A 57,379-nucleotide genomic window follows, 5' to 3' on the forward strand; every position below is an offset into this window, starting at 1 on the left:
AGACGAAGCTGCGGGAATCCGGCGCCCAGTTCGGGTCGAGCGTGTTGCCGAACGGGTTGTTCGACGCGTTGGTGGCGCTCAGCGACTGTCCGGCGATGATCCCACCCGTACCCGAGGTGAACACGACCCGGGTCTGCTGCGTTGCCGGCTCGTAGAGCTTGATCTGGTCGCGGGCGTCGTCCCAGACGAGCACCTGGTCGCCGGCCGGAGCGAACGTCGGCTCGAAGCCGGTAGCCGCAGTCGGCGCGAACTGGGTCGGCGGCGTCGCGCCGGTCGCCGGGCTCGTGAACAGCTTGATCTCGAACGTGCGCTGGTCCGTGGCCCGGTACACCAGGTTGTTCCCATCCGGCGTCCACGTCGGATGCGCTGCGTTCTGGATCGGGTGGGCGTCGGAGGTGATCTGGCGATACCGCTGCTCGATCGGCACGCTCGAATCCAACAGGTAGGTCCAGATCTGCGTGTTGAACGGGCCGATGCAGACGAACGCAACCCGACGGCCGTCGGGCGACACCGCTGGATCGCTCAGTTGCTGGACGTTGCCGCTGCAGATGTTCGGCGCGAAGAACTCGGTTTCCTGGCCGTTCGGGAAGACCACGCCGATGCGCTGCGCCAGACTGCCCAGCGGATCGAACGGGTTGGACGCGATCTTGGTGAATGCGATCGGCCCGATCGGTCCCGGGTACGCCGCTTGAATGACCGGGCCACTGGTCGTGGCGACGCCGCCGACGATCGTCGACAGCGCGAGGACGAGCGCCGACGCGAACCGCCCAGCGCGAGGTGATGTCGAGTGTCGTGAACGAGAGATCGAGCGCACGCCGGGGACGGTACGAAACCCTCGACAACAGCTCGACAACAGCGCCTGCTGACGATGATCAGGACTCGGTGTCGAAGTGCTCGATCAGCTCCTCGGTGGCGTGCCACCACCAGCCGGCGCGTCGATGGAGCATCGCCTGATCGAACTCCGCTGTCGGGGAAAGGGAGAATCGAGCGACGGCCTCGTCGAACTCACCTCGCTCACGCAGTACCTGTGCGACGCGTTGCACCGATCGCCGAACGGACTGACATCGCCAGACATCACCGTCGGCGTCTCGACACGCCTCTAGCGCCGCGTCGACCACGGTGGCCGGATCGGCGTCGCCCAACAGTTCCCTCGACACTCGGTACTCGGCCTCGACGTCGTCACCCGTGCGTACCCAGATCGCCCGCAGCCCGTCTGCCGGGCAGGTGTCGCCGGGTCGTGTCCAGACCACTCCGGGTTGGTCGACCAGTTCGTAGCCGTCGACGAAGGGTTGCGACTCCAACCAACCCCGATACGCACACGACCATCCGGAGTGAGACTCGACGACGTCGGGGACGGCCACCGCGGTGAGGTAGCGGTCGAGGAGCTCAGGTCGCTGGTCACGGAGTGTCGCCAGCACGGGATCACCGAGCCAACCGAGATCCACCATGATCGAGTGCTTCGCGTACGAGACCTTGCCGAGATCGGGATTCGCCGTGATGACGTGACCGAGACCGCCGAGCTCCCGCTGCCGGACGCGTTCGGCGACGTCGTCGATCTCGGCCGCCCAGCCGATCTCGTAGGGAAGCGCCCTCGCTCGATCGGTACGAGCGGTGACGGCCACCGCCGCCACAGCGATCACGACGACGGACGACGCGACGAGAAGGCTCACGCGACGGATCCCCACGCTCAGGGACGCCGGCCAAACAGCACCAAGGACGCCGACGAGGTCGACGAGTTCCACGATCAACCACACGAGCAGGACCGGAACTGCAAGGCCGAGCACTCGCCCTGGCTCCAGCCTCGATGGTCCGGTGACGAGAAATTGCGCGACCGGCAGCGCGATGAGGCCGGCAAACACGAAGGCGCGGTTCACCTCGTCCGGTGCGATCGGGCCGCCGATCGCTGCACGCGCACCGATGGCCACGGCGACCGCAAGTCCGAGCGGCAGTATTCCTGGCTGGAGTACGACCGCGTCGATCGATCCGGCGAGACGACCCGAGGCGTCGAGCCACAGCACCACAGCAATGAGGCAGCAAGCCCCGAGTGCGCCGACCACGTCGACCGCTCGGCGCACGAACGGGTCACGCACGAACCGACGGACGATGAGCGCGACGAACGGCACGATGACGGCCAACCCGATCAGCGCAGCCGACACGAGTTCGATCGGCCCGCTCTCGCGCCCCTGCACGATCGCGGTGTTCGGCAGCCATGCACCGAAGTACCAGCGACGCACCAGATGTACGACCACGGCGACGGACAGCGGAACGACCGCAAGTCGAGCAGCGACACGCCAGCGAGCGCCGTCGACGGCGAACACCGCGGTTGTGGACACGGCAGTTGCGGCCACCGCAACGATCGCAGGTACCGAGAATGCTGCGAATTCGACACGAGCGATCACGAGGCAAGAGAGCCCGGTCGTCGCAAGTCGTCGTCCCGACGCTGACTCGACTCCCGCCAGAATTCCCGCGACCACGGCGCCCAGCGACACCAGGATCAGCGGATTCTCCATTCCTGAACCCAACCAGCCGGTGGTCGTCCACATCGACGACATGGACACGCCGATCACCCCGATGATCGCGAGCGCGATCACCTCCGATCGCGGAGATCGATCCAGGCCCCACGTCCGGTGAAGATGTCGACGGAATCCGAACGTGAGCACGCCGCCCGCTATGGCGAGCGACACACCCAGGATGACCATCGACACCACGACGGCGTCGCCTCGTTCGACGAGTTGCACCAGCGAGGCGACGACGAAATGCAGCGGGCTCGAGAAACCCTCGACCCGATCCCCGCCGGGAGACACACCGATCGTGCCGAACTCGACGAAGTTGCGTGCGTGGCTGAGCGTGATCACGCCATCATCGCGAGCGATCCACCACCGCTCGTTCGTCGACGCGAGACGGACCAGGAAGGGCAGCGACCAGATGAGACTTCCCGCAGCGACGATCGCAGCAGATGTCACCCCACCGAACTGTGCGGGCGCCCGCGACCTTTCGGTCTGTTCGCTCATGCCGCGACGAAACTCAGAGCACGTCGAAGGTGAGCCCGGCGTGGCACCGCAGCGCCTCGAGGTACTGCTCACCGAGGGCGGTCGCCGGGGTCCAGAAGCCGCCAGGCACGTCGTCGTCGCTGCGTTCGAGCAACGTCGTCGCTGCCTCGCCCAGAATCTTGCTCGTCGAGCCGTAGCCCGGATCCTGATCGCCTGTCACTTTGACGGCCAACTCGTCGCCGGAGCCGGTCACCCCGTGGAACCGCAGGTCGTAGAAGCCCTCGCGTTGCACCTGCTCGCTCGGCCCTTCGCCCGGTTCGGGCAGCACCTTGCCGAGGAGCGATCGCACCGGGCGAAGCGATGCCGCCCCCATCGCTCCCCCGAGCGCCCCAGCCAGACCGAACGCCTTCATCCGGCCGCCGATGCCGTCACCGGTCAGCATCGACTCGCCATACGTGAAGCCGTCACCCCACGGGTGTCCGAGCAACGCATGCGATCGGAACACGACCCGCGTATTGGTCGCCGCCATGACGAACGGCGCTTGCCATTCGCCGAGGCCCCTGTCGAACGTCGGCAGCGTGACGTTGGGCTGCTTGACACCCTGACGATCGCCGTCCGGCGCGAGCGCATACGGGTTGACGAGCACGCTGCGAAGCTCCTTGTCCGCCGACACCTCGTCCATCAGGTTCATCATCGACGCAATCGTCCCGCCGCTGGCGCCGCCCTTGGCCGCCTTCACTCCCATCCGAATCGACGCGCAGGGCTGTCCGAATCGCTCCATCGCCTCGCGTTGTAGGAACCAGACGCCCATGTCGGACGGCACCGAATCGAAACCGCAGGCCGGTACGAGGCGCGCGCCCGTCTCGGCCGCACGAGCCTGATGGCGATCGATCATCTTCTGCATCCACTGCGGCTCACCCGTGAGGTCGACGTAGTCGGCCCCCGACTCGACGACCGCGGCGACGAGCTTGGAGCCGTACAGCGCGTACGGACCGACGGTCGAGATCACGAGCTTCGTCGAGCCGACCATGGCAGCCAGCGCGTCGGCGTCCGCGGCATCAGCGACGATCCGGGGGACGTCGGCGCCGGTGTCGCTGGCCACCTGCTCGAGCTTGTCGGCGTTTCGCCCCGCGATCGCCCAACGCAGTGCGTCATCGGTGCCGTGCCGCTCGACGAGATACCGGCACAGGATCTGACCGACGAAGCTCGTGGCGCCGAACACGACGACGTCGTGGCGCGCTCGCCCCCGCTCGCCGGCGCTCACAAGTACTGCCCCGTCGCGACTCGCTCGATCGCCTTGCCGCCAGCGAGGTCGTCGGCCTTCGATTCCGACACCAGCGTGCGGATGAACACGATGCGTTCGCCCTTCTTCCCCGAGATCTTCGCCCAGTCGTCGGGATTCGTCGTGTTCGGGAGATCCTCGTGTTCCTTGTACTCCTGCTTGATGGAATCGAGCAGGTCTTGGGTGATCACACCGCGCGGGCCGCCGCCGATCACGCGCTTGATGGCGAGTTTCTTCGCGCGACGCACGATGTTCTCGATCATCGCGCCGGACGCGAAGTCCTTGTAGTAGAGGATCTCTTTGTCCCCGTTCTGGTACGTGACCTCGAGGAAGCGGTTGGCCTCGTCGTCGCGGTACATCTCCGTGACGGTTTCGTCGATCATCTGGGCGATGTCGTACCCGTCGCCGATCGGGATCTCGTCGGTGAGATAGTTCGCGAAGATCGACGTCGCTGCCGCTGCGTTCGGACGCTCGATCTTGATCTTGACGTCGAGTCGCCCGGGCCGGAGGATGGCGGGGTCGATCAGGTCTTCACGGTTCGTCGCACCGATCACGATGACGTTGGTCAGCCCTTCGACGCCGTCGATCTCGGCGAGCAACTGCGGCACGATCGTCGACTCCATGTCGGAGCTGATCCCCGAACCGCGTGTGCGGAACATCGAGTCCATCTCGTCGAAGAAGACGATGACCGGCCAACCTTCGTCACTTTTCTCTCGCGCCCGCTGGAACACGAGCCGGATCTGGCGCTCGGTCTCGCCGACGTACTTGTTGAGCAGCTCGGGACCTTTGATGTTGATGAAGTAGCTGCGGCCTTTGCCTTCGCCGACCTTCTCTGCGACCTTGTTCGCCAGGCTGTTGGCGACCGCTTTCGCGATCAGTGTCTTGCCGCAACCAGGCGGCCCGTACAGCAAGATCCCCTTCGGCGCCGGCAGGCGATGCTCGGCGAACAGATCCTGATGCAGGAACGGGAGTTCGACCGCGTCGGCGATCTGCTCGATCTGGGAGTCGAGACCACCGATGTCGGTGTAGCTGATGTCGGGAACCTCCTCGAGCAGCAGGTCTTCGACTTCAGGGCGAGCCAGCTTCTCGAGCAACAGATTGGAACGCGGGTCGAGTCGCAGGTGGTCGCCCGCCCGAATGATGGTGCCGCGGATCGCGTCGGCGAGCTCGCAGACCCGCTCCTCGTCGGCGCGGCCAACGACCAACGCTCGCACGCCGTCGTCCATGATCTGGCGAACGGTGACGACTTCTCCACCGATGTCGGGGGTCCGTGCCATGACCACGTTCATGCTCTCGTTGAGGACGACTTCCGCGCCGCGGTCGAGCAGCTCGTGGTCGATGTCGGGATGCAGCGTGACGCGCATCTTGCGCCCGCTGGTCAAGACGTCGACCGTGCCGTCGTCGTCTTTGCCGACCACGACGCCGTAGGCAGATGGAGGCTGCGAGAGCTTGTCGACCTCGTCGCGCAGCGTGGCGATGTGCTCGCGGGCTTCGCGCAAGGTGTAGGAGAGCTTCTCGTTCTGGGCGACGGCCTGCGAGAGCTGTCCTTTCGTCTCGAGCAACCGTTCTTCGAGCGAACGGAGTCGCTTGGGAGCATCAGCGAGCCGCGACCGCAAGTGTGCGATCTCCTCGCTCAACTCGCGGGCTTGCCTCGCCTCATCCGGGTCCATCGGGTGGTCTTCGCCTCCATCGGTCGCCATTCGTCAACGGTACACCGATGACTCATGAACATGTTTGCACGTGCTTCCCCGTGTAAACTCTTCTGGTAGCAACACGACGCACCCATCTACCGGGGCGTTCGATACCATCCGCACGACATCTGCGACAAGGAGCACCAACGACATGAAGGTCTGGATCGACCAGGATCTGTGCACAGGCGACGGCCTCTGTGAAGAAATCGCCCCCGACGTCTTCACCCTGCTCGACGACGGCCTCGCGTACGTCGTCGAGGGTGACAAGATCTTCGCCGAGGCGAAAGGAAACCCGCAAGGGGCCGAAGGTCTCGCCGAGTTCCCCGACAGCCAACTCGACGCCGTCGTCGAGTCGGCCGAGGAGTGCCCGGGCGAGTGCATCTACATCGAACCCTGATCGAGCGTCACCGAGCTTGATCGAGCAGAAGTGCTCGACTCGGTTCCTCGAATCGACATCTGAACTCAGACGGCCCCGGCGATTCGCCGGGGCCGTCGCCGTTGTCGGGTCGACACCTTCGTGGGCCGCCTCGTCGGGCGCGAAATGACTAACGTCGGCAGAGATGACCACCGTGCCCGCGAAGCGCCGACGCAACGCCCGTGGTGAAGGAGACCGGCTGCGCATCGACCTCCTCGATGCCGCAGTGGACCTGATGGCCGAACACGGCACGATCGAGGGGATCACGCTGCGGGCGGTCGCTCGTCGAGCCGGAGTCTCGGCGACGGCGGTCTACCGCCATTTCGACGACCACACCGGTTTGCTCCGTGAAGCGGTGGAGCACTGCTGGCGCAACTTCAACGAGATGCTCGAAGACGCCCAGCGCGCCGGCATCGATGCGTTCGACGCCTTCGAGCGATCGGGTCGGGGGTACGTTCGCTTCGCCATGGAGCATCAGGGTCAGTACCGCGTGATGTTCTCCAACCGCATCGCGCTCCAGGCCGATGACGACTCGATCGCTGCGAGTACGTTCCAGATCCTCGTCGACCAGACCACCGAGATGCTCCGAGCACTCGGCGACGACCGCGACCCGATCTTCGTGGCGACCCAGGTGCACACGTGGATCCACGGCATCGTCGACCTCATGGGGCGAACGCCCGACATCCCGTGGCCTGCGATCGACGATCAACTCACCGGGTTGCAGCGAACGCTGGGGCTCGTGCGTCCCGGGACGGTCGACCGACTCAGCGGTTCTTGCCGAGAAACCGAGCCACCGTGAGAAATCCGGTGTGTGCGACCATGCGATGGTCGGGCCGCACCGCCTGACCGTCGATGTGCCAACCGCGATGGAGCACCTCGACCGTGCGGCCGTCGATCCACTTGCCTTTGAGCGCCTCACGAGTCTGCGCCGCCTGGGTGATCGACGGCGTGTAGGCCACGAGGATTCCCCCCGCCCGGAGCACGAACTCGGCGTGGGGGACGACCTGCCACGGCTCGGGAAGGTCGAGGACCACGCGGTCGAACGGACCGAGGGTCGCATCGATTCCCTCGTAGCTGTCGGCGATGTGCACGTCGTACCGACTCATCGCGTCCTCGCCGAGGAAGCCTCGGACGTTGGCGCGAGCGCGGTTGGCGAAGTCTTCCCGGATCTCGTAGCCGGTGATCACCGCGCCGTACCGCAGCATCGTCATCGACAGCGCGCCGGATCCGATCCCACTCTCGAACACGCGGTCGCCGGGTCCGATGTCGGCGAACATGCAGATCGGCGCGAGATCTTTCGGATAGATCACCTGTGCCCCGCGTGGCATTTCGACGACGAAGTCCTCCAGCGTCGGCCGCAACACGATGTACTCACCGTTCTTGGTCGAACGCACCACGCAACCTTCGGGTTGACCGATGATGTCGCTGTGGCGCACGAACCCGGCGTGACTGTGGAACTCTCCGTCGTCGGTGAGATCGACGAGGTAGCGACGCTTCTTCGCGTCGAGGAGCACCGCCTTGTCGTCGCTGCGGAAAGGGTTGCTCATCGTCGTCCTCGTCTTCCCAGTACCAGTTCGACCGGTACCGGCTCGTGTGCGCTGGCTGTGTCGACCAATCGGCAGAACGCGCACAGTTCCGTCGTGGTGGGTGATCCGCATTGCTCGCAGTCGTGCACATCACCCGAAGCTGCAGCGGACTGCGACGCCAGCAACGGCGCCATCTTGTCGATGAAGTTCAGGTAGAACGCCGACTTCGAACTCGGCGACGCCTGTTCGATCGCGTTCAGCGTGTTCTTGTGGTGCAAGTGCCGGTTTCCGCTCGACATGGGGCATTCTTCGACCAGGTAGTCGATACCTCGCAGCAGACACCATGCGGCGGTCTCGCGCTCGGTGAGACGCACCAGCGGCTTGGCCTTCTTGGGAAAGCCGTTCGCCGCCGGGAGCACCGGGAGTTGTCGGGCGAGGTACTCGATGTCCCAGCGCAACACGTTGCCGAGCAGCACCGCGGCCTCGTCATCCAGGTTGTGGCCGGTCACCACGACGTCGTAGCCGCCCTCACGCGCCGCTCGGTCGAACAGGTGACGCTTCGACAGCCCGCACGCGGAACAGGGTTTGCGCTTCGCCGCTCTCGCTGCCGTCGGGACGTCGTAGCCGTAGTCGTCGCGGAGGTCGACGGTCACGAGATGGAGTGATCGAGACGCAGCGAATCGCTCGACGTACGCTCGGCTCTCGTCGGAGTAGTCCCCGATCCCGAGCCCGACGTAGAAGCCGTCGGCCTGGTAGCCGGCCTCGACCAGGAGATCCCAGATCGCCAGCGAGTCCTTGCCGCCACTGACTGCGACCAGGAGTCGGTCGCTGCGATCGAACATGTCGTAGTCGTCGATCGCCTTGTCGACCTGACGTCGGCACAGCTGGAGGAAGTGGTCGGCACAGAAGTTCGCGTTGTGGCGCGGTAGATCGATCACTGCGGGCGCCTTGCAGGCGCGGCACTTCGATCCGCTCGTCGCCATGAGGAGGTCAGTCAATCAAACCGAGACACGATGCCCGACATCGGTGCTGGCCGCCAGCCGACTCACCCACCCGAGATCACGGGTCGGATCTCGATCACGTCGTCGTCGGCCAGACGGGCGTCACCGGGCAGCAGGGTGCCGTTGCAGATGACGAGATGCGCTTCGCGTACCAGTTCGAGGTCGTCGAGCAGGCGATTGACCGTGCGGCCGCCCGCCAGTTCGATCTCGCGAGCCGGTTGACGGAGCCGGACCAACATGAGCAGTCGACACCGGACCTATCGAACGCGGATGCCTTTGCCGGGACGCGCCTTCGCAACGTCGGCAACGGCACGGTCGACGAGCGCCTGCTTGGTGATGCCCTGGCGCTTTCGGTCCTTCTTCGACATCGGTGCCGCGTTGATGACGTTGACGAAGCTGTTGGTACCGACCCGCATCGTGCCCAGCGATTCGGGGTTCTTCCCGACCGCCTTCTTGATGATCCCTTTGCCGAACACCCACACGGCAACGACCTTCCAGAACGTGCTCTGGCCCAGCACTCCACCCCAGATGGCCTTGCGCCGGATGATGACGGCGGGACGAAGTGCGTAGGGAAGAAGTGCCATGTGCTGGTTCTGGTGGGGAGGTATCGGGTCGGGTCCGCGGGCTCAGACGCGTCGGATCTCGATGACGGCGCTCTTCTTCTTGCCCGAACGCTTGCCGAGGATGAACATGATGATCATCAGGAACGTCGCAGCGCCGCCGGCGACTGCGGCGATCGACATCTTCTTGTCGTCGACCTTGCCCTGCACGTCGCCCTGGAACGCCTGCAACTTGTTGCGCAGGTCGTCAGGGGTGATCTTGGCCGGGGTCTCCGGTGCTGCGTTCTTCTTGGCCATCGTGGTCTCCGTGATCTCGCTCGCGGCTCGGCTTACTTCGGTTCGTTGTTCAGAGTGGACTTCTTGATGCGCAGGACGGTGAACGCAAGCAACACCAGGGTGATCACCAAGACGATCAGGTAGGCGAGCCACGACAGCGACCCGGTGGCCGAGCGATCCCATTCGGTCTGGACGGCTCGTAGCGCTCCGAGCAGGAGGAGCATCAGTCCGAGCCCCAGCGCGAACGCGGCGGCGGTTCCGAACGCCAACCAACGACCCGCTCCCTTCAGTGGATCGAGGGTTTCCTGTTTGGCGTAGGTCTTGACGAACTCGATGACCTCACCAAGCGACGCTTCTTCTCGTTTGGCGCTCACGCTCCGCGGCGCTTCCTGACGATCTGACACGACTCCGTTCTATCAGAACCGAGCGCCATCACCATGCGGACACCGCGCCGGCTCCGTCTCGACGGCGCGACCCGACCCGCCGGTACGGCCCCATGCCAGCAGCCCCAAAGGTCATCGTGCCTGGCACCATGACCTTTCACCATGACCTTTCACCGTGGCCTTTCACCGTGGCCTTTCTGTCACCGGTGGCGGGTCAGCTGAGGCGGAACTTGAGCATTGCTTCGACGTCGTCGAGCACAGCATCGAGCAATGCGAGTCGCTCCGTCGGCCCCGACGCGCTCAGCAGGCGATATCGATCAGCTGGACCGAGCGGCGCCAACGCTGCGAGGTGGTAGGTGGCCAGCAGCGGGTCGTCGGAGATCTCCGTCTCCGACGGGTCCCCTTCGAGATCCCCCAGCTCGACCGCCATCGCAAGCGCCGCCTGCACTCGCGCGTGGGATGCTGCGACTTCGAGCGCCAGGTTCGGGGGATCCGAGTCGATGTCGGGCCAGTCGTCGACGTCGGCCAGCGGGTACGGGTCGTCCGGGAGCCAGGCGTTGACACGGATCCGCCGCGTGCCCACCGCGACGAGCGCATACCGACCGTCGTCCAGCGCCTCGCACTGCAGCATCTGCGCCACCGTGCCGATCTCGGCGCGTTCGTCGCCTCCACCGGCTTCTCGGCCGTGGGTGATCAAGGCTTGCCCGAACTCTGGCGTGCCGTCGTCTTGGAGGATGTCGATCACCATCTGGCGGTAGCGCGGCTCGAACACGTGGAGGGGAAGGACGCCGCCGGGGAGCAGCACCGTTCCGAGCGGGAACATCGGCATCACGGCCATGGACCCGACCGTATGCGACGAGTCCGTCCGCGTCGACTCGGCCGCTCGATCTCGTCAGCTCGGGCCGAGAGCATCCGCATCGGGACCCGATGGATACGTCTCGAAACGTTCTCCGAGCGCCGTCCACAGCGGCCGATATTTCGTCTCGAGGCTCACGTCGGCATCGTTGGCGATGACCACGAACTCGATCGTGGCGTCGTCGGGCGTCGACACGTAGCCGGCCAGCGACTTGACGGCTGGCGGATCCTCGTCGAAGGGCTCGTTGCCAAGGGTGCCGGTCTTGGCGGAGAGCCGTCCCGCCATCGACGAGTCGAGGAACTCGTCGGTCAACGTTCCGGTGCGGGCCGCGACGGGCAGCGCCGCTGCGAGGGGCCCGCCGGCGAGTCGTTGCAGGAGGCCGAGCACGAGGGTACAGGTGACCCGATTGTCGACGCTGAGTCCGGAACCGTCGATCACGGTGACGCCGTCGGTCATCAGACCTTGACGCTGCAGCGATTCGAGCACCGCACGCGTCCCAGCGAGCCGGCTCCCCGACTCGAACTCGGCGACGCCCAGTTCCTTCACGAGGAGTTCGGCGGTGTTGTTGTCACTGGTGAGCAGCATCTCGGAAACGATGTCGATCAGCGGCGCGGACTCGACGGTCCCGACGATCGGCACCAAGGTGGACGCGACCCCACTCCCCCAGCCGTTGTCGACGCGCACACCACGATCGCCGAGCAGCCGCACGAACTCGCGGGCAGCGGCCTCGTTGGGATCGTCCTCCCGACCGGATCGTCCCCGCACTCGTGCGTCGTTGACGACCAGGGCGTCATAGGGGCCGGCATCGACACCCGCCACGCCGTCGGCCCAGCCGTCGACGACGAATTCGTCGTCATAGCGGGTTCCGTCGCCGATGACCGTGCCACGCACGCGAGACACACCGGCAGCTACAACGGCATCGGCCAGTCGGTCGAGCGAGGTCGCTGCCACCACCGGAAACCTGTCGTCCTCGATCGGATAGTCGTCGCTGGTGAGCATCGGGTCGCCTCCCCCGATGAGATAGATGTCGCCGTCGACGACGCCGTCGACCGGCGCCGGCACGGCGATCGAGGTCGCGAACCGGTAGTCGGCGCCGAGGATCTCGATCGCTGCAGCGCCGACCAGGAGCTTCTGCACGCTTGCTGGGATCACCGCCCCGTCGGCGTTCACGCTGGCGACGTCGATGCCGTCGACCGACACCGCACCGCATGAACCAGCACCGAGGAAGCGGAACACGGGCTCGACAGCTTCGCCGAGTTGACGGGCCGCAGCAAGGTCGGCGACGGCGGTCGGAGCTCGTCGATAGTCGAGCAATGGGGTCGCAAACGTGCCGTCCGCGTCGTTGGCCTCCGCCGCTGCCCCGTCCGCTGCCCCGTCGTCTGTGTCGTCATCTGGCGTCGACGGCTCGTCGCGGACGCCGTCACCGTCGACGTCGAGACCACCTCGCAGGTCGGGATCGAAGACGTCGCCGAACTCGTCGTCGACCGAGGCCAACACTTCACGGTTCGCCTCGTAGGCGTCGGCTTCGGAGTCGGCCCACTGCTGCAGCGCGAACAACGCGAAGGTCGGGACGACGGCGATGATCAACAACGCGATCAGCGGCGAACGCGGATACCGAATGGGCTCGGCGACCAGATCGATCGTCCCGATGGCCCGAGGACGTTCCGCGGGCCCCGAGGCATCACGCCCGTCGTCGGGATCCCCCTCCCGATTCTCGTGATGACCCGGATGACGGTCGCTCACGTTCGTGGCCCGAGGTCTGCTGGGGTCGCCCCCGACGGATAGGTACCGAGCAGATCGGCGAGCTCGTTCCACACCGGCCGGTATTCGCTCTGGTCGGAGATCGTCGGCCCGTTGAGGATCAGCACGTACTCGACAGCGCCTCCACCGTCGACCGGCAGATAGCCGGCCAACGCCTTGACGGCGGGCGGATCCTCGTTGAACGGGGGGTTGTTGAGCGTTCCGGTCTTGCCGACGAGGCGGCCGGCAACGGGATGATCGACGAACACATCTGCCAGTGTGCCGGTCTCCCCTGCGACCGGGAGGCCAGCACCGATCGCCGAGTCGACGTCGAAACGTTGGAGGACACCGAGCAGGACGTTACAGGTCAGGCGGTGATCGAGGCTGAGGCCAGAGCCGTCTGCGAGCACCACGCCGGTGGTGTCGACCCCCCATCCGATGAGCGTGGCGAGCATCGCGTCGAGGCCGGCCTGGCGGGTCCCGGCGCCTGGCCCTGTGCCGCCAGCAGCGAGGCCGATCTCCTTCACCATCAGCTCTGCGGTGTTGTTGTCGCTGTTGGCCAGCATCTCTTCGATGACGGCGACCAGCGGCGCCGACCGAACCTCGGCGAGATCGACGGCCGCAGCACCGAGCGATGCACGCGTGCCGACGCCCGGCTCGCCAGCAACCGAGATGCCACGCTCTCGGAGCAACCGTGTGAATTCGCGAGCGGCTCCCGAGTTCGGATCGTTGGCTCGCTGTTCCTCACCCTGCACGCGAGCGTCGTTGAGCAGCAGCGCGTCGTACGGGCCAGCTTCGAGCCCGGCGACACCCGTTCCCCACCCGGGAGCAAAATACTCGTCGTCGTAGCGACTCCCGTCGCCGAGCACCGACCCCGTCACCGCCGTGACGCCTGCCGCACTGAGCTGATCGACGAGCACCTCGACGGAGGTCTCGTTGAACACGGGTCGCCGCTCGAGATTCGATGTCGGATACCACGCCGACGACAGCAGCGGGTCACCGCCGCCGACCAACACGAGGTCGCCGGAGATCACACCGTCGACCGGTGCCGAGGCGGCCGCCACCGTCGTCGCGTACGTGAAGTCGGGACCGAGCACGTCGAGGGCAACCGCGGCGACGATGATCTTCACGTTGCTCGCCGGGATCACGACGAGGTCGCCGTTCTGGGCACCGACCGGCACGCCGTCGACGGAGATCGACACGCAACTGCGGTCGTTGATCGACGCCAGGAACGGCACGACCTCCTCTTGGAAGAGCCCGAGATTGACGTCCCGCGAGATGGTCGTCGGGAGGCGACGAAACGACAACACGCCGTTGGACAGCGGAGGAGGCGGCGCGACCAGCGTGCCTGTCGACGGCGGCGCCGCCTCGTTGTCGCCGACTTTGGCGTCCGACCACGAAAACAACGCGAACAAGCCCAGCGCCGGAATCAGCGCGATGATGCACACGACCAGCAGCGGACCCGGACCGGTCGGCGGTCGTCGACGAGGCGCCGGACGCGGCGATCGTGTCCGCCCGACGTCACTCACCAGCACTCACCAGCACTCACCAACCACGAGCCTGCCGATACTGCACGTGGCGAACGAGATGACCCAGCGCTGCGACTGCGCGTTCCCCACTCGGATAGCACAGCCGGCCGGTCGCCCGAACGGTCGCCGGGCCTGCATTGGTCGGATCGGTCGCTGCCAACTCGGTGGCGGTGAGGATCGGCTTGCCGGTCTCGACGCTGAGGTCGTGCGCGGCTTGCGCGAAGCGAGCGTCCTGGCGCTCGTGGTACTCGACGATGCGCTCGAGGCCGTGATCGGGATAGAACCGGCCGTGGCGCATCATCTGCGCCTGGTTCGACTGGATGCCGAGCCCGAGGTACACGATGGCGTGGACATCCGGGTGGCGAGCAACAAGGCCGAGCACGTCCGGAATCGTGTCACGCGTCTCGCCGCCGGCGCAGTCGACCGGGTTGTTCCGGCTCCATCGCGGTGGAAGCTGTTCGTCGATCGCTGCCAGGAGGTCCTCGGGCAGGTCGATCAATCGGAGATCGCGGTCGCGCGTGATCGCGTCGGCGGTGACCACGCCCCAGCCACCGACGGTCGTCACGACGACGGTGTTCGGCCCGGCCGGAAGCGGCTGGGTCGCAAACGTCGCTGCGGCTTCGAACGCTTCCTCGATGCTCGCCGCCCGGGTGATACCAGCCGAGCGACAGGCGCCGTCGAACACTTTGTCGTCGGCGGCGAGAGCTCCGGTGTGGCTTGCGGCTGCCTGCGCACCGCCTTCGGTGGCGCCGCCCTTGACGAGGACGAGTGGCTTGCGCCGAGCGGCCGCGCCAAGTCGATCCATGAGCCCGCGACCGTCGGTGATGCCCTCGACGTAAGCCAGTCCGACCGCCGTCGCCGGGTCGTCGGCGTAGAAGTCGAGGTAATCGGCGACCCCGACTGCGGCGGCGTTACCCGCCGACACGGCCCGGCTGATGCCCACACCACTCGCCTTGGAATGGTTGAGGAAGCTCGAGACGAAGTTGCCGCTCTGGCTCGCCACGCCGATCCGTCCAGCAGGCGGGTACGGCGCGACGATCTGCACACACATGTCGACGGGCGTGCTCACGACTCCCTGCCCGTTCGGCCCAGCAAGCAGAATGCCGAGGTCGTCGGCGAGCGCGACGAGCTCGGCCTGCGCGCGAATGCCGTCCTCTCCCGCCTCGCCGTAGCCAGCGGAAGTGAGGAACGCAGCGCGAACTCCCTTCGCTGCACACGCTCGTAGCAGGTCGGGATTGGCCGATGCCGGCGTACAGACGAACACCAGGTCGATTTCGTCGTCGGGCAGCGCGTCGATGTCGGCCACGGTGTCGATCCCCAAGACGTTCTCGCCCTTGAGATTCGTGCCGAAGACCGCTCCGGCGTAGCCGTTGGCGAGCAGGTTGTGCATCGACACGAAACCGAACTTGCCAGGATGCGTCGAGGCCCCGGTGATCAACACCCCGCGCGGTTCGAACAGCGCCCGGAACGCGTCGTCGCTCGGCCTCGGGCGGAGCTGTGCTCGAGTGGTGTCGGGCTCGCCCAGTTCGACGAGGCCGTCGACGGCGACGAGTCGGCCGGACGGCTCGACGATCAGCGGGTTGATGTCGACGCTCGCCACATCGGGCCGGGCATCGACCAGCGCACCGAGACCGATCAGCAGGTCGACGAGTTGTGTCCGATCGACCGATTCCTCGCCGCGGAACGCTCCGAGCAATTTCTGCGTTGCGAGATCGTCGATCATGTCGCCTGCCGTCGCTGCGTCGAGCGGCGCAGGACGGAACACCACATCGGCGACGGCCTCGGCGAGAACGCCGCCGACGCCCAGCATGACCATCGCCCCGAACTGCTCGTCGCGCACCACACCCGCGATCAACTCGCGGTTCCCGCTCACCATGGGTGCCACCAACACGTCGACCGGTCCGTCGTCGGGGGTGGCAGCCGCCAACAAGTCCGCCGCCGCAGCCTCGACGGCGCTCCGGTCGCCGAGGCGCAACTTGACCAGCCCCCGCTCGGTCTTGTGCGCGATGGCGTCGCCGTTCAGCTTGGCGACGACCGGGTAGCCGATGTCGTCGGCGGCAGCTCCTGCCTCGGCGGCCGACGAGACGAATCGTTCGGGAGCGATCGGTACGCCGTACTCGGCCAGAAGGGCCTTGGAATCGCGTTCGGACAGCGTGCGGGAGGTAGTCATCGACCGACACCGTAGTTTCGCCGGGCCGCGCGACTCCGGTCAATGAGCGCAACGAACCACGAGTCGCTGCCGTCAGCCCCGCGCCCGATGTCGAGGGATCAGTTGCGGGGCGTCAGCGCCGACCGGAAGAACTCGATGACGTGATCGCGCCGACGCGCCAACGCCGCAGCGGTCATCGGGTCTTCGTCGAGGAGGCCCTCGAGGAATGGCGCATCGGAGAAGTAGCTGAGCAGCGCGCCGTAGCCCGTGAGCAGCAGCTGCGCGGCGTCTTGGGTGCGATAGATACCCGCATCCATTTCGCGCTCGAAGTAGCGGACCGCTTCGTCGAACATCGGGCGCAGGACACCCGCGAGATCGAACGCCAGGTGGCTCCCACCGTCGATTGCCTCACGACGCATCAGCCGCACGTACGCCGGGTTGTCCGCGAAGAACCCGAACCCGGCGTCGAGGACTTGTTCGACCTTGGCCAACCCCTTCGCCGGCGATGCGATCGAGTCGGCCAACCGCGAGAACCAGTCCGACAGCAACTGCTCGAAGACTTCCTCGTACAGGGCTTCTTTCGAGGAGAAGTGGTGGAGGAGGCTCGGTCGACGAATGCCGACTTCGGCGGCGATGTCGTTGAGTGATGTCGCGCTGTAGCCAGCGTGGGCGAAACAGTTCCGAGCCGCTTCGAGAATGTGTTCCCGCGTGGTCCGCTCTGCTCCGAGGGTGGTCTCCGCGGTCATCGCCGTGAACGCTACTCGCGGAACCGCGGGACCGGGACGCCGCTCACCGCAGCCCGGAACGGCCGAGGCCGGTACCGCCTCACGTCTCACGTGGTGCGGTACCGGCCTCGGATCGAATCGTCAGGTCGACGCGATTGCGCCTGTTCAGCTCGGCGGGTACACGCCCATGCCCTGGGCCTTCTCGGTCTTCCAGAAGACCTCGGCGATCTCGTCGATGTAGGCGACGAGCTGCTCGCCGACCGCAGGGTCCATCGACTTCTTGGCCTCACCGGCCTGGTGGATCGCCTTCCAGAACAGCTCATGGAGCTGCGGGAACTCTTCGAAGTGCGGCGGTGCGAAGAAGTCGGCCCACAGCACCATCAGGTGGTGCTTGGTCTCCTCGGCGCGCTCCTCCTTGATGGAGATGCAGCGGGCCCGGAAGACCTCGTCGTCGGACTCGGCGTACTTCTTGGCGGTCTTGACCACCGAGAGCGCTTCGATCTTGGCTTGAGCCGGGTCGTAGACGCCGCAGTAGAGGTCGCAGTGAGCATGGGCAACGGTGGCGGAAGCGAAGAGCTTGGCGAACATGGTTCTCCTTGAGGTTGGGATCGAGGCCGAGTTCGGCGTACCCGAGCCCGGTCGAGGGCAAACCTACACCGTCCTCTCCCCCATCCGCCCAGACGTCTGACGCGTGTCACGAGCCGGATCACGAGCATGCGCAAGGAATACTGACAGCGTGGCTCGCTTTCGTCGCTTCGTCGTCTCGGACCGATCGATGGAGCCGACGTTGGTCGAAGGTCAAGGTCTGGTGGCGTGGCGAGATCGGTCAGCCCGCCCCGGCCAACTCCGCTGCCTCGAGCACCCCGAACGGCCCGGCTTCTGGCTCGTGAAGCGCGTCGAGTCGGTCGACGGCGCTTCGATGACCGTGCGCTCCGACAACCAACAGGTTGCGAGCGTCGACTCCCGTCGCTTCGGGCCGGTCGTGGTCGACGGTTCGTATCGCGTCGTCCTGCGCATTCCCCGCCGCTGGATGTGATCCGCAGCGCCGTCGGCGATCACGACGGTTGCGCTGGTTCGAGATCCTCGAACTTGTCGATCTTGCGAATCGACGGGAACACCACCGCGAAGCTGGCGGCGATCATCATCGTGATCACGCCACCGCCGGCGATGGCCCACGGCAGCCCGAGCGCTCGGGCGGCGACACCGCTCTCGAACGCGCCGAGTTCGTTCGAGGCGCCGATGAACACGCCTTCGACCGCATTGACCCGACCGAGCTGGTCGTCGGGCGTGACGAGCGGAACGATCGCGCCGCGGATGTTCATCGACACCATGTCGGCCGCAGCGACGACCACGAGCGCCACGAAGGCCACGGCGAACGAACGGGTCAGGCCGAACACGACGTGTCCGGCGCCGAAGACGGCGATCATCCACAACAGGGTCGGTCCGATTCGTCGACGCATCGGGTGGAAGGCAAGCCAGATCGCCATGCCCGCCGCACCGATGCCCGGCGCCGCTCGCAGCCATCCATAGGCGATGTCGCCCACCCCGAGCCGTTCGCTGGCAACCGCCGGAATCAGCGCGATGGCGCCGCCGAACAACACGGCGAACAGGTCGAGCGAGATCACCCCGAGGACGACCGGTGTGCGGCGCACGAACCGCAGCCCCTCGACGGCGCTGGTCCACGTCGGGCGTTCGGTGAGTCGAGTCGGCTCGCGATGGAAGCGAAGCCCGATCATCGGCACCGCTGCGGCCAACTGGCAGGCGGCAGCGACGCCGTACGCCCACGCTGGGCCGACGCTGTAGAGGAATCCGCCCAGGATCGGGCCGACGATCGAGGCGGTGACGAACGTGCCGGTGAACAGCACCACCACCTTCGGGAAGTCGATCGTCTGGGTGAGATACGGCCCCATCGAACGACGCGCAGGAGCGAGCAACGCATCGGCGGTCCCGAGAGCGGCGGCAAGCGCGAACAGCTGCCAGACCGCGGTCGACCCGGCGGCACTGAACGCGATCAGGCCGACCGCACACACGCCTCGAGCGACGAGGAAGGTTCCGGTGACGATGCGCCGGTCGAAACGATCGGCGACCCAACCACTCACCAACACGAGCAGCAGCGCTGGGAGGAACTGTGCGAGACCGATGAACCCGATGTCGAGTTCGTCACCGGTGATGTCGAAGACCTGCTTGAAAAGCACGGTCACCATCAGGTTCTGGCCGACGGCGGCGAACGCGACCGACACCACGTAGCTGCGCACCGCCGGAACACGCAGTACCTCCATCGACCCCGACACGCGGTGAGGCTACGGGCAACGTCGCACGGCACCGCGATCGATCGGGGAGTCGGCGGGCGGCTCGTCTGGTGGCTGGTCGGACGCGTGGTCGGGTGGGTGGTCGTCTCGGTAGGTTCGGGGCATGCAGATCGTTGCCGCCCTGTTCGTCGAGAACTTCGAGATGCGCGAAGCGCCGGGCCCGTCGACACGGATCGACATGACCGGGGTGATGTTCTCGCAGGCCGCGCCCTCTCCCGCGCCGCTCACGCTGACCCCCCATCTCGTCGGACTGATCTTCTGTCCGACAGGCGAGTCCGGGAGCGGTGTGTTCGAGGTCGTGTTCCGGCGCGGCATCGAAGACGACGCCGAACAGATCGCCCGCAACGTCAGCCCGTTCCAGGTCGAACCGGGCAAGTTCACGTACCGCCTGGTGCGAGGCGAACTCGAGTTCCCCGACTACGGCCAGGTGTTCGCCCACTGCCGGGTCGATCACGGCCCGTGGCACATCGTGCCGTTCACGCTGCTGCCACCGGCTGCATGACGCCCTGCGGCGCGTGGCGACTCGTCCACTACTGTCGGTCGCGTGTCGCTCACCGCTGAACAAGACTCGCTCGCCGTCTCGCTGATCCGCGGGATGTCGATGGATGCACCGCTGGCTGCCAACAGCGGCCACCAGGGAACCGGAATGGCCCTCGCTCCGTTGGCGCACGTGCTCTACAGCCGTGTGTTGCGCCATGATCCGGCCGATCCGACGTGGCCCGATCGCGATCGCTTCGTGCTCTCCAACGGGCACGCGTCGATCCTGCAGTACTCGACGCTGTTCCTCTCCGGCTACGGACTCGAACTCGATGATCTGCGGGCGTTTCGCCAGTGGGAGTCGGCCACCCCGGGCCATCCCGAGGCGGGCCACACCGCCGGCGTCGAGGTGACGACCGGGCCACTCGGGCAGGGCTTCGCCAACGCCGTCGGCATGGCGGTCGCCGAAGCCAATCAGCGCGCTCGCTTCGGCGCCGACGTCGTCGACCACTACACGTACGTCGTGGCCGGTGACGGTTGCCTGATGGAGGGCATCAGCCACGAAGCCGCTGACCTCGCCGGCCACCTCGGTCTCGGACACCTGATCTGCGTGTTCGACGACAACCTGATCACGATCGACGGGCGTACCGACATCACGACCAGCTCCGACATGGCAGCCCGATTCCGCGCCTACGGTTGGGACGTCGTCGAACTCGGCGACGTCGCCGACGACCTCGACGTTCTCGAAGCGGCACTGCTCGCCGCCAAGTCGACCGATCAGCCGTCGCTGTTGATCCTGCGCACTCACATCGGTCGCCCGTCGCCTGACCACGAAGACACGCACGGGGCGCACGGCAACCCGTTCTCCGCAGACGACGTCAGCCGCACGAAGGAGGTCATGGGGATTCCCGACGAACCGTTCTGGGCGCCCGCTGATCTGGTCGCGGCGTACCGCTCGCACACGGCTGAGCGCGGCGCGGCGGCGCACGCCGACTGGACCGAGCGTTCCGGCGCGGTCACCTCGTCACCCGACTGGGTCGCCGCATGGGCGGGCACGGGTCTCGACGGCTGGGATGCCGATCTGCCGACCTACGACCTCGGCGACTCCGTTGCGACGCGCAAGGCGATCCAGGCCGCGATCGACGCGACGTACGCCAACCTGCCGGGTCTGATGAGCGGGTCGGCCGACCTCAAGGGCAGCAACGGTGTCGCGCTCTCGGCGTCGCACCCGTTCACCTCCGACGCGCCTGACGGTCGCTACCTGCACTACGGCGTCCGCGAGCACGCCATGGGCGCCGCCGCGGTCGGCATGGCGCTCCACGGTGGCGTGCTGCCGGTGACGGCGACGTTCTTCGTGTTCGCCGACTACATGCGACCGCCGATTCGACTGTCGTCGCTGAGCGGAGCGAAGGTCTGCTTCGTGTTCACACACGACTCCGTCGGCGTCGGCGAAGACGGTCCGACCCATCAGCCGGTCGAACAGTTGGCATCGCTGAGAGCCATTCCCGGTCTCCACGTCGTGCGCCCGGCCGACGCGAACGAGACGGTCCAGGCCTGGGCCGACATCATCCGGCACGAGGGCCCGTCGGCGCTGATCCTGAGCCGTCAGAACATTCCCGTCACCACCGACGGATCTGCCGTCGCGACGGGAGCCGGCGTGGTCGGCGACTCCCCCGGCGACCCTGCGGTGGTTCTTCTGGCGACCGGCAGCGAGGTCGCCGTGTGCGTCGACGCAGCAGCAGCACTGGCCGGCCGAGGAGTCGCCGCCCGTGTGGTGAGCATGCCGAGTTGGGATCGCTTCGTCGCTCAAGACGTTGCGACGAAGGCCACGATCCTCCCGCCCGGTGTGCCGGTACTGTCGGTCGAAGCAGGCACCACGTTCGGGTGGGCGACGTTCGCGGACGATTCGATCGGTATCGACCGGTTTGGCGCCAGCGCCCCGGGGGAACTCGTCCTCGACAAGCTCGGCATCAACGCCGCGAACGTCGTCGAACGGGCCGTCGCCCTCGTGGCCGGCTGACGCATCGGCGGCTCAGACATTCACGACCGAACCGACGACCACCACTCACCAACGACGGAGCATCTCCCATGAGCCAGCGACTCGACGACCTCTACAACGAGCAAGGCCAGAGCGCCTGGCTCGACAATCTCAAGCGCGACTACATCACCTCCGGCAAGCTCGTCGAGATCCGCGACAGCGGTGTGCGCGGCCTGACCTCGAACCCGTCGATCTTCCAGAAAGCGATCCAGGGTTCGGCAGACTACGACGAACAGTTCCGCGAGGTTTCGGCGGACAGTGAATCGATCATCGACACCTACTGGTCGTTGGTGATCCGCGACATCCACAGCGCGTGCGACGTGTTCTCGAAGGTCTACGACCACTCGAATGGCGTCGATGGCTATGTGAGCGTCGAAGTCGCCCCCGATCTGGCGCACGACGGACCGGGGACGGAGGCGGCGGCTCGCGATCTGCACGAACGCATCAACCGTCGCAACCTGATGGTGAAGATCCCCGGCACCGAGGAAGGCCTCGACGCGATCGAGCAGATGATCGCCGAGGGTCGCAACATCAACGTGACGCTGATCTTCAGCCTGCCGCGCTACGCGAAGGTCATCGAGGCGTACCTTCGGGGGCTCGAGCGACTGGCCGCCGATCCCGACGCCGATCTGTCACAGGTGGCGAGCGTGGCGAGTTTCTTCATCAGCCGGGTCGACGTCGAGGTCGACAAGCGGCTCGATGCCATCGGCTCCGACGACGCTCTCGCGTTGCGCGGCAAGGCAGCCGTCGCCCAGGGCCAGCTCGCGTACCGGCTGTTCAGCGAGCAGTTCGCCGGAGACCGATGGGAGCGACTGGCAGCTCGCGGGGCCCGCGTGCAGCGTCCACTGTGGGCGTCGACTGGTGCAAAGAACCCCGAGTACTCCGACGTGCTCTACGTCGACGAGTTGATCGGACCCGACACGGTCAACACCCTGCCCGACGCCACCCTCGACGCGTTTGTCGACCACGGAACGATCGCTCGAACCGTCGATGCCGACGTGTCGGGCGCGCAGTCGGTGTGGCAATCGCTCGCCGACGTCGGCATCGACATGGACGACGTCGCCGCCCAACTCGAACGCGAGGGCGTCGCCAGCTTCGCCACCGCCTTCGACGAACTCATCGCCGCCCTGGAGACCAAAGCCGCCGAACTCCACCCCTGACCCACCCGTATCGGTTTGTCTCAGATACAAACCGATACGCCGACGCTCACCCGCAACGTTGCGGTCGCGGGCGGTCAGACGTTGAGGGTGATGCGGTGGTAGCCCTGGGCGCCGTCGGGGGCGACGGGTGCGGGCTCTTCGGGTTGCGGGACGCCGTCGCCGTCGAGTGCACGGACCTGGATGGCGTGCCGACCGCTCGTCTCGCCGCTCGTGTCCCAGTGGTACACCCACTGGACCCAGGTATCGGCGGAGGGAACCGAGCCGAGCTCGGCATCGAGCCACTCCCCTTCGTCGATACGCACCTGGACGCCCGACACTCCCCGGTGCACGGCCCAGGCCACGCCGCCGATCGCGACCGTGCCCGACGCGTCCCGACCGCTGCGCGGTGTGTCGATGCGTGCCATCGTCTTCACCGGACCACGCTTCGCCCAACCTCGCGGGACCCAGTAGGCGTCGAAGTCGTCCCACCGCGTGAGTCGCATGTCGGTCACCCACTTCGTCGCCGAGACGTAGCCGAACAGTCCCGGCACCACCATGCGAACCGGGAACCCGTGTTGGGCCGGCAACGGACGGCCGTTCATGCCGATCGCGAGCATCGCGTCCCGGCCATCCATCACCGCTTCGATCGGCGTCCCGCAGGTCCAGCCATCGACCGAGCGGCTCACGAGTTGCTCGGCTCCGTCCTGCAGACCGGCCTCCTCGAGGATGTCCTTGAGCAGCACACCCCGCCACAACGCGTTGCCGACGAGATCGCCACCGACCGGGTTCGACACACACGACAACGTGATGTACCGCTCGACTTGCGGGCGCGCTTCGAGGTCGGCGTAGGTCAACTCGATCTCGTTGTCGACGAGCCCTGAGATGTTCAGCTTCCAGGTGTCCCGAGCGACCTGGGGCACCACCAGCGCGGTGTCGATGCGGTAGAAGTTGTCGTTCGGCACGACGAACGACTCGATCCCGTCGACGCCGAGCTCGACCCCGTCGGGCAGCACTGCTCGGGCCAACGTGCCAGGCATCACGTCCTCGCCAGCGGGGGCGAGCTCAGGAAGTGCGAAATCGGTGTCGACCTCGAAACGTTGCTGCAACAGCCGTCCGACGCCGCCCGTGACCGCCGCTGCCGAACCGATCGCCACCGCACCGGAGATGAACTGACGACGATCGGGTCCCATCATGACCGGCCGCGCCGCATCGTCGGCATCGTCGGGCGGGCCCGGACGTGGACTCAGCCACCACAGGATCGCCAGCGACACGATCGTTCCGACCACGGTCGGGAGGAACTTGCCGAACGTCGGCTCCGGCCGAAGCCACACCGCCCACGCTCCCATCGCCCCGACGGCCACGGTCAAGCCGTACGCGAGCCCGCGTTCGCCTCGAGCAGCGAGCACACCGACGATCGCGCCGATCACCAAGATGACGAACAACGCTCCCGCCACCAGCACCGCCTTGTCGCTCGTGCCGAACTGTTCGATGGCCCACTCCTTGAGCCACTTGGGCGTGATGTCGATGAATTCCTGACCGACCGGAACCACCGGCGAGGACGCCCCACGGATCAGACCGACGACGAATTCCGCTACGGCGAGGCCCGCCGCGGTGGCGAGCAGGCCGAGCGCGATGCCACGGCCCCGCGACACCGGCGCCGTCGACGTCCCGCGGCGAAACGGGCCGGAGCCGCCACCATCACCAGGCCTCGCGCTGTCACCGATCGTCTCGGCGTCGTAGAGTCCGCTCTGCATGGAACCAGATGTATCCGATTCCGTCGTCGAACGAGCGCGAAAAGTGGTGGGCGATCTCGGAGTTTCGCGGGATGTTCGTTTGGCGGAATCACTCGTTTCCGAAGCACTCGGGCTCATCACCGACCAGCCTGACACGCTCGACTTGAAGATCGCGACCGCGGCGCTCACCGAGATGCGCGCCGCCTACTCCGTCTTCGCCCCGTTCAAGGATCAGCGCAAGGTGTCGATCTTCGGATCCGCGCGCACTCGACCCGAGGATCCCCTGTACGCACAGGCCCGCGAGTTGGCCGAGGCGATGGCGCATCGCGGCTGGATGACCGTCACGGGCGCGGGCCCAGGGATCATGGAAGCGGGCATGGAGGGAGCGGGACGCGACATGTCGATCGGCGTGTCGATTCGCCTGCCGTTCGAGTCCGGCGCCAACTCGATCATCGCCGGCGACGACAAGCACGTCAGCATGAAGTACTTCTTCACGCGCAAACTGATGTTGATCAAGGAGTCGCAGGCATTCGTGTGCCTGCCCGGAGGGTTCGGCACCCTCGACGAGATGTTCGAGCTGCTCACGCTCACCCAGACCGGCAAGGGTCTGCCGGTGCCGATCATCCTCCTCGACGCGCTCGACGATCCGTACTGGGAACAGGTCGACGAACTCGTCCGCAACCAGCTGGTGGCCCGCGGGCTGGTCTCCCCTGTCGACACCGGGCTCTACACGATCACCGACTCCTGCCAGGTGGCATGCGCCGTCATCGATCGGTTCTATTCCAACTACCGCTCCATCCGCTTCATCGGCGACCGTCTCGTCGTTCGGATGGCGCAGGGACCCGACGACGCCCAACTGGCAGCGCTCAACGACCGGTTCGCTCACCTGTTGGCATCGGGATCGATCGATCGTGCCGAGCCGACCAAGCTCGAAGTCCGCGACGACGATCATCTCGACCTCGACCGAATCTCGTTCGACTTCACCAAACACGGCTACGGCGATCTGATCGCCATGATCGGCGAGATCAACACCTGGCTGGACTGAACCGTCGAGTCTGGCCAGCTCACGGACTCGACCGGGCACTCAGTCCAGCGACCTGAGCAAATGCGCTGCCTTGTCGATCGCGCGTCGAGCCTGCATCATCGTCTTGTCGCTCTTCGGCCGCTCGATCTCGCCTTCTGCGACCGCCTCGCGAAGCCGGTCGAACGCCAACTCGTCGAGTTCTTCAGCGATCTGCTGCAGCCGATCGGCCAACGTGTCGAACTCCGAGCTCATGGGCCGGGCCGCAACGCGTCGGCGACGATCTGTACGGGATGGCGCACGACGAGCGGGCGATCACCGGCCGCCATCTCGGTGAGCACACCCTCGAGATGCATGGAGCATCCGGGATTGGCGCTCGCCAAATCGAACGCGCCCGACTGGGCGGCCGCCCGCGTGATCGCTTCGATCTTTCGTTCGCGGATACGTCCGGCGAGGCCGGGTTGGAGTGCGGAGTACGCGCCCCCAGCTCCGCAGCACAGTCCGTCGTCGTCGAGTTCGACGACGTCGGCGACGTGTGCGAGCAACGTACGCGACGCCTGGTGGACACGCTGGACATGGCGGAGATGGCAGGGATCCTGAACGATCACGCTCCGACGATCGGCCTCGACCGGGACCGGCAGGCGATCGATCCGCTCGGCGAGCCACTCGTTGACGTCGACCACACGAGCTGCGAACGCTGCTGCCTCGGGCGTGCCGAGGAGGTGTCCGTAGTCCTTGAGCGCTGCGCCGCATCCTGCGGAATCGACGACGACCGCCGCGTCGCCGGGCATCGACGCCATGGTCCGTTCGGCCAGCGAGCGCGTCGCGTCGTGCAATCCGGCATGCGTGTGCAGCGCGCCGCAGCAGCCGTCGCGCTCGGGGACAGCGAAGGTCTCGCCGACCGACGTGATCAGTTGCGCTGCGGCGTGATGCACGTCGCGCTGCCAGGCATCCATCACGCATCCGACGTAGAGCCAGACGCCGGTACCCGTCGACTGCAGGCGCTTCGGCCGACGGATCGGGAGACGTGAGAGCCCCAGACGAGACGGAACGAGACCGAGACGCTGCGCCACGGCCAGCAGCGTCGAGCCGACCAGCAGCAACCGGTGGCGACCGAGCGCAGCGAACCCGAGACGCTGCCACCGCGGCGTGATGAGGCGACGATCCGCCAGCGCGACTCGTGTCTGTTCCATCAGCGCACCGAACTGCACGCTGCTCGGACACGCCGGTTCGCAGCCGCGGCACTGCACGCAGGTTTCCATGAAGTCGACGAACTGTGCATCGGCCGGGGAGCCGCTGACGACCGAACGCATCGCGTCGATGCGCCCACGAGGCGAGTACGACTCCTCCCCTGTTACCCGGAACGTCGGGCAGTGCGGCAAGCAGAGCCCGCACGAAACGCAGGCCGAGAGCGCGTCCGGATCGAGATGTAGATCGATCTGCGAATCACGACCGGATCGCCGTTGCGCATCCGATTGGACGTCGGAGTGAGGCACCTCACCGACTCTACGTGTCAATCGACGACGGACACCGCATCCAGCAAGCGAGCCAGCCAGCCATACCATGTCGACGTGATGCCTGGTTCTTCCGACCGTTGACCGCGCACGCAATCGTCCGGTCCGCCGCCGGCTGAGAACCTGCGCGTTCCGGTTGGCAGCGGCGAGGAGTCGACCGTACGGTCGGACCGCATGCCCGAGGGCCACACCATTCATCGGATCGCCCGCGACCACGCCAAACTACTGCTCGGCCAACCGATCTCGGTCTCGTCGCCGCAGGGCCGCTTCGGCGCCGACGCGGAACGGATCGACGGGGCGACGCTCGACGAACTGCGACCGTGGGGGAAACATCTCTTCTACGAGTGGTCGACCGGCGACGTCGGCCACGTGCACCTCGGACTGTTCGGCAAGTTCCGGGTGTACCGCGCCGCCGGATCGTCGGGTCCGCCCCCGCCACGAGGCGCCGTCCGGATGCGACTTCGCAGCGATACCGGCACGGTCGATCTCAACGGGCCAACCGCGTGCGAGTTGCTCACCCCACCCGAGCGTGATGCAATCCTGGATCGGCTCGGCCCGGATCCGATCCATCGTGGAGCAAAGCCCGACGCCATGTACGCCCGGATCGAGCGGAGCTCCCGTACGATCGGCGAGCTCCTCATGGATCAGTCGGTGGTCGCTGGTATCGGCAACGCGTTCCGGGCGGAGATCCTCTTCGTGACCGGTATCCATCCCTGGCGGCCGGGCCGGAATCTCGACGTCGCCGAACTCGAGGCGATCTGGACCACAGCGCAAGGAATGCTGCGCGCCGGGGTGTCGTCCGGGCGAATTCTGACCGTGTCACGCGAGGAGTCCGGGGTGCCACCCGGCCGACGGATACCTCGGGCAGAGGCCACCTACGTGTATCAGCGCGCCACGTGCCTGCGATGCGGTTCGGAGATCTCGCGAGCAGCGATGGCAAACCGCACCGTCCACTGGTGCTCGACCTGTCAGCCGACGTGACCCCCGGGTCGTGCGACGCGTATCGGTTTGTGTCAGACACAAACCGATACGCCTCAGTCGAGGACGTCGAACCACACGCCGTGTTGCTCGGTGCCCATGTAGTTGATGAAGATCTCGTCACCAGGTTCGATTCGACGAGTCGCCGTGATGACGAGATCGTCGGGGGTCTCCAGCGTCGTCGCGTTCGGAGAGTACGAATGGTTGTACAGCGAGCCGTAGCCGAGCGCCAGCGCCGTGCGCCCGTCGCCCCAGCGGAAGACGTAGCCCTCGGCACCCGACTCGAGGTCGTCGCCGCGGTCCTCGTCGGCGATCAGCATCGGACACGTCTCGATCGTCTCACCCTTCTTGAACATCCGTGTGGCGAAGACGCCTCGACCGGCGCCGCTCGGCGATTCTGCAATGCGAAGTCCGTCAGGCATGGCCACACAGTCAACCATCGACTACTCCCAGCTACCACGCCGCAACATCAGCCCCGACCACGCAGTGACTCTCGACGCGCTACTGCGCGTTCCACATCGGGGCGCTTCGATCGCCGCGCCAGAACCGCAAGCGAAGCTCTGCTTCCGGCCTCGCAGCGTCGTCGAGGCTCGCTGCGGCGACACGCATCAGTGTCGCTGCGACCAGCCGAAGCTCCGCGAACGCTTCGGCCCCTCGATCATCGCGAGCAGACCAGCCGTACCCGTCGGCGAATGCCTCGTACACGCCGGCCTCGCCGCCCCACCGGTCGGTCCACGTCATCAACGGGCCGTGATCCCAACCACGCGGGGCCAGACACAACAGATCCCAGTCGAGCAGCACGGGGCCATCGGGACTCATCACGACGTTGCCCGGATGCACGTCGCCGTGGCAGACGACGGTGTGATCGAAGTCGCGCCAACCGGCGTGACGCTCGAGCGCATCGACGATGCCTTCCCGAGCGCGTTCGTCGAGCAGGCCACCGGTACGGTCGAGCATCGCGTCGAAGTCCCACCACGGGAAGACCGTCGCTGGCGGCGTGGGCAGACCTCTGGGAAGCTGGTCGACCGACATCGCATGCACGCGCCGAACCAACGACCCGACCTCGGACCAGTCGATCGGTGCACCGGTCGACTCGATCGACTGCCACGACGTCACGGAGAAGCCGCCGATGCGAACGACCTCGGAGTGGGACGGAGCTGGGACGTGAATACCCGCCTCGGCGAGCACCGCGGCGAGTTCGAGCGAACGTTCGGCAGGAACCGACGGCGTCGACACCCGCACGACGTGCGACCCGCTGCGGAAGATGGCATTCATCCCGTGGCGGAGCAGCGTCGGCGCGCTGAGTCCCCACGTCGTGGCCGCTGCCTGCGCCGCCGCCGTCGCAGTGGCGAGATCGCTCACGCGCTGGTCGACGTAGGCGCGTTGCTCAACCATCACGATCCGGAGCAACACCCGGGTTCAGACGACCAGAAGGATCGAACTGCCGCTTGATGCGAACGTGGAGGTCGGCGACCGTCGGGCTGACCCATCGTTGCGCCGGCGGACCTGCTCGATGCACGATGCCGACACCCATCTCGGCAACGAACGAATCGGTGGCGTCGGCCAACTGGTCCACGATCATGTGCGGCGCCATCGACCATCTCGACCCCGACGGCAACGGCGGCGGGCCGTCCACCTCGCGAAGATCCCAGACCGTAGCGGTGCGTTCGACGTCGGCCGGATGCCCGTCGAGCCGAATCCAACTCGTTCCCCCGTCCCAGAGCAGCGACACCGGCCGGAAGATCCCGCCGAGCAATTCGACCGGATCCCGGCCGCTGGCGAACCACGCCGAAAACGTGGGCAACGGGCGTGTCCGCAACAACACATCGCCGAAGAATCCGAGGGTTCCCCGCGCCCCGACGAGGAGCCGACACAGGTCGAAGCCACTCACGTTTTTCACCGTCGATCCGCCAGCGGTCGTCAGCGTGCCGGTCGACGACACGTAGTGCGTGCGCAGCAGCACGTCGCGGATCGCGCCGTGGCCGAGACGGGTGATGTCGCTGTGGCCCATCGCCAACGCGCCTCCCACCGTGCCCGATGCCGGGATCGACACGGTCTGGCCGTGCTCGCTCAACGCTGCGGCCAGCTCGACCATCAGGGTGCCCGCGCCGCACTCGACGACCATCTCGGCGGGGTCGATTCGGATGATGCCAGAAGGGGCTCGAACGACTCGGGCCTCCGCCACGGCGCCGCCGCGAGAGCTCGATCCTTCGATCGTCACCGGATCGTCGACGCCGACCGATTCGGCGAACGCGTCGAGTGTCAGATCCATGCGCCTTCGGGCACCTGGTGAATGTCGCCGCACGTCGCCGGATTCGGGAGTACCTTGTTCGGATTGGCGAGCAGTCGCGGGTCGAACGCGAGACGGAGCGACTCCTGCGCGGCCAGGTCGATCTCGGAGAACATCAGCGGCATCAGGTCTCGCTTCTCGAGCCCGATGCCGTGCTCGCCCGACAGCACCCCACCGACCGCAACGGAGAACGTCACGATCTCGCGGCCGGCGGCATGCACCTTGTCGGCCATGCCCGGCTCTCGCGCGTCGTACACGAGGAGCGGGTGCAAGTTGCCGTCGCCGGCATGGAACACGTTGATCACCTCGATGCCGTAGCGATCGGTGATCTCGTACACCTTCTCGATGACCTCGGCGAGGCGAGCCCGGGGCACGACCGTGTCGTGCAGGTAGTAGTTCGGCTTGATCTGGGCGACCGCCCCGAAGGCACCCTTTCGCCCCTTCCAGAGCAGATCGCGTTCAGCGTCGTCGGCCGCCACGCGCACCTTCGCGACCTGTCGAACCTCGGCCAACCACCGGATCCGCTCGACCTCGGCTTCGACCTGGGCGATGGGTCCGACACACTCGATCAGCAACGCCGCCGCGGCGTGCGTGGGAAGCCCGGCATGGAGCCATTTCTCGACCGCGACGAGGCAGAGTCGGTCCATCATCTCGACCGCAGCGGGCACGATGCCGTCGGCGATGATGTCGCTCACGAGTTGCGCCCCCTCTCCCACCGAGTCGAACTCCATGAGCATCGTGGCGACGTGTGGCGGATTCTGCATCAGCCGAACACACACCTTGGTCGCAACGCCGAACATCCCTTCGCTTCCCACGAACACACCGCGCAGATCCAGACCGATCGCTTCGGGTTCTTCGCCGCCCAGCATCGCGATCGATCCGTCGGGGAGCACGACTTCGAGACCGAGGATGTGCGCGCTGGTCACTCCGTCGGCGAGGCAGTGCGGACCGCCGGAGTTGTTCGCGACGTTCCCGCCGATCGAACACGTCTGCTGGCTGCTCGGATCGGGAGCGAAGTGGACGCCGAGATGAGCGATCTGGCGGGACAGGTCGAGGTTGAGCACACCCGGCTCGACCCAGGCCTGCCGGTTCACTGCGTCGACCGACAGGATCCGATGCATCTTGGTCGTCGAGATGACGATCGCCCCATCGGGCGGCACCGCTCCCCCGGCGAGTCCGGTGCCCGAGCCCCTCGCCACGAACGGCACACCGAATTCGTTCGCCACGATCACGGCGGCTTGGACATCAGCGGTCGACTCGGCGAACACGACGACGCCAGCACGGCCCACCATGTTGGAGGCATCTCGTCGATACAGCCGCGTCTCGGTCGCGCCGGTTCGAACCAGGTCGGGGCGTATCCGCTTCCTCAGCGCTGCGGCGACCCGCTCGATCTCCGTCACTTCTGACGCATCACGATGACGCGCCCGGACTCCACCGGCACGCCATCGACGAACACCTGATCGTTGGGCGCCACGTGTTGATCGAGCGAGGTGATGCGCCCGTCACGCCGAGCCTTCAACTCGTCTTCGTGCTGGCGCATGGCCGAACGACCGTCGCGGACCGCGTCGACGACGTGCGCCGCGGTGTCTCGTACTCGCGTCGCTGCCGAGCGCGCCACGCCCGCTGGCGAGATCTGGGCCGCCTTTTGCTTGACCTTCTTCTTGGCGTAATTTGCCCCGGTGGCGCCGGCCGCGACGCCCCCGACGAACCATGTCACTCGCTTCATCATGCGCGCTTCTTTCTGCGTGAGCTCGGGAGTTCGCCGACGTCGGGTGCGATGTCGATCGCTGGCACGCTCGGGGGCCATTGCTGATCGGACTTCGGCGCTCCTCGCAGGCGTGCGATCGTCCGGGAGGTACCACGGGCGAAACCGGCCGCTTTGATCGACGGAGACGAGAATGCCGTCTTGGCGACCCGCTGGCCGACTGCGTCACCGATGGCCTCGGCCGAACCGAGCACCTTGTCGAATCGCTCGAGATCGTGACGTGCTTCGTCGACCGTGTCGCGCGCCCGCTCTGCCGACTCGCGTAGATCCTGGATCAGCGGGCGGGTCTCGGCTCGCAGATCGGCGACCTCGCCACGCACGTCGCGCAGCGTGTCGAGGACGCGAAGCAACACGACGATGAGTGCTGCGAAGCCGATCGTGAGCAGCAGGGCAGACAGGACGACGACGAGTTCACCGGCGGTCATGACCGGTCACCTTCGCTGACGCCGTTCGATTTCGGCCTCGTCGCCATGGCTCGACGGCGTGTACCAACGCTGGCCGACCAAGCGGTCGGGGAGATACTGCTGCTCGACCCAACCATCGTCATGGTCGTGAGGATACTCGTAGCCCACGGCGTGGCCGAGCGCTGCCGCACCTTGATAGTGCCCGTCCCGCAAATGAGCCGGTACCTCGCCGGTGGCACCGTTACGAACCGCTTCTCGGGCGGTCCAGATAGCGAGCGCGGCGCGGTTGCTCTTCGGCGCGGTCGCAAGGTGGATCGCCGCGTGCGCAAGGTTCAACTGCGCTTCGGGCAGCCCGACGTGCTCCACCGCGTGTGCGGCTGCCACCGCGACCTCGAGCGATCGACTGTCGGCGAGGCCGATGTCTTCGCTGGCGAAGATGACGAGCCGGCGGGCGATGAAGCGAGCATCTTCACCGGCTTCGAGCATCCGTGCCAGCCAGTACACCGCGGCATCGGCGTCCGACCCGCGCATCGACTTGATGAATGCGCTGATGACGTCGTAGTGGTCATCCCGCCCGTACCTGAGGGCGCTCGTGCCGAGCGCCGCCTCGACGTGTGCGAGTTCGATGTGCGTGTAGTCCGAGAGCGCACAGGCGACCTCGAGCGACGTCAGGACCTGACGACCGTCGCCGCCGGCCCGCTCGACGAGCAACGTCACCGCGTCGGCTGCAGCGGTGACCCCTTCCGCTTGCAGGCCGCGTCGGATCAGGGCCTCGATGGCCGAGTCGTCGAGCGGTTCGAGTCGGAACAGCGTCGACCGGCTCCGCAGCGGTGCGTTGACCTCGAAGAACGGGTTTTCCGTCGTCGCACCGATCAGCGTCAGCGTGCCGTCCTCCACCGCTGGGAGCAATGCGTCCTGCTGTGACTTGGAGAAGCGGTGGATCTCGTCGAGGAACAGGATCGTTCCGCGACCGTGCTGGCCCAGCCGTTCACGGGCTCGCTCGATCGTTTCACGCACGTCCTTCACGCCTGCGGTCACCGCCGAGAGTTGTTCGAACGCGCGGTCCGTGGTGCCGGCGACTGCAAGCGCCAACGTGGTCTTGCCGGTGCCCGGTGGCCCCCAGAGCAGCGCGGAGGTGAGCCGGTCGGACTCGACGAGCTGACGAAGCGGCCGACCCGCGCCGACGAGGTGTTCCTGGCCGACCACATCGTCGATGGTGCGAGGACGCAACCTGGCTGCGAGCGGCGCCCGAGCCAGCTTGGCCGTCTCGGCGGCCGCAGCGAACAGATCATCGCTCATCGGAGGAGTACACGCTGGTACGACGGACGGCGGAACTCGACCACGTTGTCGGTGAGCCACTGGCGATCCGCCCACTGCCAGGCGCGGAACTCGACGTCATCCGGTGTCGGAACGACAGCATCGTCGACAACACGGAACGTGAACCAGCGTTGCACCTGGCCCATGCGCCCCTTGGCACGTATCGCTTCCGGCCACTCGTAGGCCGTCCACTCGGGATACTCGTCGATCAACTCGACGTCATCGCGGCTCAGCCCGGTCTCCTCCTGCAGCTCGCGCCATGCTGCCACGACCGGGGTCTCACCGACGTCGATACCTCCCTGCGGGAGCTGCCATTGACCGGCGAGGTCGCTGCGCTCGAATGCCAGCACGTGTCCGGTGCTGTTGACCACGACTGCGACCACGTTCGCTCGAAAATGCATACTCGCCACGACGCGCGAGGGTACCGGTCGGCCCGAGGGCGATGCTCAGCGGCCCAACGAGCGAAGCCGATCGACGACGTCGACGAAATCCGGATCGTGATCGGCAACGGTGGCGAAGTAGCGGCGCGCTCCGATGGTGTCGCCGAGTCGGTCGTGCAGGTCGCCCAGCACGTACCACTGACGCAGATGGTGATCGCGCACGCGCTTGGGAGGTTTGACACCATCCTGCATCGCAGCGATCGCTCGCGACAGGTCCCCTTGATCCGCAATCGAGTTCGCCCACACGATGCGTCCTTCGGCGATGACCTCTTGTGCCGGCGATGCGGCCTTGATCTGCTCCCACACACGCTCGACCGCCTGCCACCGCCGCATCGCTCGATACGAGTCGGCGATCACCGGGAGCAGTGCCGGGTTCTCATGGAGTTCCTGCGCCTGCTGCAACGCCGCGACCGCCTGCTTGTAGCGACCGAGGCGATATGACGCCAGGCCGAGGACCTCCTGCACTGCAGCGACCATCGGCGCTTCTTTCGCAATCGCCGCCGACAGGCGCCGCGCCTCGTCGAAGCGTTCTCGATCGAGCGCCTCCGAGGCCTGCGCCAACCGCTCCGACAGCCGCTTGCCGCGTTGTTCGCCGAGCGCGCTGACCAGTTCGCCGCTCGTCTCTTCGTCGAGCGGTTCGGGTGATCGCCGCACCGGGCCGCCGACGGCACGACTGGTCGCCGCGACCGCAGCGTCACGAATGGAGCCTTCGTCGATCCACTCCTCGACCGTCCGCTCGTCCGCGTGGCGACGATCCAGCCCTGGATCTCGAGGGGGCCTCGGACCACCACGCCGTGCATCGACTTCGGCCGCGCGACGTTGCGCATCGGTGAGTGGTGCGGATTCCTCACGCCATTTCGGTGTGAATTTGTCGCCTCGGCTCGACCCGCGACCCGATCCACGACCGGCGCCTCCGGAGCGCCCACCAGGGCGATCACCGGAGCGCCCACCAGGGCGATCACCGGAACTCGGGCGGCCGGCGCCACGTTTGGGCGCGCCGCCAGAACGCCCGCCGGACGATGGACGCTTCGATCGGTGTTCAGACATAGCACACCATGCTAGGAGCGCGATCAGCACTTGGAACGCCGAAAACGACCAAGGCCCCACCGGGTATCCGGTGGGGCCTTCGTCGTTCGAAATCGGGCGGCGTCCTACTCTCCCAGGGGGTCTACCCCCAAGTACCATCGGCGCTGACAGGCTTAACTTCCGTGTTCGGGATGGGAACGGGTGTGACCCTGTCGCTATGGCCACCCAAATCAATTGTCAATACTGATCCCCACAGTCGGGAACAGAGTTCAGGGGACTCCCTGATGACTCCAGAGCAAGCACGAGCGTTGTTCAAACCAAGCCCTCGGCCGATTAGTACCGGTCGGCTGAACGTGTTACCACGCTTACACCTCCGGCCTATCAACGTGATGGTCTCGTCACGGGCCTTACTACGTTTACCGTATGGGAATACTCATCTTCACACGGGTTTCCCACTTAGATGCTTTCAGCGGTTATCCCTTCCGTAGGTGGCAAATCTGCGATGCCTCTGGCGAGACAACAGACACACTAGAGCTACGTCCGTCCCGGTCCTCTCGTACTAAGGACAGCCTGTGTCAATATTCCTTCGGTTGCGGAGGATAGGGACCGAACTGTCTCACGACGTTCTGAACCCAGCTCGCGTACCGCTTTAATGGGCGAACAGCCCAACCCTTGGGACCTGCTTCAGCCCCAGGATGCGATGAGCCGACATCGAGGTGCCAAACCTTTCCGTCGATATGGACTCTTGGGAAAGATTAGCCTGTTATCCCCGGAGTACCTTTTATCCGTTGAGCGACCACACTTCCACACGTGATGGCCGGGTCACTATGCCCTACTTTCGTACCTGCTCGACTTGTAGGTCTCGCAGTCAAGCTCCCTTGTGCCATTGCACTCGACGACTGATTGCCAACCAGTCTGAGGGAACCTTTGGGCGCCTCCGTTACTCTTTAGGAGGCGACCGCCCCAGTCAAACTACCCGCCTGGCGCTGTTCCTGATCCGGATAACGGACCGAGGTTAGAGATCCAACATACACAGGGTGGTATTTCAACAATGACTCCACACTGGCTGGCGCCAATGCTTCCAAGTCTCCCACCTATCCTACACAATGCAGGTCAAATCTCAACACCAAGTTATAGTAAAGGTTCACGGGGTCTTTCCGTCCTTCCGCAACTAACGAGCATCTTTACTCGTACTTCAATTTCGCCGGGTCTGTGGTTGAGACAGTGGGGAAGTCGTTACGCCATTCGTGCAGGTCGGAACTTACCCGACAAGGAATTTCGCTACCTTAGGACCGTTATAGTTACGGCCGCCATTCACTTGGGCTTAGGTTCACAGCTTCGCTCCAAAGAGCTAACCGTTCCCCGTGACCTTCAAGCATTGGGCAGGCGTCACAGCGTATACAGCGCCTTTCGGCTTCGCACGCTGCTGTGTTTTTGGTAAACAGTCGCTACCCCCTGGTCTGTGCCACCCGCCTCAGCTCGGAGAGTAAATCTCGTCACCAAAGCAGGTCCTCCTTCTTCCGAAGTTACGGAGGCAATTTGCCGAGTTCCTTAACCACAGTTCTCCCGCTCGCCTTAGTATTCTCTACCCGCCCACCTGTGTCGGTATGGGGTACGGGCACCGTGACAACTCACTGCTGGGCTTTTCTTGGCAGCATGGAATCAGTGACTTCGCGGTATGTTGCTCGGCATCGCGTCTCAGAGTATGTGGACCGAACTCTCATAAGGTCCCTCCTACACGCTTACCCCAGGATAACCATCACCTGGGTTCACTTATCCTCCTGCGTCCCCCGTCAGCTATCCGCCAGCGGCTCGGTTAGTTCGCCCACCCGAAGGTGAACAGCCCCAACGTTGCCACTCTTGGACCTGGCGCGGTCACGGTGGTACTGGAATATCAACCAGTTGTGCATCGACTACGCCTCTCGGCCTCGTCTTAGCTCCCGACTCACCCTGGGGGGATTAGCCTTCCCCAGGAACCCTTGGGCTTTCGGCGGAGGGGTTTCTCACCCCTCTCTCGCTACTCATGCCTGCATTCTCACTCGATACCGCTCCACGTACCCTCACGGATCCGCTTCTCAGCTGCATCGACGCTCCTCTACCGCTCCTGATAAATCAGAAGCCCATAGCTTCGGCTCTGTACTTGAGCCCCGTTACATTGTCCGCGCAGGATCACTCGACCAGTGAGCTATTACGCACTCTTTCAAGGGTGGCTGCTTCTAAGCCAACCTCCTGGCTGTCTATGCAATCCCACATCGTTTTCCACTTAGTACAGAATTAGGGGCCTTAGCTGATGATCTGGGCTGTTTCCCTTTCGACCAACGAAGCTCATCCCCCGTGGTCTCACTGCTGCGCTCTGGAGTATCGGTATTCGGAGTTTGACTGGATTCGGTAAGCTTGTGGGCCCCCTAGTCCAATCAGTGCTCTACCTCCGACACTGAACACGCAACGCTGCACCTAAATGCATTTCGAGGAGAACCAGCTATTGCCAAGTTTGATTAGCCTTTCACCCCTATCCACAACTCATCCCCGCAATTTTTAACTTACGTGGGTTCGGTCCTCCACGGGGTCTTACCCCCGCTTCAACCTGGCCATGGATAGATCACTTGGCTTCGGGTCTACAGCATGCGACTCTACGCCCTATTCAGACTCGCTTTCGCTCCGGCTTCCCATCTCTGGTTAACCTTGCCACATACCGTAACTCGCAGGCTCATTCTTCAAAAGGCACGCCATCGCGGCCACACCGAAGTGTGACGACGCTCTGACTGTTTGTAAACCAACGGTTTCAGGTACTATTTCACTCCCCTCCCGGGGTACTTTTCACCTTTCCCTCACGGTACTGGTTCACTATCGGTCACCAAGGAATACTTAGACTTATGGGGTGGTCCCCACAGATTCACGCCGGCTTTCTCGGTTCCGGCGTTACTTGGGATGACAGGCGGATGATACGTACATTTCGGATACGGGGCTATTACCCACTCTGGCTGAGCCTTTCCTGACTCATTCTCCTATGTAGCATCTGTAATCCGTGATCGATCTGAAGCTCGATCTCCTGGTCCCACGACCCCGCACCAGCAACGCCTTCAGGCTTGGCACTGGCACGGTTTAGTCTCTACCCATTTCGCTCGCCGCTACTCAGGGTGTCGCGGTTGCTTTCCTTTCCTCGGGGTACTGAGATGTTTCAATTCCCCCGGTTCCCTCCTACTGCCCTATGTGTTCAGGCAGCGGTACCACTCCATGACGAGTGGTGGGTTTCCCCATTCGGATATCTGCGCTTCGAGGCCTAGTCGACGGCTCCACGCAGCTTTTCGCAGTCACTCACGTCCTTCATCGGTTCTTGGTGCCAAGGCATCCACCGTTGGCTCTTTGTAGCTTGGAAAGAACAAGATTTTATCTTCTCGTTCGCTTGAGCCGTCCGAAGACGGCTCGATACTTACGGACTGATCCCGAAGGATCAGCCAATAAAGATGCTCGTGCTTGCTCTGCAGTTCTCAAGGAGCCGTATGGCCGGCCAGGACCTCACCACCGTACGGCGGGAGACCACGTCCGTGCCCGCACTCACGCCGTAGCGGAGTTCGAGGGCCGGATGGCCGTCTACGTGAAGGACGAATCCCTCAAAACGGAAGAGAAGACGGTGCCTGACGAAACTCGTCGCACGAGGAGGGACCGAATCCCTCAACCCTTGCTCGGTTGTTTCGACAGACGCACCAGTGCACCAACAGGTGTGTGTCGTACTGGGCCGAACGTATGTCGACCTTCAGCAGACAGGCACTCCTTAGAAAGGAGGTGATCCAGCCGCACCTTCCGGTACGGCTACCTTGTTACGACTTCACCCCAATCACCGACCCCACCTTCGACGGCTCCCTCCCCGAGGGGTTGGGCCACCGGCTTCGGGTGTTGCCGACTTTCGTGGTGTGACGGGCGGTGTGTACAAGGCCCGGGAACGTATTCACCCTGGCGTGCTGATCCAGGATTACTAGCAACTCCGGCTTCATGGAGTCGAGTTGCAGACTCCAATCCGAACTGAGAACGGCTTTGATGGGATTCGCTCACCCTCGCGGGATCGCAGCCCTTTGTACCGTCCATTGTAGCGTGTTTGCAGCCCTGGGCATAAGGGGCATGATGACTTGACGTCATCCCCACCTTCCTCCGAGTTGACCCCGGCAGTCTCCTGCGAGTCCCCAACATTACTTGCTGGCAACACAGGATAAGGGTTGCGCTCGTTGCGGGACTTAACCCAACATCTCACGACACGAGCTGACGACAGCCATGCACCACCTGTGTAAGGCCCCGAAGGACACCCTATCTCTAGAGCTTTTCCCTACATGTCAAACCCAGGTAAGGTTCTTCGCGTTGCATCGAATTAAGCAACACGCTCCGCTGCTTGTGCGGGCCCCCGTCAATTCCTTTGAGTTTTAGTCTTGCGACCGTACTCCCCAGGCGGGGCACTTAATGCGTTAGCGACGGCGCGGATCTCGTTGGTTGAGACCCACACCTAGTGCCCAACGTTTACGGCATGGACTACCAGGGTATCTAATCCTGTTTGCTACCCATGCTTTCGCTCCTCAGCGTCAGTTACGGCCCAGAGCGGCGCCTTCGCCACTGGTGTTCCTCCTGATATCTGCGCATTTCACCGCTACACCAGGAATTCCCCGCTCCCCTACCGCACTCTAGTCACAGTAGTATCGAGTGGCCTCTTGAGGTTAAGCCTCAAGTTTTCACACCCGACTGACTGAACCGCCTACGAGCTCTTTACGCCCAATAAATCCGGATAACGCTTGGTGCCTACGTGTCACCGCGGCTGCTGGCACGTAGTTGGCCGCACCTTCTTCTGGAGGTACCGTCATTTTCTTCCCTCCTGAAAGCGGTTTACAACCCTAGGGCCTTCTTCCCGCACGCGGCGTTGCTGCATCAGGCTTGCGCCCATTGTGCAAGATTCCCCACTGCTGCCTCCCGTAGGAGTCTGGGCCGTGTCTCAGTCCCAGTGTGGCTGATCATCCTCTCAGACCAGCTACCCGTCGATGCCTTGGTGAGCCGTTACCTCTCCAACAAGCTGATAGGCCGCGAGACCCTCCTGGACCGGCGGACCTTTCGTCATCTCCCCATGCGAGGTGATGGCGGTATTCGGTATTAGCAGTCGTTTCCAACTGTTATCCCAAAGTCCAGGGCAGGTTTCTCACGTGTTACGCACCCGTTCGCCACTAAGTCTTCCGGAGCAAGCTCCATGGACTTCGTTCGACTTGCATGTGTTAAGCACGCCGCCAGCGTTCATCCTGAGCCAGGATCAAACTCTCCAACAAAAACGTGGCCGATCTCTCGTGACCCACCGGAGTGAGCGCTCGAGTCGGCGACGAAGTGTCAGCGAGCGCTGTGAGCGAGTGGAATGCTCGTTGATCTCACAGCACTTGGCTGGATTGGTCGAGCCTTTGTGGCTCGACCGGTATTCGTGTTGCTGCCGGCTGGGAGGCCGACAGCGAAATTGACAGACAGTTTCTCGCGGCCGACCCCGAGGGGCCTGCCGACCGAACTGCCCGCACTGGCGTTCTGTCTTCTCTTCCGTTTTCAAGGAGCCGAAGCTCGGAACATGCTCTACGCTGGGATTTCTCCTCAGCGTGGCGTTGGTTCCTCTCGCTTTTCCGGCGGCTACTGCCTCCGTGAAGCGAGTAGCTAAGCTAACGCACGGCAAACGGCGCCACAACCTCCCGTCAGGAAAAAACTTCGACGAGGTGGTGATCCTTCTTCCCGCGGCGGAGCAACAGGTATTTCCCCTGGAGTAGTTCATGGCCGCTGAGCTGGTCTTTTTCACCGATCTTGACCCCGTTGAGGGAGTAGCTGTTCTGCGCGAGATTTCTTCGCGCGTCACCGTTGGACGAGGCCAGTTCGACCTCGACGAGAAGGGCCACCGTGTCGCCGAGTCGCTCGGCCGAAATCCGGCTGAACGGGATCTCCGAGGCGAGGGTTTCGAACGCGGCGATCGACGCGCCGGTCGGATCCTTCGCGAAGAGCAGATCGGCCGCCTCGTCGGCGGCGTCGGCGGCCGGCGTCCCGTGCACGAGCGACACCACATCGTGAGCCAGCACCCGTTGGCCTCGACGCAGGTGCGGCGCCTCGGCGTGCTCGACGGCGATCGACTCGATCTGCTCGACGTCGCGAAGTGAGAACGTGAGCAGTTGCTGGCGGACGTCGTCATCGGCGGTCTGCATCCAATACTGGCGCAACGCGTACGGGCTGGTCTTGTCAGCGTCGAGCCACACCCGGGCGCCCGAGGTCTTGCCGAGCTTCGACCCGTCAGAGGCGGTCATCAGCGGCCACGAGAACGCGTGCACGGCTGTCTGGCGCTTGCGACGGATGAGATCGACCCCCGAGATGATGTTGCCCCACTGGTCGGAGCCACCGATCTGGATCACGCAGCCCAGATGGTCGTGCAACCAGAGGTAGTCGTTGGCCTGGAGCAGCATGTAGCTGAATTCGGTGAAGCTGATCCCGTGCTCGGAGTTGATCCGCACCTTGACGCTCTCGCGGGCGAGCATCTGGTTGACCGTGACGTGCTTACCGACGTCGCGCAAGAACTCGAGGATGGTGATCGGCTGGGTCCAGTCGCGATTGTCGACCAGCGCTCCCCGCTCGGGATCCGAGAGATCGACGATGCGTCCCAGTTGCTCCTTGATGCAGGCGACGTTGTGGTTCAACGCCTCGTCGTCGAGCAGGTTCCGCTCCTCCGACTTGCCACTCGGATCACCGATCATGCCGGTCGCCCCACCGGCGAGCGCGATCGCACGGTGACCGGCGTCCTGGAACCGGCGCAGCATGATCAGCCCGATCAGATTGCCGACGTGGAGGCTGTCGGCTGTCGGGTCGCAGCCGTAGTAGATCCCGACTGGACCGTCGGCGATCTGTGCCCGCAGGTGCTCGCGGTCGGTGGAATCATGGATCAGGCCTCGCGCTTCGAGGTCGGCGATCAGATCGTTGTTCACGAGCGGCATAGCCCCGAGGGTAGCTTCGCGACGGTGCGCGATCCCTGGAACGATGCCGAACTCGCTCGACGCTTCAACGAGTCGGCACGGGACTCCGAGGCGCGTGCTCCGCTCAACGCTGCGTTGTCGAGGATCATCGCCCGGCGACCTGCGCTGTCCGGCTTGCTCGCGCATGCCCCCGACCCGCAACAGTTGCCGGTTCTGCTGCTCGCCGCCATCCACTTCCTCGTCCTCGACGAGCCTCAGCACCCGCTGGCGAGTTGGTACCCCAACATCACCGAGCATCCACGCGCTCCCGACGACCGTCGCCTGGCATCCACCCTCGAGTCCTTCGTCGACGAACGAGCCACCACGATCATCGAATTGGTCGCATCGCGACACGTGCAGACCAACGAGATCGGCCGATGTGCGGCGCTCATGCCCGCCATGCGTCTGGTGGCCGACGAGGTCGGCCCGCTGGCACACCTCGACGTCGGCGCGAGCGCCGGGTTGAACCTCTTGCTCCCGGCATTCTCGTTTCGCTACGACGACGGCCCACTGATCGGGCCCGACCCCGCAACGGTCGAGATCGGCTGCTCGACCAGAGGCGAAGCGCCGTTGGACCTCTCGCGCTGCGTGCTCCCCGGACTCGCGAGCCGGTGCGGTATCGACCAGCGCCCGATCGACGTCACCGATCCGACCGAGGCGCGATGGCTCGAAGCGTGCTGCTGGCCGGATCAGGCCGACCGATTCCGACGCCTGCGAGCGGCGATCTCGATCGCCCGCACCTCGCCGCCCGAACTGTTGGCGGGCGATGCCGTCGACGCTGTCGCAGGAGCCATCGAACGCATGGCCCACCGCGCTCATCCGGTCGTGACCACGACGTGGACGTTGAACTACCTGCCACCGGATCGCCGCCGGGCCTTCGTCGATGAACTCGACCGAATCAGTGCGACGACCGATCTGTCATGGGTGTTCGCCGAATCCCCTGCCCTCACGCCGGAGCTGCCGCACGGAGGTGATCTCCGAGGCGAGCACCTGACCGAGTTGACACTCGTCACCTGGCGCGGCGGGCAACGAACCGTCCGGCACCTCGCGGTCATCCACCCCCACGGCTACTGGATCCACTGGCGCTGAACCAGCACGAGCCGAAGGTGAGTGCTGCGCCGATTTGAGCACTCACACTTCGGCTCGAACGGCTGATCGTCAGTACCGTCGTGGAGATGACGATCGACGAGTTGCCGTTCGACCCCGACGCGCTGCGCGGGAAGTACCGGATCGAGCGTGACAAGCGGGTTCGCTCCGATGGCAACGAGCAGTACATCGAGGTGGTCGGAGACTTCTCGAATTTCGTCGACGATCCATACATCGAGGAGGTCATCGAACGGGCACCGCTCACCGACGACACCGACGTCATCGTCATCGGCGGCGGCTTCGGCGGATTGCTCGCTGGCGCTCGCCTCCGCGACCACGGCGTCGAGAGCATCCGTCTGATCGAGAAAGGCGGCGACTTCGGCGGCACCTGGTACTGGAACCGCTATCCCGGCGCGATGTGTGACGTCGAGTCGTACGTGTACCTCCCGCTGCTGGAAGAACTCGACTACATCCCGAGCGAGAAGTACGTGCACGCGGCCGAGATCCTCGAACACAGCCGCGCGATCGGACGACACTACGACCTCTACGACAACGCTTGCTTCCAGACCGAGGTCACCGATCTGCGATGGAGCGCCGAGGAACAGCGCTGGATCGTGTCGACGAATCGTGGCGATGCGATGCGGGCGAAGTTCGTGACGATGGCCAACGGCCCGCTGCACCGGCCGAAGCTGCCGGGGATCGAGGGGATCAACGACTTCGAGGGGCACACGTTCCACACCAGCCGCTGGGACTACGACTACACCGGCGGCGGCCCGCACGGTGAGCTCACCCGACTCGCCGGCAAGCGGGTCGGCATCATCGGCACCGGCGCGACGGCCGTGCAGTGCGTGCCGCATCTCGCCGAGGGCGCCGAGCACCTGTTCGTGTTCCAGCGCACACCGTCGTCGATCGACGTGCGCAACAACCGCCCGACCGACCCGGACTGGGCGGCATCGCTCCAGCCGGGATGGCAGACCGAGCGGATGCAGAACTTCAACGCTCTGGTCTCCGGTCAACCCCAGCCCGTCGATCTCGTCGACGACGGTTGGACCGACATCATCGGCAAGCTGCTGGTTCGCATCCAGCGGGCGGGCTCCGAAGCCGACCTGTCCGCCGACGGTCTGGGCCGGGCGATGGAACTCGCCGACTTCGAGAAGATGGAGGAGATCCGACGCCGTGCGCAGGAGATCGTCGACGACCCGGCCACGGCCGAGGCCCTCAAGCCGTGGTATCGACAGTTCTGCAAGCGTCCCTGCTTCCACGACGACTACCTCGACGCGTTCAACCGCCCGAACGTCACGCTCGTCGACACCGACGGCCGCGGGGTCGATCGCATCACCGCGGCGGGCATCGTCGCGAACGGCGTCGAGTACCCGCTCGACTGCATCGTGTTCGCGACGGGGTTCGAGGTGGGGACCGACTATTCACGGCGCGCCGGGTACGACGTCACCGGGCGTACGGGCGAGACACTCTCGGCGAAGTGGGCCGACGGGATGGCCACGCTGCACGGGATGTTGAGCCACGGGTTCCCGAACTTGTTCATCATGAGCCCCGGACAGGCCGGCTTCACCGTCAGCTTCCCGCATCTACTCAGTGAGCAGGCGGGCCACATCGCTCATCTCGTCGGCACCGCGCTGGAGCGAGACGCCGACGAGATCGAGGTGACCGAGGAGGCCGAGGAGGCGTGGGTCGCCACGATCATCGACAAAGCCCGGATCTCGCTGCCGTTCCTCGAGTCGTGCACGCCCGGGTACTACAACAACGAAGGCCAGCCGGAGAAGCGAGCTGCCCAGAATTCGTCGTACGGCGGCGGCTCGATCGAGTACTTCCGCCTGCTCGCCGAGTGGCGCGAGCGTGGTGACTTCGCTGGCGTCGAGGTCCGCTGACCGTCCGGTGGCAGTTCAGTCGGTCGGGTTGAGTTGATCGCTCGCGGCGCGAAGTTCGGCGAACAGCATCTCACCGAAACCCGGTTCGTAGGCACGCTCCGGGTCGGCGCGGACCGCGGCGTCGAGGGCGTGAGCGTCCTCGCCGACGAGGATGCGCCAACGCCCGTCGCGCACACCGTCGAGGATCACCGTCGCCGCTTGCGCGGCGGTCATCGGTGCCATGTCGTGGAACATCTGATCGGCGATCTTCATCAGTTCCTTCTCCTCGTCGGTGAGCGCACGCGCTCCGAAGTGCATCGAGTTCTGGACGATCGACGTGCCGATGTGACCGGGCATGACCACCGACGCCTTGACGTGCGGCGCGTTGACCGCCAGATCCGTCATCAGCGCCTCCGTGAAGCCCTTCACGGCGAACTTTGCGGCCGAATAGGCGGTGTGCGGCCGGTCGGCGCCGATCGACGCCCAGAAGCCGTTGACGCTGCTGGTGTTGACGATGTGCCCATCGTCGGACTTGACCAGCGCGTCGAGGAAAGCCAGCGTTCCCCAGCGAACACCGTGGAAGCAGACGTCGAAGCAGCGATCCCATGACTCGCGCGTGTCGGTGAAGATCGATCCGCCGCCGCTGAGACCAGCGTTGTTGAACAACAGGTTGACGTGCTCGACGTCGTGCGACGCGAGCACCTCGTCACGAAACACGAGCATCGCTGCTTCGTCGCTCACATCGCAGGTGTGCGTCGAGATCCGGATGTCGGAAGCCGGTGCCGCCGCACGAGCGAGCGCTGCGGTCTCGGCCATGTTCGGCTCCGACAGGTCACACATCGACACGTGTGCTCCGGCGGCAGCCAGTTGCACGGCCAGTTCTCGGCCCATACCGGTGCCGCCCCCGGTGATGACGGCGATCTTGCCTGCGAAGCTCTGCATGGCCGAGACGGTAGGCCACCGTGAGCGCGGTGAGCGAGCCAGCGACCGAGCCCGAACGTCGGCAGCGCCGCCTCCATCGGCGTCACCGGGGCCTCCTGCCCGTATGGTGCCCGGTGATGGCGGCGCCGCGAAACGAACCCCGACATCGCGTCGTCGTGGGATCGTTGGCATTCACGTTCTTGTCGTTCGCGATTCCCGTTTCGATGTTCGGGGTGATCTGGCCAGATGTCCGCGAGCGGTTCGGGCAGTCCCTCGGTGCCCTGGGCGTGGTGTCGCTCGTATATGGCCTCGCGCGGATGTCGACATCGGGGTCGGGACGCGCCGCGACGACCCGCTTCTCGATCGGCGCCTGCATCGTCGCGGCGCTGGCAGGTTTGGTCGCCGTCGATCTGGTGGTCGCCACGTCCACCACCTGGCCCATCTTCCTGGTGGGGGTCGCAGGAGTCGGACTCGTGTCAGGTCTTCTCGATTCGGTCGGCGCCGGCGTCCTGGCAACCATCGGCGAGGTCGGCAGCGCCGGTCTGGTACACGGGGCCTACGGGGTCGGCGCAACGTTGGGACCGCTCGTCGTCGTGGTGATCGATGACTGGCGATGGTCACTCGCCGCCACGGCGGTCGTTGCCATCGCAGCTGCGGCCGTCGCCGTCGCGGCACGCCACGACTGGCCCCCACCGCCCCCTGCGCCATCGAGCCGGAGCACCGCGCCACCGAGACGAGCAACGACGATCTCGCTGCTCGTGTTCGGACTCTTCGTCGCGGTCGAGGTGACGATGGGTCAGTGGCTGTTCACGTACCTCACCGATGGCCGGGGCGTGGGCGACACGATCGCTGCCGTCGGCGTTGCCGGATTCTGGGGTGGGACCACCGTCGGACGGTTGCTGCTGGCCAACCCGGTGCTGTCCGACGGGATCGATCGCATCGGGCTACCGGCGTGTGTCGCTGTCGCGGGGGCCTTGTACGTCGGCGTGGCGTTCGTCCCCGGTTGGGGCATCATCGTGTGCTCCACATCGGCGGGGCTCCTTCTGTCGCCGCTCGTGCCGACGTTGGCGGCGCGCACCGCTCGCCGCGTGGGGACCATGCACGCGCAGCGAGTGTCGGGCTGGCAGTTGCTGGCCGCGAACGTCGGAGCGATCTCGGTACCCGCAGGCACCGGGCTCCTCGTCGACTGGGTCGATCCCCAAGTGGTCGTTCTGGTCGTCGGCGGTTGTCTCGCCGCCGGGTTCCCGGTGCTGTTGGCCGCCCGGCACCTGCCCGATCTCACGGCGAACTGAAACGCCACGGTGTCTCCGTCGCCTTCGTCAGCCCGACACGCGGGCCGACGATCGGCGTCGTCGGAGGTGGCGTGCCGTCGTCGAACAGACCGACCGGACCGCCCGGCGCGCAGACGTCGACGCCGTCGTGGCTGAGTTCGATGCCGAGCGCCTGGCACAGCTTTCCTGGACCGTTCGTGAGATCGCGACGCTCGCCGCGTCGACGACGCACCACGTCGAGTCCGTCGATCACGTCGACGGCCCGCAACAACACCGCGTCGCCGCGACCGTCGGGCCCGACGACCACGTTGGCGCAATGATGCAAGCCGTAGCTGAGGTAGACGTAGAGGTGCCCGGGCGGTCCGAACATCGTGGCGTTGCGCTTCGTGCGGCCGCGGAAGCTGTGGCTGGCCGGGTCGTCTTGATCGTAGGCCTCGACCTCGACGATGCGAGCGGTCACGACCGAGCCATCGGCGTCGACTCGCAGCACGGTGTGCAGCAGGCGTCGCGCGACCTCCTCGGCCGGTCCGATCAGTTCGGTGCGGTCGAACAGCCGCATGCTGCGGTCAGCCGAACGAGGCGAGTCGCCGCAACGCCAGCGTCTCGTCGCGCACCATCGCCCGATACGACGCCACCTGCTCGTCGCGCGCTGCGGGCCCGGCGGCACCCCGACTCGTCCGCATCCGCACACCGACACCCGGAGCGACGAGCGCGGCCGCCGCGTCGCCCAGCAGTGGGTCGGCGGCAACCAGGTCCGCAAGCGATCCCTTCCCGGCGAGACACGCCTGCACGTGCGCACCGACCACGGCGTGGGCTTCGCGGAACGGCAAGCCGTTGCGGACGAGGTATTCCGCCAGATCGGTTGCCGCCATCGTCTCCTCGTCGGCAGCGCGTTGCATCGCGTCGGTGTCGAAGGTCGCCGTCGCGATCATGCCCGTCAATGCTGCGACCGCAAGCGTCACCTGCTCGACCGAATCGAACAACGGCTCCTTGTCTTCCTGGAGGTCTCGGTTGTACGCCATCGGGAGGCCCTTCAGCGTCGCCAGCAGGCCGGTGAGATTGCCGATCAGCCGTCCGCTCTTGCCGCGGGCCAACTCGGCGATGTCGGGATTCTTCTTCTGCGGCAGCATCGACGAGCCGGTGGCGTACCCGTCGTCGAGGCGGGCGAAGCCGAACTCACCCGAAGTCCACAACACCCATTCCTCGCCGATGCGCGACAAGTGAATCCCGATCAAGGCGAGGTCGAACACCGCTTCGGCGACGAAATCACGATCACTGACGGCATCGAGGCTGTTGTCGAACGCCTTGGCGAAACCGAGGTCGGCGGCGTTGCCGGCCGGATCGATGGGCAGCGAGGAACCGGCGAGCGCGCCAGCGCCGAGCGGCGACACGTCGAGGCGATCGATCGTGTCGAGCAGCCGGCTCACGTCGCGCCCGAGCGCCCAACCATGTGCCATCAGGTGATGCGACAACAGCACGGGCTGCGCCCGCTGCAGGTGGGTGTAGCCGGGCAGATAGGCGTCGCCAGCGTCGAGCGCTTGCTCGAGCAACGCTTCTTGCATCTCGACGAGTCGGATCGCGACGTCACGGAGTTCTCGTTTGCACCAGAGACGCAGGTCGGTCGCGACCTGGTCGTTGCGGCTGCGGGCGGTGTGCAGCTTGCCGCCGGCGGGTCCAGCGATCTCGGTGACGCGCCGTTCGATGGCGGTGTGGATGTCTTCGTCGCTCTCGGCGAAGGTGAACGAGGCGGTGTCCATCTCGACGCCCACCTGGTCGAGCGCGGCGAGGATCTCGTCGCGCTCGTCGCTCGTCAGGAGACCGACGCGCTCGAGGCCGCGAACGTGTGCTTTCGATCCTGCGATGTCATCGCGCCACATCCGCTGGTCGTACGGGAGGCTGACCGTGTAGGCCAGGAGTGATTCTGACGGGCCGCCGGTGAAACGACCGTGCCAGAGCGTGCGGGCCTGCGGCGGGAGTGCGGCGTCGCGCGCGAATTCGTGTTCGTCATCGAGGTCCATGAGACTCCCTACGTGGGTCGCGCCGGCTCACTCGAGGCCAGCAAGGTGTTTGAGATGGTCGGCCAGTCCGGCTCCGTCGGTCGACGCCGAGATGCAGATCAGCGTGTCGTCGCCGGCGACGGTGCCGAGCATGCCGTCGACACGGCTGCGGTCGAGCGCCGACGCCACGACATGCGCACAGCCCGGAGGGGTCCGCAACACGACGATGTTGCCGGAGAATGTCACCTCTCCGACCCACTCCCCCATCACCCGGCGAAGCTGATCGAGTGGTGCCAATCGATCCGGCGCGAGCTCCGGAATCGCGTACACCGTGTTGCCGCTGGGCACTCTCACCTTGATCGCTCCGATGTCGTCGAGGTCGCGCGACACCGTGGCCTGCGTCGCTTCGATGCCCTCGTTGGCCAGGTGTTCGATGAGCTCGGCTTGGCTGGTGACCTCGTGGTCACCGACGAGGCGCATGATCGCCGTCTGGCGCTGCACTTTCGTGGTCACGCGCCGCTGCTCCCCAGTGCGAAGGCGAGGACGCCCCGCGCCGCATGCAGTCGATTGTGGCCCTGCTGGAACACCGCCGACTGCGGGCCATCGATCACCTCGGCGGCGACTTCGAACCCGCGGTAGGCAGGCAAGCAGTGCATGAACACGGCGCCCGGGTCGGCCTGAGACATCAAGGCCGCATCGACCGCGAACCCATCGAACATCCGGCGCCGGACTTCTTTTTCCGCTTCCTGCCCCATCGAGACCCAGGTGTCGGTGTGCACTGCGTGAGCGCCGTCGACCGCGTCGGTTGGCCGATCCACGAAGGCAACGTCGCCATCGCCGATCGTCGCCAACCGTTCGAGTTCGGCGGCCGAGGGGGCGAACGATGGTGGGCACGACACGCGAACGCTCATGCCCGACAGCAGCGAGATCTCGGCCAACGACCGGGACACGTTGTTGTAATCGCCGATGTAGGCGACGCGTTTCCCCCGGAGCTCCCCGAGCCGTTGTCGCATGGTCAGTGCATCGGCGAACGCTTGCAGAGGATGAGCGCGATCGGACAGCATGTTGACGACGACGGCGTCGGCGCTGTCGAATCCGTCGACCGAGTCGGCCAACCGGGTCAGCGTCGTATGGTCGAACACTCGGGCGGCGATGACCGCGTGGTAGCCGGCCATGATCTTGGCGATGTCTTCCACCGGTTCTCGAGTATCGAAGCCGACTTCTTCGCCGCGGGTGTAGACCGGATGTCCGCCGAGCTGTGCGACCGCCATCTCCATCGAGTGACGCGTGCGATTCGACGGCTTTTCGAAGATCAAGGCGGCACCCGCACCGGCGAGCGGCCTCGCGAGTTCGTCGATCGGCCGCTCGGCGAGTTGCAGGACCTCATCGACTTCCGCGGCGGTGAAGTCGACCACCTCGAGGACGTGTCGTGTCATGTCTCGGTGCTCCGCTCGTGGATCTGCGTGAGCAGCGCGTCGGCGATCATCGCCACCGCTTCGTCGATCTCGTCGTCGGACACCGTCAGCGGTGGGAGCAGGCGGATCGTGTCGGGCTTGACCGCGTTGACGATCAGACCGGCATCGAGCAGATGCGCGTAGGCGCGCCGCGCATCGAGCCCCTCGTCGAGTTCGACCCCGAGCATCAGGCCGCGGCCTCGCACGTCGGCGACACCCGCGACGGAACGCAACGCGTCGACCAGACGACGGCCTTGTGCGACGGCGCGGGCAGGTGCGTCGATCCGCTGCATCTCGTCGATCGTCGCGTTGACGGCCGAGCAAGCGATGGCCGTGCCGGAATAGGTGCTCCCGTGGTCGCCCGGCCGGAACACCGCGGCGACCTCGGTGCGAGCCCAGCAGGCCCCGACCGGCATCCCGTTGCCCATCGCCTTGGCCATCGTGATGACGTCGGGTGCCACGCCGGCATGCTCGAATCCGAACCAGGCGCCGGTTCGCCCGAACCCGGTCTGGATCTCGTCGACGATCATCAGCGCGCCGACCTCGTCACACAGTGCCCGGATGCCCTGCACGTACTCCACCGACGCCGGGTTGACCCCGCCTTCGCCCTGGATCGTCTCGATGAGCACCGCCGCCACCGAGCCGTCGACAGCGTTGCGCATGGCCTCGAGATCGTTCCAGGCAACGTGGCGGAAGCCGTCGGGCATCGGCTGGAACGGCTCGTGCTTCTCCGGCTGACCGGTGGCGGCCAGGCTGGCGAGCGTGCGTCCGTGGAAGCTCCCGAGGGCGCTGACGACCGTGTGGCGACCGCGACCGCCGTGCTTGCGAGCGAGCTTGATCGCACACTCGACCGATTCCGCGCCTGAGTTGGTGAAGAACACCTGGCCATCGTGGCCGGTCGCGGTCTTCAGCAATCCGTTGATCTTCACGGCCGCTTCGGTCGCGACCGGGTTCGCGAAGAAGTTCGACACGTGCAGGAGTCGTTCGGCCTGGTCGCCGACGGCCTCGGCGACGATCGGGTTGGCGTGACCGAGCGACACCACGGCGAGGCCGGTGAGGAAGTCGAGGTAGCGCTTGCCGTCGGAATCCCACAGTTCGGTCCCGCGGCCGCGGTCGAACATGATCGCAGGCGGGCCGAACACCGGCATGAACGGGCACTGCTCCATCGGAGCGTGCGAGAACCCGTGAGAGGCGGTCGTGGTCATGCGGTGAGCTCCTGCGTGCTGGCGAGGTGGGCGTCGAGGCCGGCTTGATCGGCCATGACCATCGTGCCGATCCCGTCGTCGGTGAACAGTTCGAGGAGGAGCACGTGGGCGATCCTCCCGTCGAGGATGTGCGCGCGTTCGACCCCGCTGCGAACGGCATCGAGACAACTCGTCACCTTCGGGATCATCCCGCCGGCGATCGTGCCGTCGGCGATGAGCCGGTCGAGGTGATCGGCGGTGGTCTGACGAATCAGGCTGTCGGGGTCGTCGACATCACTGCGCAAGCCTTCGATGTCGGTGAGATAGATCAGTTTCTCGGCGCCGAGCGCGACGGCGATGGCCCCGGCGGCGGTGTCGGCGTTGATGTTGTAGGCCTGGCCCGACGAGTCGGAGCCGATGGTGGCGATGACGGGGATGAACTCGTCGTCGAGCAGCCCACTCAGCACGCGTGGGCGGACCTCGGTGACGTCGCCGACGAACCCCAGCGCCGGGTCACGCGGAGCCGCGCGAATCAACCCACCGTCGACACCCGACACGCCGACGGCGTAGTTGCCGTGCACGTTGATCGCGGCGACCAGTTGCGGGTTGACCTGGCCCTTGAGCACCATCCGGGCGATGTCGACCGTTTCGGCGTCGGTGACGCGCAACCCGTTGACGAACTCGCTGGTCTTGCCGAGTCGCCGCATGAGATCGGAGATCTGGGGACCGCCGCCGTGCACCACGACCGGGCGCATCCCGACCAGCCGCATCAGCACGATGTCTTCCGCGAAATGCGCGAGCGCGTCTTCGTCAGAGGTGCCGGCGAGCGCGTTGCCGCCGTACTTGATGACGATCGTCTTGCCGGCGAATCGCCGAATGTACGGCAGCGCCTCGACGAGCGTCGAAGCCTTCAGCGCCGACGAGATCAATGTGTCGGGGTCATTGGTCATGGTGCGAGTCCGATCTTGGCCAGCCCGGCGGCCTCGTCGAGGCCCAACGCGACGTTCGCCGCCTGCAGCGCCCCGCCCGAGGCTCCTTTGGTGAGATTGTCGATAGCGCACAACGCGATCACGGTGCCGGTGCGTTCGTCGAGGTGCGCCGAGACATGCGCGGCGTTGGATCCGAGGACCGACTTGGTCGCCGGCGATCCGTCGACGACCGAGACGAACGGCTCACCGTCGTAGAACGACCTCAGCGCTCCAGCGAGTCGCTCGGACGTGCAGTCGGTGGACGGCGTGGCGTAGCAGGTGGCAAGGATGCCGCGGCTCATCGGGACGAGATGCGGGGTGAACAGCACCTGGGCACCGACCTCTTGTTCGATCTCAGGAGTGTGCCGATGGTTGAGCAGCCCGTAGGCGGTGACATTGGCGTCGATGTTGGCGAACACATTTGTGTCGGTGGGCGAACGGCCGGCACCGGTGATCCCCGTGACGTTGTTGACGATGACGCCAGACGGCTCGACCAGCCCAGCGGCCACGAGGGGCCGGAGCGCCAGGGTGGCAGCGGTGACGTGACACCCCGGCGTGGCCACGAGTTCGGCGCCGACGAGGTCGCTGCGGTGTAGCTCGGGAAGTCCGAACACGGCCTGCTCGAGCAGGTCGAGCTGCGTGTGCTCGAACCCGTAGAACTCGGGGTACTGCGATGCGTCCTTCAGCCGGAAGGCAGCCGACAGATCGACCACACAACCGACCGAACCCACGAGTTGCGGTGCCAACTCCATCGAGGCAGCGTGCGGTAACCCGAGCACGACGAGGTCGAGTCCGACGAGGTCGTCGGCGTCGAAGGGTGCGAACACGAGATCGGGATACGCCGTGGTCAACGACGGATACAGGTCGGCTGCACGCCGACCGGCCATCGTGTCGCCCGTCGCGACGACCAGTTCGAGGTCGGGGTGTCCGGCCAACAAGCGCAACATCTCGGCGCCCGTGTATCCCGACGCTCCGACGATCGCAACCCGTTTTCGTGCCCCAGACATCTGCATGACCATACAGAGTTGTGCATGACTATGCAATGACCCGACGTCACACCCACGTCACTGCGACGTCGCACCCATGTCACTCCGATGCGGCTCCGATGCCACTCGAACGTCACTCCGAGGCTGCGTCAGCATTTTCCCACATCGTCGGCACACTGGAGTGCGTGTTCGGTGCATCGGTGCAGACCAAAGGACGCCTCCTCGTGGCGACCCCGCCACTCGGCGACCCGAACTTCGATCGCGCCGTGGTGTACGTCCTCGAGCACCACGACGACGGGGCGATCGGCATCGTGATCAACCGACCGACCATCGAGAGTCTCGACGAGCCGCTCGATCGTTGGATCGACTTGCAATCCGCTCCGTCGTCAGTGTTCCTCGGCGGACCCGTCGAGACCAACGCGCTCATCGCGCTCGCCGCAACGAAGCAGCCGGTCACCGACGACGACGAGCACCTCTCTGCCATCTCCGCGGAGATCGCATCCGCCGACTTGTCGGCTGACCCGGCGCTGATCGCCGGCGACGTCGAGGCGGTCCGCGTGTTTCGCGGATACGCCGGCTGGGGTCCGGGCCAACTCGACGCCGAGATCACAGCGGGCGCCTGGCTGGTCGTCGACTCGGTTCCGGCCGACGTGTTCACCGACGAACCCGACGAGCTGTGGCGCGACGTGTTGCGCCGTCAACCCGGTCGTCTCGCCTGGCTCGCGCTGGCACCCGACGACCTGTCGTTCAACTGAGCCATCACTCGCTCAACACCTGGGGTCAGACCCCAGCCGTTCAACACCTGGGGTCTGACCCTGCGTGTTGAACGGCTGGGGTCATGATACGGGGTCAGGTCGTGGCGAGCAGCTTGGCCTTTTGCGCCTCGAACTCCTCGTCGCTCAGCACACCCTGCGTCCGCAGCTCGGCCAGCTTGACGAGTTCGTCCGCCACGCTCACCGGTCCGGCTGCCGCGCGAACGTATTGGCGGACCGCTTCCTCGCTCTGCTCCGCGTTCCGCAGATCTCGCTGGGCCATGTCGTCACCGTGCACGATGAGATACGCGAACACGCCGATCAGTGGGAACACGACGACAAGCAGCGCCCAAAGCGCCTTCTTCGCCCCACGAATCGGGCTCCGGAAGATGTCGATGATCACCCGGAACACGAGGAGCAGCCAGGCGATCCAGAGGAACACGAACAGCGCGGTCCAGAAGATGCCGAGCAGTGGATATTCGTAAGCGAGCACGTGATCTCCCGTGGTGAGTGTCCAGCCGGATCGACCAGACGAACGGTGGAGCCACGACGATCCTTCGTCGGGTCCGCCAAAGACTAGGCGCGCAGCACCTCGATGGCGCGGTCCACGTCGCTGGCCGGCACGAGCAGGTGATCGTGGTGGAACCCTGCGAGCACGTTGCACGACACGCCGGCGTCGGCGAGGGTCCGGCTGAATGCTGCGGTGAGTCCCACGGCCTCCAGGCTCGAGTTGACGGTGAGCGTCAGCCACGCCATCTCGACGACGACCGGCAAACCGAACCGCCGAGCGTCGTCGACCTGCATCACGAGCGTCACCGCCTCGTCTTCGACGATCGTCGCCAGCGCGACCGCCAACTGATCGGCGCCGGGAGCGTCGACCGCGACGAAGGTGAACACACCGGGTCGCCGCACCACGTCGAGCGTGGCGAGCATGGCGTCGAGATCGGTCTCGCCAGGAGCGCGGGCGTCGTCCACGGTCAGCTCCTCAGCTCGGCCCCGAGCTTGATCGATGCCGCCTCGACCCCACGGCGCACCTCGGCGATGTCTCCCTCGGTCAGACTGCGATCGGCGGCTTGCAAGCGGAGCCGGTACGCCAAGGAGCGGGCGCCCGCCCCGATCGACTCCCCCCGATAGGTATCGAAGAGATCGAGGTCGACCAACAGGTTGCCCGCGCCCTGGCGGATCGCCTTCTCCAGCTTCTCGGCCGGAATCGAGTCCTCCAGCTTGAAGGCGAGGTCCAGATCGCTCGACGGCTGTCGGCTGGTCGGCTTCCACTGCGTCGGCTTCGGCTCCCGAGCCAGGAACTGATCGAGATCGACCTCGAGGATCGCGACTCGTTCGGTCACCTCGAACGCCTCCAGCACGTCGGGGGCGACCTCTCCGACCGCACCGAGGGGGTCTTTGCCGGCCTGCAGCGTCGCGGACCGCGTGGCGTGGAGTCCTGCGGGCACCTTGGACTGGTCGATGCGCGCACCACCACCGAGGGCCGCCGTCAGCTCGCGCCACACTGCGAGCGCTGTCGGGGCTTGCTCACCGGCGAGCACGACCGTGAGCGCTTCGAACTCCGCCGGCAGGTCGCCATCGCTCGGCGGGTACACGTGGCCGATCTCGAAGAACTTCGCTCCGGTCCGTCGATGCGACTCGTTGTAGGAGATCGCACGAAGCAAGCCGGGACGCAACGATGTGCGCAACACCGATTCCTCCGCGACCAGCGGGTTGGTGATCCTGATCGCGTCGCCGTCGAGGCCGGCTTTGGCCAGCGTGTCGGGTGCGAGGAACGGGTTGGGCATCGCCTCGGAGATCCCGAGTCCGAGCAGGACCTCGCGAACGAGGCGACGCCGCTGTTGGCGCACGGTGAGGCCGCCGTGGTCGACCGACTTCGGAACGGTGCTACCGAGACGGTCGTAGCCGTAGTGGCGAGCGACTTCCTCGATCACGTCGATCTCGGCGGTCGAATCGATCCGCCACGTCGGCAGCGCCACTCGTCGAGTGCCGCCCTCCCCCGTCACCGTGTAGCCGATCGGATCGAGCAACGCCGGGAGGTCGTCGGCAGACAGATCGGTGCCGAGGATGCGGTTCACGTTGTCGATGCGAACGTCGACCGAACGCTCGGCGGGCGGCAGATGATCGGTCTGTGCGTCGACGGCTCCGGCGTGCACCACGAGGTCCGGGCAGGTCTCGGCGAGCAGTTCGACGAAGCGGGCGATCGCGACGGGCATCCCGTGCGGGTCGACGCCACGTTCGAAGCGCTGCGATGCTTCGGATCGCAGACCGGATCGAACGACCGTCTGGCCGATCGGCACGATCGAGAACCACGCCATCT

Annotated in this window: 53 protein-coding genes and 3 rRNA genes (2 of these 56 cut by a window edge); 12 read left to right on the forward strand and 44 right to left on the reverse strand. The window is 65.7% G+C overall.

Annotated features, from left to right (window positions below; translation table 11 throughout):
* The 4 genes in view from ACE37B_RS02085 to arc are tightly spaced (at most 58 nt apart) and all read right to left on the reverse strand, a layout consistent with a single transcriptional unit that may run on beyond the window.
* Positions 1-814: the start of a TolB family protein gene (locus ACE37B_RS02085; RefSeq protein ID WP_409921623.1), read on the reverse strand. Its footprint begins 1,577 nt before the window's first position; only the first 814 of its 2,391 coding nucleotides appear in the window; it begins with the start codon at positions 812-814; its stop codon lies beyond the left edge, outside the window.
* A gap of 58 nt (positions 815-872) precedes the next feature.
* The gene (locus tag ACE37B_RS02090) at positions 873-3,011 is read right to left on the reverse strand and encodes a hypothetical protein (RefSeq protein WP_409921624.1); all 2,139 of its coding nucleotides are present in this window, start codon (positions 3,009-3,011) and stop codon (positions 873-875) included.
* A 13-nt stretch (positions 3,012-3,024) separates the two neighbouring features.
* On the reverse strand, positions 3,025-4,254 hold the full coding sequence (locus ACE37B_RS02095) for a saccharopine dehydrogenase family protein (protein ID WP_409921625.1): 1,230 nt from the start codon (positions 4,252-4,254) through the stop codon (positions 3,025-3,027).
* Positions 4,251-5,972, reverse strand: coding sequence for a proteasome ATPase (gene arc, locus ACE37B_RS02100; RefSeq protein WP_409921626.1), 1,722 nt, complete (start codon positions 5,970-5,972; stop codon positions 4,251-4,253). Before arc ends, ACE37B_RS02095 begins: the two co-directional genes overlap by 4 nt.
* 142 nt (positions 5,973-6,114) lie before the next feature.
* Between arc and ACE37B_RS02105 the strand changes: the two genes are divergently transcribed.
* Complete coding sequence (locus tag ACE37B_RS02105; RefSeq protein ID WP_409921627.1) at positions 6,115-6,360, forward strand: ferredoxin; 246 nt, start codon at positions 6,115-6,117, stop codon at positions 6,358-6,360.
* Between the two features lie 163 nt (positions 6,361-6,523).
* Positions 6,524-7,177, forward strand: a complete 654-nt coding sequence (locus ACE37B_RS02110) for a TetR/AcrR family transcriptional regulator (protein ID WP_409921628.1) — start codon at positions 6,524-6,526, stop codon at positions 7,175-7,177.
* Here ACE37B_RS02110 and ACE37B_RS02115 read toward each other — a convergent pair.
* From ACE37B_RS02115 to sodN, 12 genes are all read right to left on the reverse strand, one after another.
* Entirely contained in the window at positions 7,143-7,925 is a 783-nt protein-coding gene (locus tag ACE37B_RS02115; protein WP_409921629.1) for a tRNA (adenine-N1)-methyltransferase, read from the reverse strand. The genes ACE37B_RS02110 and ACE37B_RS02115 overlap by 35 nt on opposite strands.
* Positions 7,922-8,887: an ATP-binding protein gene (locus ACE37B_RS02120; RefSeq protein ID WP_409921630.1), complete on the reverse strand. Its 966-nt coding sequence runs from the start codon at positions 8,885-8,887 to the stop codon at positions 7,922-7,924. Before ACE37B_RS02120 ends, ACE37B_RS02115 begins: the two co-directional genes overlap by 4 nt.
* Positions 8,888-8,949: 62 nt before the next feature.
* Positions 8,950-9,144 (reverse strand): MoaD/ThiS family protein, encoded by a 195-nt coding sequence (locus ACE37B_RS02125; RefSeq protein ID WP_409921631.1) that lies wholly within the window; start codon positions 9,142-9,144, stop codon positions 8,950-8,952.
* Between the two features lie 18 nt (positions 9,145-9,162).
* Positions 9,163-9,489 (reverse strand): hypothetical protein, encoded by a 327-nt coding sequence (locus tag ACE37B_RS02130; RefSeq protein ID WP_409921632.1) that lies wholly within the window; start codon positions 9,487-9,489, stop codon positions 9,163-9,165.
* 42 nt (positions 9,490-9,531) lie between these two features.
* On the reverse strand, positions 9,532-9,762 hold the full coding sequence (locus ACE37B_RS02135) for a hypothetical protein (RefSeq protein ID WP_409921633.1): 231 nt from the start codon (positions 9,760-9,762) through the stop codon (positions 9,532-9,534).
* Between the two features lie 32 nt (positions 9,763-9,794).
* A complete protein-coding gene (locus tag ACE37B_RS02140; RefSeq protein WP_409921634.1) occupies positions 9,795-10,115 on the reverse strand; it encodes a phage holin family protein in 321 nt (106 codons plus the stop codon).
* A 223-nt stretch (positions 10,116-10,338) separates the two neighbouring features.
* Positions 10,339-10,962, reverse strand: coding sequence for an LON peptidase substrate-binding domain-containing protein (locus ACE37B_RS02145; protein ID WP_409921635.1), 624 nt, complete (start codon positions 10,960-10,962; stop codon positions 10,339-10,341).
* Between the two features lie 54 nt (positions 10,963-11,016).
* Positions 11,017-12,723 carry a D-alanyl-D-alanine carboxypeptidase/D-alanyl-D-alanine-endopeptidase gene (locus ACE37B_RS02150; protein WP_409921636.1) on the reverse strand — a complete coding sequence of 569 codons (1,707 nt, stop codon included), beginning with the start codon at positions 12,721-12,723 and terminating at the stop codon, positions 11,017-11,019.
* Positions 12,720-14,249: a D-alanyl-D-alanine carboxypeptidase/D-alanyl-D-alanine-endopeptidase gene (dacB, locus tag ACE37B_RS02155; protein WP_409921637.1), complete on the reverse strand. Its 1,530-nt coding sequence runs from the start codon at positions 14,247-14,249 to the stop codon at positions 12,720-12,722. Before dacB ends, ACE37B_RS02150 begins: the two co-directional genes overlap by 4 nt.
* Positions 14,250-14,265: 16 nt before the next feature.
* A complete protein-coding gene (locus ACE37B_RS02160; protein ID WP_409921638.1) occupies positions 14,266-16,419 on the reverse strand; it encodes an acetate--CoA ligase family protein in 2,154 nt (717 codons plus the stop codon).
* A gap of 98 nt (positions 16,420-16,517) precedes the next feature.
* Positions 16,518-17,144 (reverse strand): TetR/AcrR family transcriptional regulator, encoded by a 627-nt coding sequence (locus ACE37B_RS02165; RefSeq protein ID WP_409921639.1) that lies wholly within the window; start codon positions 17,142-17,144, stop codon positions 16,518-16,520.
* Positions 17,145-17,288: 144 nt separating this feature from the next.
* A complete protein-coding gene (gene sodN, locus ACE37B_RS02170) occupies positions 17,289-17,711 on the reverse strand; it encodes a superoxide dismutase, Ni (RefSeq protein WP_409921640.1) in 423 nt (140 codons plus the stop codon).
* A gap of 148 nt (positions 17,712-17,859) precedes the next feature.
* On the opposite strand from sodN, the gene ACE37B_RS02175 reads away from it, so the two are divergent.
* Positions 17,860-18,159 carry a S26 family signal peptidase gene (locus ACE37B_RS02175; RefSeq protein WP_409921641.1) on the forward strand — a complete coding sequence of 100 codons (300 nt, stop codon included), beginning with the start codon at positions 17,860-17,862 and terminating at the stop codon, positions 18,157-18,159.
* Positions 18,160-18,178: 19 nt separating this feature from the next.
* On the opposite strand, the gene ACE37B_RS02180 is transcribed toward ACE37B_RS02175, so the two are convergent.
* Entirely contained in the window at positions 18,179-19,414 is a 1,236-nt protein-coding gene (locus ACE37B_RS02180) for an MFS transporter (RefSeq protein ID WP_409921642.1), read from the reverse strand.
* A 121-nt stretch (positions 19,415-19,535) separates the two neighbouring features.
* Between ACE37B_RS02180 and ACE37B_RS02185 the strand changes: the two genes are divergently transcribed.
* The 3 genes from ACE37B_RS02185 (at position 19,536) to tal (ending at position 23,107) form a co-directional block, all read left to right on the forward strand.
* The gene (locus ACE37B_RS02185; RefSeq protein ID WP_409921643.1) at positions 19,536-19,934 is read left to right on the forward strand and encodes a hypothetical protein; all 399 of its coding nucleotides are present in this window, start codon (positions 19,536-19,538) and stop codon (positions 19,932-19,934) included.
* 42 nt (positions 19,935-19,976) lie between these two features.
* Positions 19,977-21,929, forward strand: coding sequence for a transketolase (gene tkt / locus ACE37B_RS02190; protein ID WP_409921644.1), 1,953 nt, complete (start codon positions 19,977-19,979; stop codon positions 21,927-21,929).
* Between the two features lie 68 nt (positions 21,930-21,997).
* Entirely contained in the window at positions 21,998-23,107 is a 1,110-nt protein-coding gene (gene tal / locus ACE37B_RS02195; protein WP_409921645.1) for a transaldolase, read from the forward strand.
* Positions 23,108-23,181: 74 nt separating this feature from the next.
* Here tal and ACE37B_RS02200 read toward each other — a convergent pair whose 3' ends face one another.
* Positions 23,182-24,840: a molybdopterin-dependent oxidoreductase gene (locus ACE37B_RS02200; protein WP_409921646.1), complete on the reverse strand. Its 1,659-nt coding sequence runs from the start codon at positions 24,838-24,840 to the stop codon at positions 23,182-23,184.
* 79 nt (positions 24,841-24,919) lie between these two features.
* Here ACE37B_RS02200 and ACE37B_RS02205 point away from each other — a divergent pair, with 79 nt between their 5' ends.
* Positions 24,920-25,864, forward strand: a complete 945-nt coding sequence (locus ACE37B_RS02205) for a TIGR00730 family Rossman fold protein (protein WP_409921647.1) — start codon at positions 24,920-24,922, stop codon at positions 25,862-25,864.
* Positions 25,865-25,903: 39 nt separating this feature from the next.
* On the opposite strand, the gene ACE37B_RS02210 is transcribed toward ACE37B_RS02205, so the two are convergent.
* A complete protein-coding gene (locus ACE37B_RS02210; RefSeq protein ID WP_409921648.1) occupies positions 25,904-26,095 on the reverse strand; it encodes a hypothetical protein in 192 nt (63 codons plus the stop codon).
* Entirely contained in the window at positions 26,092-27,336 is a 1,245-nt protein-coding gene (locus tag ACE37B_RS02215; protein ID WP_409921649.1) for a (Fe-S)-binding protein, read from the reverse strand. The genes ACE37B_RS02210 and ACE37B_RS02215 overlap by 4 nt, the downstream gene beginning before the upstream one ends.
* A 192-nt stretch (positions 27,337-27,528) precedes the next feature.
* Between ACE37B_RS02215 and ACE37B_RS02220 the strand changes: the two genes are divergently transcribed.
* Positions 27,529-28,335 (forward strand): Fpg/Nei family DNA glycosylase, encoded by an 807-nt coding sequence (locus tag ACE37B_RS02220; RefSeq protein WP_409921650.1) that lies wholly within the window; start codon positions 27,529-27,531, stop codon positions 28,333-28,335.
* Between the two features lie 53 nt (positions 28,336-28,388).
* On the opposite strand, the gene ACE37B_RS02225 is transcribed toward ACE37B_RS02220, so the two are convergent.
* The 13 genes from ACE37B_RS02225 to tyrS form a co-directional block, all read right to left on the reverse strand.
* Positions 28,389-28,754 carry an SET domain-containing protein gene (locus ACE37B_RS02225; protein ID WP_409921651.1) on the reverse strand — a complete coding sequence of 122 codons (366 nt, stop codon included), beginning with the start codon at positions 28,752-28,754 and terminating at the stop codon, positions 28,389-28,391.
* A gap of 79 nt (positions 28,755-28,833) precedes the next feature.
* Positions 28,834-29,727, reverse strand: a complete 894-nt coding sequence (locus tag ACE37B_RS02230; protein ID WP_409921652.1) for a phosphotransferase — start codon at positions 29,725-29,727, stop codon at positions 28,834-28,836.
* Positions 29,720-30,604 (reverse strand): FAD-binding protein, encoded by an 885-nt coding sequence (locus tag ACE37B_RS02235; protein ID WP_409921653.1) that lies wholly within the window; start codon positions 30,602-30,604, stop codon positions 29,720-29,722. Before ACE37B_RS02235 ends, ACE37B_RS02230 begins: the two co-directional genes overlap by 8 nt.
* A complete protein-coding gene (locus ACE37B_RS02240) occupies positions 30,595-32,022 on the reverse strand; it encodes an FAD-binding oxidoreductase (protein WP_409921654.1) in 1,428 nt (475 codons plus the stop codon). Before ACE37B_RS02240 ends, ACE37B_RS02235 begins: the two co-directional genes overlap by 10 nt.
* The gene (locus tag ACE37B_RS02245; protein WP_409921655.1) at positions 32,019-32,351 is read right to left on the reverse strand and encodes a hypothetical protein; all 333 of its coding nucleotides are present in this window, start codon (positions 32,349-32,351) and stop codon (positions 32,019-32,021) included. Before ACE37B_RS02245 ends, ACE37B_RS02240 begins: the two co-directional genes overlap by 4 nt.
* The gene (locus ACE37B_RS02250; protein WP_409921656.1) at positions 32,348-32,812 is read right to left on the reverse strand and encodes a hypothetical protein; all 465 of its coding nucleotides are present in this window, start codon (positions 32,810-32,812) and stop codon (positions 32,348-32,350) included. Before ACE37B_RS02250 ends, ACE37B_RS02245 begins: the two co-directional genes overlap by 4 nt.
* A gap of 6 nt (positions 32,813-32,818) precedes the next feature.
* The gene (locus tag ACE37B_RS02255; protein WP_409921657.1) at positions 32,819-34,090 is read right to left on the reverse strand and encodes a replication-associated recombination protein A; all 1,272 of its coding nucleotides are present in this window, start codon (positions 34,088-34,090) and stop codon (positions 32,819-32,821) included.
* Positions 34,087-34,509, reverse strand: coding sequence for an NUDIX domain-containing protein (locus ACE37B_RS02260; protein ID WP_409922877.1), 423 nt, complete (start codon positions 34,507-34,509; stop codon positions 34,087-34,089). The genes ACE37B_RS02255 and ACE37B_RS02260 overlap by 4 nt, the downstream gene beginning before the upstream one ends.
* Positions 34,510-34,554: 45 nt before the next feature.
* Positions 34,555-35,202 (reverse strand): tetratricopeptide repeat protein, encoded by a 648-nt coding sequence (locus tag ACE37B_RS02265; RefSeq protein WP_409921658.1) that lies wholly within the window; start codon positions 35,200-35,202, stop codon positions 34,555-34,557.
* Between the two features lie 484 nt (positions 35,203-35,686).
* A 5S ribosomal RNA gene (gene rrf / locus ACE37B_RS02270) occupies positions 35,687-35,803 on the reverse strand.
* A gap of 84 nt (positions 35,804-35,887) precedes the next feature.
* A 23S ribosomal RNA gene (locus ACE37B_RS02275) occupies positions 35,888-38,950 on the reverse strand.
* Positions 38,951-39,350: 400 nt separating this feature from the next.
* Positions 39,351-40,871: ribosomal RNA gene (locus tag ACE37B_RS02280) — 16S ribosomal RNA — on the reverse strand.
* Together the 16S, 23S and 5S rRNA genes form the textbook arrangement of a ribosomal RNA operon.
* Positions 40,872-41,276: 405 nt before the next feature.
* A complete protein-coding gene (tyrS, locus tag ACE37B_RS02285; RefSeq protein WP_409921659.1) occupies positions 41,277-42,554 on the reverse strand; it encodes a tyrosine--tRNA ligase in 1,278 nt (425 codons plus the stop codon).
* Positions 42,555-42,578: 24 nt separating this feature from the next.
* Here tyrS and ACE37B_RS02290 point away from each other — a divergent pair, with 24 nt between their 5' ends.
* Entirely contained in the window at positions 42,579-43,661 is a 1,083-nt protein-coding gene (locus ACE37B_RS02290) for a DUF2332 domain-containing protein (RefSeq protein ID WP_409921660.1), read from the forward strand.
* An 86-nt stretch (positions 43,662-43,747) separates the two neighbouring features.
* On the forward strand, positions 43,748-45,544 hold the full coding sequence (locus tag ACE37B_RS02295) for a flavin-containing monooxygenase (RefSeq protein ID WP_409921661.1): 1,797 nt from the start codon (positions 43,748-43,750) through the stop codon (positions 45,542-45,544).
* Between the two features lie 15 nt (positions 45,545-45,559).
* Here ACE37B_RS02295 and ACE37B_RS02300 read toward each other — a convergent pair whose 3' ends face one another.
* Positions 45,560-46,465 (reverse strand): SDR family NAD(P)-dependent oxidoreductase, encoded by a 906-nt coding sequence (locus tag ACE37B_RS02300; RefSeq protein WP_409921662.1) that lies wholly within the window; start codon positions 46,463-46,465, stop codon positions 45,560-45,562.
* Between the two features lie 116 nt (positions 46,466-46,581).
* On the opposite strand from ACE37B_RS02300, the gene ACE37B_RS02305 reads away from it, so the two are divergent.
* Positions 46,582-47,736: an MFS transporter gene (locus ACE37B_RS02305; RefSeq protein WP_409921663.1), complete on the forward strand. Its 1,155-nt coding sequence runs from the start codon at positions 46,582-46,584 to the stop codon at positions 47,734-47,736.
* Here the strand turns inward: ACE37B_RS02305 and ACE37B_RS02310 are convergent.
* The 7 genes from ACE37B_RS02310 to argC are packed head-to-tail and all read right to left on the reverse strand — an operon-like array spanning position 47,723 to position 54,325.
* Complete coding sequence (locus ACE37B_RS02310; protein ID WP_409921664.1) at positions 47,723-48,274, reverse strand: DNA-3-methyladenine glycosylase; 552 nt, start codon at positions 48,272-48,274, stop codon at positions 47,723-47,725. The genes ACE37B_RS02305 and ACE37B_RS02310 overlap by 14 nt on opposite strands.
* Positions 48,275-48,281: 7 nt before the next feature.
* Complete coding sequence (gene argH / locus ACE37B_RS02315) at positions 48,282-49,733, reverse strand: argininosuccinate lyase (RefSeq protein WP_409921665.1); 1,452 nt, start codon at positions 49,731-49,733, stop codon at positions 48,282-48,284.
* A gap of 27 nt (positions 49,734-49,760) precedes the next feature.
* Positions 49,761-50,225, reverse strand: a complete 465-nt coding sequence (gene argR / locus ACE37B_RS02320; protein WP_409921666.1) for an arginine repressor — start codon at positions 50,223-50,225, stop codon at positions 49,761-49,763.
* A complete protein-coding gene (locus ACE37B_RS02325; RefSeq protein WP_409921667.1) occupies positions 50,222-51,148 on the reverse strand; it encodes an ornithine carbamoyltransferase in 927 nt (308 codons plus the stop codon). The genes argR and ACE37B_RS02325 overlap by 4 nt, the downstream gene beginning before the upstream one ends.
* Entirely contained in the window at positions 51,145-52,371 is a 1,227-nt protein-coding gene (locus ACE37B_RS02330; RefSeq protein WP_409921668.1) for an aspartate aminotransferase family protein, read from the reverse strand. Before ACE37B_RS02330 ends, ACE37B_RS02325 begins: the two co-directional genes overlap by 4 nt.
* The gene (gene argB / locus ACE37B_RS02335) at positions 52,368-53,300 is read right to left on the reverse strand and encodes an acetylglutamate kinase (RefSeq protein WP_409921669.1); all 933 of its coding nucleotides are present in this window, start codon (positions 53,298-53,300) and stop codon (positions 52,368-52,370) included. The genes ACE37B_RS02330 and argB overlap by 4 nt, the downstream gene beginning before the upstream one ends.
* A complete protein-coding gene (gene argC, locus ACE37B_RS02340) occupies positions 53,297-54,325 on the reverse strand; it encodes an N-acetyl-gamma-glutamyl-phosphate reductase (protein WP_409921670.1) in 1,029 nt (342 codons plus the stop codon). Before argC ends, argB begins: the two co-directional genes overlap by 4 nt.
* Before the next feature lie 98 nt (positions 54,326-54,423).
* Between argC and ACE37B_RS02345 the strand changes: the two genes are divergently transcribed.
* Positions 54,424-55,059, forward strand: coding sequence for a YqgE/AlgH family protein (locus tag ACE37B_RS02345; RefSeq protein ID WP_409921671.1), 636 nt, complete (start codon positions 54,424-54,426; stop codon positions 55,057-55,059).
* 94 nt (positions 55,060-55,153) lie between these two features.
* Here the strand turns inward: ACE37B_RS02345 and ACE37B_RS02350 are convergent, their stop codons facing one another.
* The 3 genes from ACE37B_RS02350 to pheT form a co-directional block, all read right to left on the reverse strand.
* A complete protein-coding gene (locus ACE37B_RS02350; protein WP_409921672.1) occupies positions 55,154-55,549 on the reverse strand; it encodes an SHOCT domain-containing protein in 396 nt (131 codons plus the stop codon).
* 83 nt (positions 55,550-55,632) lie between these two features.
* Positions 55,633-56,031: an ACT domain-containing protein gene (locus tag ACE37B_RS02355; RefSeq protein WP_409921673.1), complete on the reverse strand. Its 399-nt coding sequence runs from the start codon at positions 56,029-56,031 to the stop codon at positions 55,633-55,635.
* Between the two features lie 2 nt (positions 56,032-56,033).
* Positions 56,034-57,379: the 3' portion of a phenylalanine--tRNA ligase subunit beta gene (gene pheT, locus ACE37B_RS02360; RefSeq protein WP_409921674.1), read on the reverse strand. Its footprint extends 1,021 nt past the window's final position; 1,346 of the gene's 2,367 nt are visible here — the last part of the coding sequence; the start codon falls outside the window, past its right edge; its stop codon occupies positions 56,034-56,036.

It is taken from the genome of Ilumatobacter sp. (assembly GCF_046290335.1).
Taxonomy (GTDB): Bacteria; Actinomycetota; Acidimicrobiia; order Acidimicrobiales; family Ilumatobacteraceae; genus Ilumatobacter_A.

What these genes read in the sequence shown, in the direction of transcription:
- ACE37B_RS02185 (WP_409921643.1), top strand. Translation starts at nt 19,536, where the DNA reads ATGCAGATCGTTGCCGCCCTGTTCGTCGAGAACTTCGAGATGCGCGAA.
- ACE37B_RS02200 (WP_409921646.1), bottom strand. Translation starts at nt 24,840, where the DNA reads ATGCAGAGCGGACTCTACGACGCCGAGACGATCGGTGACAGCGCGAGG.
- ACE37B_RS02210 (WP_409921648.1), bottom strand. Translation starts at nt 26,095, where the DNA reads ATGAGCTCGGAGTTCGACACGTTGGCCGATCGGCTGCAGCAGATCGCT.
- ACE37B_RS02160 (WP_409921638.1), bottom strand. Translation starts at nt 16,419, where the DNA reads ATGACTACCTCCCGCACGCTGTCCGAACGCGATTCCAAGGCCCTTCTG.
- sodN (WP_409921640.1), bottom strand. Translation starts at nt 17,711, where the DNA reads ATGTTCGCCAAGCTCTTCGCTTCCGCCACCGTTGCCCATGCTCACTGC.
- ACE37B_RS02165 (WP_409921639.1), bottom strand. Translation starts at nt 17,144, where the DNA reads ATGACCGCGGAGACCACCCTCGGAGCAGAGCGGACCACGCGGGAACAC.
- ACE37B_RS02145 (WP_409921635.1), bottom strand. Translation starts at nt 10,962, where the DNA reads ATGGCCGTGATGCCGATGTTCCCGCTCGGAACGGTGCTGCTCCCCGGC.
- ACE37B_RS02310 (WP_409921664.1), bottom strand. Translation starts at nt 48,274, where the DNA reads ATGCGGCTGTTCGACCGCACCGAACTGATCGGACCGGCCGAGGAGGTC.
- ACE37B_RS02260 (WP_409922877.1), bottom strand. Translation starts at nt 34,509, where the DNA reads ATGCATTTTCGAGCGAACGTGGTCGCAGTCGTGGTCAACAGCACCGGA.
- ACE37B_RS02230 (WP_409921652.1), bottom strand. Translation starts at nt 29,727, where the DNA reads ATGGTTGAGCAACGCGCCTACGTCGACCAGCGCGTGAGCGATCTCGCC.
- tyrS (WP_409921659.1), bottom strand. Translation starts at nt 42,554, where the DNA reads ATGCCGCTCGTGAACAACGATCTGATCGCCGACCTCGAAGCGCGAGGC.
- ACE37B_RS02120 (WP_409921630.1), bottom strand. Translation starts at nt 8,887, where the DNA reads ATGGCGACGAGCGGATCGAAGTGCCGCGCCTGCAAGGCGCCCGCAGTG.
- ACE37B_RS02305 (WP_409921663.1), top strand. Translation starts at nt 46,582, where the DNA reads ATGGCGGCGCCGCGAAACGAACCCCGACATCGCGTCGTCGTGGGATCG.
- ACE37B_RS02105 (WP_409921627.1), top strand. Translation starts at nt 6,115, where the DNA reads ATGAAGGTCTGGATCGACCAGGATCTGTGCACAGGCGACGGCCTCTGT.
- ACE37B_RS02225 (WP_409921651.1), bottom strand. Translation starts at nt 28,754, where the DNA reads ATGCCTGACGGACTTCGCATTGCAGAATCGCCGAGCGGCGCCGGTCGA.
- ACE37B_RS02130 (WP_409921632.1), bottom strand. Translation starts at nt 9,489, where the DNA reads ATGGCACTTCTTCCCTACGCACTTCGTCCCGCCGTCATCATCCGGCGC.
- ACE37B_RS02250 (WP_409921656.1), bottom strand. Translation starts at nt 32,812, where the DNA reads ATGACCGCCGGTGAACTCGTCGTCGTCCTGTCTGCCCTGCTGCTCACG.
- ACE37B_RS02115 (WP_409921629.1), bottom strand. Translation starts at nt 7,925, where the DNA reads ATGAGCAACCCTTTCCGCAGCGACGACAAGGCGGTGCTCCTCGACGCG.
- tal (WP_409921645.1), top strand. Translation starts at nt 21,998, where the DNA reads ATGAGCCAGCGACTCGACGACCTCTACAACGAGCAAGGCCAGAGCGCC.
- ACE37B_RS02090 (WP_409921624.1), bottom strand. Translation starts at nt 3,011, where the DNA reads ATGAGCGAACAGACCGAAAGGTCGCGGGCGCCCGCACAGTTCGGTGGG.
- ACE37B_RS02295 (WP_409921661.1), top strand. Translation starts at nt 43,748, where the DNA reads ATGACGATCGACGAGTTGCCGTTCGACCCCGACGCGCTGCGCGGGAAG.
- ACE37B_RS02325 (WP_409921667.1), bottom strand. Translation starts at nt 51,148, where the DNA reads ATGACACGACACGTCCTCGAGGTGGTCGACTTCACCGCCGCGGAAGTC.
- ACE37B_RS02125 (WP_409921631.1), bottom strand. Translation starts at nt 9,144, where the DNA reads ATGTTGGTCCGGCTCCGTCAACCGGCTCGCGAGATCGAACTGGCGGGC.
- ACE37B_RS02300 (WP_409921662.1), bottom strand. Translation starts at nt 46,465, where the DNA reads ATGCAGAGCTTCGCAGGCAAGATCGCCGTCATCACCGGGGGCGGCACC.
- ACE37B_RS02345 (WP_409921671.1), top strand. Translation starts at nt 54,424, where the DNA reads ATGCCACTCGAACGTCACTCCGAGGCTGCGTCAGCATTTTCCCACATC.
- ACE37B_RS02330 (WP_409921668.1), bottom strand. Translation starts at nt 52,371, where the DNA reads ATGACCACGACCGCCTCTCACGGGTTCTCGCACGCTCCGATGGAGCAG.
- ACE37B_RS02220 (WP_409921650.1), top strand. Translation starts at nt 27,529, where the DNA reads ATGCCCGAGGGCCACACCATTCATCGGATCGCCCGCGACCACGCCAAA.
- arc (WP_409921626.1), bottom strand. Translation starts at nt 5,972, where the DNA reads ATGGCGACCGATGGAGGCGAAGACCACCCGATGGACCCGGATGAGGCG.
- ACE37B_RS02245 (WP_409921655.1), bottom strand. Translation starts at nt 32,351, where the DNA reads ATGATGAAGCGAGTGACATGGTTCGTCGGGGGCGTCGCGGCCGGCGCC.
- argB (WP_409921669.1), bottom strand. Translation starts at nt 53,300, where the DNA reads ATGACCAATGACCCCGACACATTGATCTCGTCGGCGCTGAAGGCTTCG.
- ACE37B_RS02255 (WP_409921657.1), bottom strand. Translation starts at nt 34,090, where the DNA reads ATGAGCGATGATCTGTTCGCTGCGGCCGCCGAGACGGCCAAGCTGGCT.
- ACE37B_RS02135 (WP_409921633.1), bottom strand. Translation starts at nt 9,762, where the DNA reads ATGGCCAAGAAGAACGCAGCACCGGAGACCCCGGCCAAGATCACCCCT.
- argC (WP_409921670.1), bottom strand. Translation starts at nt 54,325, where the DNA reads ATGTCTGGGGCACGAAAACGGGTTGCGATCGTCGGAGCGTCGGGATAC.
- argH (WP_409921665.1), bottom strand. Translation starts at nt 49,733, where the DNA reads ATGGACCTCGATGACGAACACGAATTCGCGCGCGACGCCGCACTCCCG.
- ACE37B_RS02235 (WP_409921653.1), bottom strand. Translation starts at nt 30,604, where the DNA reads ATGGATCTGACACTCGACGCGTTCGCCGAATCGGTCGGCGTCGACGAT.
- ACE37B_RS02110 (WP_409921628.1), top strand. Translation starts at nt 6,524, where the DNA reads ATGACCACCGTGCCCGCGAAGCGCCGACGCAACGCCCGTGGTGAAGGA.